This is a genomic window from Sphaerotilus hippei (assembly GCF_003201595.1).
Taxonomy (GTDB): Bacteria; Pseudomonadota; Gammaproteobacteria; order Burkholderiales; family Burkholderiaceae_C; genus Sphaerotilus; species Sphaerotilus hippei.
On sequence record NZ_QJJS01000004.1, the window covers coordinates 1 to 54799 of the forward strand.

General features: G+C 71.5%; 52 protein-coding genes and 1 pseudogene (1 of these 53 cut by a window edge). 14 read left to right on the forward strand and 39 right to left on the reverse strand.

Features of this window, described 5'->3' with window-relative positions; genetic code table 11:
* Both C7444_RS05330 and C7444_RS05335 read left to right on the forward strand, forming a co-directional pair.
* Nucleotides 1-162: pseudogene (locus tag C7444_RS05330) on the forward strand (electron transfer flavoprotein subunit alpha/FixB family protein); the annotation flags it as partial.
* A gap of 71 nt (nucleotides 163-233) precedes the next feature.
* Nucleotides 234-935 carry a response regulator gene (locus C7444_RS05335; RefSeq protein WP_110399808.1) on the forward strand — a complete coding sequence of 234 codons (702 nt, stop codon included), beginning with the start codon at nucleotides 234-236 and terminating at the stop codon, nucleotides 933-935.
* A gap of 29 nt (nucleotides 936-964) precedes the next feature.
* On the opposite strand, the gene C7444_RS05340 is transcribed toward C7444_RS05335, so the two are convergent.
* Nucleotides 965-2356, reverse strand: coding sequence for an ATP-binding protein (locus C7444_RS05340; protein ID WP_110399809.1), 1392 nt, complete (start codon nucleotides 2354-2356; stop codon nucleotides 965-967).
* A gap of 130 nt (nucleotides 2357-2486) precedes the next feature.
* Here C7444_RS05340 and C7444_RS05345 point away from each other — a divergent pair, with 130 nt between their 5' ends.
* From C7444_RS05345 to C7444_RS05355, 3 genes are read left to right on the forward strand one after another with little or no spacing between them, the layout of a single operon-like run.
* Nucleotides 2487-3710 (forward strand): efflux RND transporter periplasmic adaptor subunit, encoded by a 1224-nt coding sequence (locus C7444_RS05345; protein WP_211317486.1) that lies wholly within the window; start codon nucleotides 2487-2489, stop codon nucleotides 3708-3710.
* Between the two features lie 14 nt (nucleotides 3711-3724).
* Complete coding sequence (locus tag C7444_RS05350) at nucleotides 3725-6856, forward strand: efflux RND transporter permease subunit (RefSeq protein WP_110399810.1); 3132 nt, start codon at nucleotides 3725-3727, stop codon at nucleotides 6854-6856.
* Nucleotides 6857-6861: 5 nt separating this feature from the next.
* Complete coding sequence (locus tag C7444_RS05355) at nucleotides 6862-8295, forward strand: efflux transporter outer membrane subunit (RefSeq protein ID WP_170130640.1); 1434 nt, start codon at nucleotides 6862-6864, stop codon at nucleotides 8293-8295.
* A gap of 22 nt (nucleotides 8296-8317) precedes the next feature.
* Here the strand turns inward: C7444_RS05355 and C7444_RS05360 are convergent, their stop codons facing one another.
* The 8 genes from C7444_RS05360 to C7444_RS05395 all read right to left on the reverse strand — a co-directional run bounded on the left by C7444_RS05360 (nucleotide 8318) and on the right by C7444_RS05395 (nucleotide 16978).
* Nucleotides 8318-9199 (reverse strand): DMT family transporter, encoded by an 882-nt coding sequence (locus C7444_RS05360; RefSeq protein WP_110399812.1) that lies wholly within the window; start codon nucleotides 9197-9199, stop codon nucleotides 8318-8320.
* Between the two features lie 75 nt (nucleotides 9200-9274).
* Complete coding sequence (locus C7444_RS05365; protein WP_110399813.1) at nucleotides 9275-9916, reverse strand: TetR family transcriptional regulator; 642 nt, start codon at nucleotides 9914-9916, stop codon at nucleotides 9275-9277.
* 44 nt (nucleotides 9917-9960) lie between these two features.
* Nucleotides 9961-10764 (reverse strand): sugar phosphate isomerase/epimerase family protein, encoded by an 804-nt coding sequence (locus C7444_RS05370; protein WP_110399814.1) that lies wholly within the window; start codon nucleotides 10762-10764, stop codon nucleotides 9961-9963.
* Nucleotides 10765-10795: 31 nt separating this feature from the next.
* A complete protein-coding gene (locus C7444_RS05375) occupies nucleotides 10796-11410 on the reverse strand; it encodes an NIPSNAP family protein (protein WP_110399815.1) in 615 nt (204 codons plus the stop codon).
* 39 nt (nucleotides 11411-11449) lie between these two features.
* Nucleotides 11450-13315, reverse strand: a complete 1866-nt coding sequence (locus tag C7444_RS05380; RefSeq protein WP_110399816.1) for an FAD-dependent oxidoreductase — start codon at nucleotides 13313-13315, stop codon at nucleotides 11450-11452.
* A gap of 8 nt (nucleotides 13316-13323) precedes the next feature.
* Complete coding sequence (locus tag C7444_RS05385; RefSeq protein ID WP_110399817.1) at nucleotides 13324-14172, reverse strand: shikimate dehydrogenase family protein; 849 nt, start codon at nucleotides 14170-14172, stop codon at nucleotides 13324-13326.
* A 24-nt stretch (nucleotides 14173-14196) separates the two neighbouring features.
* Complete coding sequence (locus C7444_RS05390) at nucleotides 14197-15945, reverse strand: FAD-dependent oxidoreductase (RefSeq protein ID WP_110399818.1); 1749 nt, start codon at nucleotides 15943-15945, stop codon at nucleotides 14197-14199.
* 4 nt (nucleotides 15946-15949) lie between these two features.
* Entirely contained in the window at nucleotides 15950-16978 is a 1029-nt protein-coding gene (locus C7444_RS05395) for a TRAP transporter substrate-binding protein (protein WP_110399819.1), read from the reverse strand.
* A 385-nt stretch (nucleotides 16979-17363) separates the two neighbouring features.
* On the opposite strand from C7444_RS05395, the gene ypfH reads away from it, so the two are divergent.
* Both ypfH and C7444_RS05405 read left to right on the forward strand, forming a co-directional pair.
* Nucleotides 17364-18005: an esterase gene (gene ypfH / locus C7444_RS05400; protein WP_110399820.1), complete on the forward strand. Its 642-nt coding sequence runs from the start codon at nucleotides 17364-17366 to the stop codon at nucleotides 18003-18005.
* Between the two features lies 1 nt (nucleotide 18006).
* Nucleotides 18007-18453 carry a hypothetical protein gene (locus C7444_RS05405; RefSeq protein ID WP_110399821.1) on the forward strand — a complete coding sequence of 149 codons (447 nt, stop codon included), beginning with the start codon at nucleotides 18007-18009 and terminating at the stop codon, nucleotides 18451-18453.
* Between the two features lie 134 nt (nucleotides 18454-18587).
* Here the strand turns inward: C7444_RS05405 and C7444_RS05410 are convergent, their stop codons facing one another.
* Entirely contained in the window at nucleotides 18588-19010 is a 423-nt protein-coding gene (locus C7444_RS05410) for a MarR family winged helix-turn-helix transcriptional regulator (protein WP_170130641.1), read from the reverse strand.
* A gap of 102 nt (nucleotides 19011-19112) precedes the next feature.
* Between C7444_RS05410 and C7444_RS05415 the strand changes: the two genes are divergently transcribed.
* On the forward strand, nucleotides 19113-19586 hold the full coding sequence (locus C7444_RS05415; protein ID WP_110399823.1) for a DUF2798 domain-containing protein: 474 nt from the start codon (nucleotides 19113-19115) through the stop codon (nucleotides 19584-19586).
* Nucleotides 19587-19606: 20 nt separating this feature from the next.
* Here C7444_RS05415 and C7444_RS05420 read toward each other — a convergent pair whose 3' ends face one another.
* Complete coding sequence (locus C7444_RS05420; protein WP_310732620.1) at nucleotides 19607-19921, reverse strand: ATP-binding protein; 315 nt, start codon at nucleotides 19919-19921, stop codon at nucleotides 19607-19609.
* A 111-nt stretch (nucleotides 19922-20032) separates the two neighbouring features.
* Between C7444_RS05420 and alkB the strand changes: the two genes are divergently transcribed.
* Both alkB and ada read left to right on the forward strand, forming a co-directional pair.
* A complete protein-coding gene (gene alkB / locus C7444_RS05425) occupies nucleotides 20033-20713 on the forward strand; it encodes a DNA oxidative demethylase AlkB (RefSeq protein ID WP_375136910.1) in 681 nt (226 codons plus the stop codon).
* A gap of 10 nt (nucleotides 20714-20723) precedes the next feature.
* Nucleotides 20724-21905: a bifunctional DNA-binding transcriptional regulator/O6-methylguanine-DNA methyltransferase Ada gene (gene ada, locus C7444_RS05430; RefSeq protein ID WP_110399825.1), complete on the forward strand. Its 1182-nt coding sequence runs from the start codon at nucleotides 20724-20726 to the stop codon at nucleotides 21903-21905.
* Nucleotides 21906-21962: 57 nt separating this feature from the next.
* Here the strand turns inward: ada and ilvD are convergent, their stop codons facing one another.
* Together ilvD and C7444_RS05440 are read right to left on the reverse strand one after the other, a co-directional pair.
* The gene (gene ilvD, locus C7444_RS05435; RefSeq protein ID WP_110399826.1) at nucleotides 21963-23822 is read right to left on the reverse strand and encodes a dihydroxy-acid dehydratase; all 1860 of its coding nucleotides are present in this window, start codon (nucleotides 23820-23822) and stop codon (nucleotides 21963-21965) included.
* 161 nt (nucleotides 23823-23983) lie between these two features.
* Nucleotides 23984-25585 carry a methyl-accepting chemotaxis protein gene (locus C7444_RS05440; RefSeq protein WP_110399827.1) on the reverse strand — a complete coding sequence of 534 codons (1602 nt, stop codon included), beginning with the start codon at nucleotides 25583-25585 and terminating at the stop codon, nucleotides 23984-23986.
* Nucleotides 25586-25885: 300 nt separating this feature from the next.
* On the opposite strand from C7444_RS05440, the gene C7444_RS05445 reads away from it, so the two are divergent.
* A complete protein-coding gene (locus C7444_RS05445; protein ID WP_110399828.1) occupies nucleotides 25886-27559 on the forward strand; it encodes a methyl-accepting chemotaxis protein in 1674 nt (557 codons plus the stop codon).
* 19 nt (nucleotides 27560-27578) lie between these two features.
* Here the strand turns inward: C7444_RS05445 and C7444_RS05450 are convergent, their stop codons facing one another.
* The 8 genes from C7444_RS05450 to C7444_RS05485 are packed head-to-tail and all read right to left on the reverse strand — an operon-like array spanning nucleotide 27579 to nucleotide 35165.
* Nucleotides 27579-28928 carry an MFS transporter gene (locus tag C7444_RS05450; RefSeq protein WP_110399829.1) on the reverse strand — a complete coding sequence of 450 codons (1350 nt, stop codon included), beginning with the start codon at nucleotides 28926-28928 and terminating at the stop codon, nucleotides 27579-27581.
* Nucleotides 28929-28987: 59 nt separating this feature from the next.
* A complete protein-coding gene (locus C7444_RS05455; RefSeq protein ID WP_110399830.1) occupies nucleotides 28988-29764 on the reverse strand; it encodes a 1,6-dihydroxycyclohexa-2,4-diene-1-carboxylate dehydrogenase in 777 nt (258 codons plus the stop codon).
* Between the two features lie 32 nt (nucleotides 29765-29796).
* Nucleotides 29797-30804, reverse strand: a complete 1008-nt coding sequence (gene benC, locus C7444_RS05460) for a benzoate 1,2-dioxygenase electron transfer component BenC (RefSeq protein WP_110399831.1) — start codon at nucleotides 30802-30804, stop codon at nucleotides 29797-29799.
* 41 nt (nucleotides 30805-30845) lie between these two features.
* Nucleotides 30846-31337 (reverse strand): benzoate 1,2-dioxygenase small subunit, encoded by a 492-nt coding sequence (benB, locus tag C7444_RS05465; RefSeq protein WP_110399832.1) that lies wholly within the window; start codon nucleotides 31335-31337, stop codon nucleotides 30846-30848.
* An 8-nt stretch (nucleotides 31338-31345) separates the two neighbouring features.
* The gene (gene benA / locus C7444_RS05470; protein WP_110399833.1) at nucleotides 31346-32707 is read right to left on the reverse strand and encodes a benzoate 1,2-dioxygenase large subunit; all 1362 of its coding nucleotides are present in this window, start codon (nucleotides 32705-32707) and stop codon (nucleotides 31346-31348) included.
* Nucleotides 32708-32741: 34 nt separating this feature from the next.
* Nucleotides 32742-33656 (reverse strand): catechol 1,2-dioxygenase, encoded by a 915-nt coding sequence (gene catA / locus C7444_RS05475; protein WP_110399834.1) that lies wholly within the window; start codon nucleotides 33654-33656, stop codon nucleotides 32742-32744.
* Nucleotides 33657-33696: 40 nt separating this feature from the next.
* On the reverse strand, nucleotides 33697-33987 hold the full coding sequence (gene catC / locus C7444_RS05480; protein WP_110399835.1) for a muconolactone Delta-isomerase: 291 nt from the start codon (nucleotides 33985-33987) through the stop codon (nucleotides 33697-33699).
* A 50-nt stretch (nucleotides 33988-34037) separates the two neighbouring features.
* A complete protein-coding gene (locus tag C7444_RS05485; RefSeq protein WP_110399836.1) occupies nucleotides 34038-35165 on the reverse strand; it encodes a muconate/chloromuconate family cycloisomerase in 1128 nt (375 codons plus the stop codon).
* A gap of 101 nt (nucleotides 35166-35266) precedes the next feature.
* Here C7444_RS05485 and C7444_RS05490 point away from each other — a divergent pair, with 101 nt between their 5' ends.
* Nucleotides 35267-36214: a LysR family transcriptional regulator gene (locus C7444_RS05490; protein WP_110399837.1), complete on the forward strand. Its 948-nt coding sequence runs from the start codon at nucleotides 35267-35269 to the stop codon at nucleotides 36212-36214.
* A 27-nt stretch (nucleotides 36215-36241) separates the two neighbouring features.
* Here the strand turns inward: C7444_RS05490 and C7444_RS05495 are convergent, their stop codons facing one another.
* From C7444_RS05495 to C7444_RS05515, 5 genes are all read right to left on the reverse strand, one after another.
* Entirely contained in the window at nucleotides 36242-37375 is a 1134-nt protein-coding gene (locus C7444_RS05495) for a Fic family protein (RefSeq protein ID WP_110400043.1), read from the reverse strand.
* Between the two features lie 91 nt (nucleotides 37376-37466).
* Complete coding sequence (gene pcaD / locus C7444_RS05500; protein WP_110399838.1) at nucleotides 37467-38282, reverse strand: 3-oxoadipate enol-lactonase; 816 nt, start codon at nucleotides 38280-38282, stop codon at nucleotides 37467-37469.
* A gap of 10 nt (nucleotides 38283-38292) precedes the next feature.
* Complete coding sequence (gene pcaF, locus C7444_RS05505) at nucleotides 38293-39498, reverse strand: 3-oxoadipyl-CoA thiolase (protein WP_110399839.1); 1206 nt, start codon at nucleotides 39496-39498, stop codon at nucleotides 38293-38295.
* A 23-nt stretch (nucleotides 39499-39521) separates the two neighbouring features.
* Entirely contained in the window at nucleotides 39522-40199 is a 678-nt protein-coding gene (locus C7444_RS05510; RefSeq protein WP_110399840.1) for a 3-oxoacid CoA-transferase subunit B, read from the reverse strand.
* Nucleotides 40200-40226: 27 nt separating this feature from the next.
* Nucleotides 40227-40928: a 3-oxoacid CoA-transferase subunit A gene (locus C7444_RS05515; RefSeq protein ID WP_110399841.1), complete on the reverse strand. Its 702-nt coding sequence runs from the start codon at nucleotides 40926-40928 to the stop codon at nucleotides 40227-40229.
* Between the two features lie 176 nt (nucleotides 40929-41104).
* Here C7444_RS05515 and C7444_RS05520 point away from each other — a divergent pair, with 176 nt between their 5' ends.
* Nucleotides 41105-41917: an IclR family transcriptional regulator domain-containing protein gene (locus C7444_RS05520; protein ID WP_110399842.1), complete on the forward strand. Its 813-nt coding sequence runs from the start codon at nucleotides 41105-41107 to the stop codon at nucleotides 41915-41917.
* An 18-nt stretch (nucleotides 41918-41935) separates the two neighbouring features.
* Here the strand turns inward: C7444_RS05520 and C7444_RS20190 are convergent, their stop codons facing one another.
* The 11 genes from C7444_RS20190 to C7444_RS05570 all read right to left on the reverse strand — a co-directional run bounded on the left by C7444_RS20190 (nucleotide 41936) and on the right by C7444_RS05570 (nucleotide 51080).
* A complete protein-coding gene (locus tag C7444_RS20190; RefSeq protein WP_170130642.1) occupies nucleotides 41936-42097 on the reverse strand; it encodes a hypothetical protein in 162 nt (53 codons plus the stop codon).
* Between the two features lie 159 nt (nucleotides 42098-42256).
* Nucleotides 42257-42757: an endonuclease V gene (locus C7444_RS05525; RefSeq protein ID WP_110399843.1), complete on the reverse strand. Its 501-nt coding sequence runs from the start codon at nucleotides 42755-42757 to the stop codon at nucleotides 42257-42259.
* 149 nt (nucleotides 42758-42906) lie between these two features.
* Entirely contained in the window at nucleotides 42907-43827 is a 921-nt protein-coding gene (locus C7444_RS05530; RefSeq protein WP_110399844.1) for a Pnap_2097 family protein, read from the reverse strand.
* 4 nt (nucleotides 43828-43831) lie between these two features.
* Nucleotides 43832-45139: an MSMEG_0569 family flavin-dependent oxidoreductase gene (locus C7444_RS05535; RefSeq protein ID WP_110399845.1), complete on the reverse strand. Its 1308-nt coding sequence runs from the start codon at nucleotides 45137-45139 to the stop codon at nucleotides 43832-43834.
* 57 nt (nucleotides 45140-45196) lie between these two features.
* Nucleotides 45197-45490, reverse strand: a complete 294-nt coding sequence (locus C7444_RS05540) for an MSMEG_0570 family nitrogen starvation response protein (protein ID WP_110399846.1) — start codon at nucleotides 45488-45490, stop codon at nucleotides 45197-45199.
* Between the two features lie 12 nt (nucleotides 45491-45502).
* Nucleotides 45503-46702, reverse strand: a complete 1200-nt coding sequence (locus C7444_RS05545; protein ID WP_245909423.1) for an MSMEG_0565 family glycosyltransferase — start codon at nucleotides 46700-46702, stop codon at nucleotides 45503-45505.
* 8 nt (nucleotides 46703-46710) lie between these two features.
* Complete coding sequence (locus C7444_RS05550; RefSeq protein WP_110399848.1) at nucleotides 46711-47727, reverse strand: sll0787 family AIR synthase-like protein; 1017 nt, start codon at nucleotides 47725-47727, stop codon at nucleotides 46711-46713.
* Nucleotides 47724-48323 (reverse strand): MSMEG_0567/Sll0786 family nitrogen starvation N-acetyltransferase, encoded by a 600-nt coding sequence (locus C7444_RS05555; protein WP_110399849.1) that lies wholly within the window; start codon nucleotides 48321-48323, stop codon nucleotides 47724-47726. Before C7444_RS05555 ends, C7444_RS05550 begins: the two co-directional genes overlap by 4 nt.
* Nucleotides 48324-48370: 47 nt before the next feature.
* On the reverse strand, nucleotides 48371-49453 hold the full coding sequence (locus C7444_RS05560; RefSeq protein WP_110400044.1) for an MSMEG_0568 family radical SAM protein: 1083 nt from the start codon (nucleotides 49451-49453) through the stop codon (nucleotides 48371-48373).
* Between the two features lie 103 nt (nucleotides 49454-49556).
* Nucleotides 49557-50573 (reverse strand): Nit6803 family nitrilase, encoded by a 1017-nt coding sequence (locus C7444_RS05565; RefSeq protein ID WP_110399850.1) that lies wholly within the window; start codon nucleotides 50571-50573, stop codon nucleotides 49557-49559.
* 24 nt (nucleotides 50574-50597) lie between these two features.
* On the reverse strand, nucleotides 50598-51080 hold the full coding sequence (locus tag C7444_RS05570; RefSeq protein ID WP_110399851.1) for an MSMEG_0572/Sll0783 family nitrogen starvation response protein: 483 nt from the start codon (nucleotides 51078-51080) through the stop codon (nucleotides 50598-50600).
* A gap of 360 nt (nucleotides 51081-51440) precedes the next feature.
* Between C7444_RS05570 and C7444_RS05575 the strand changes: the two genes are divergently transcribed.
* Nucleotides 51441-52841, forward strand: a complete 1401-nt coding sequence (locus C7444_RS05575; protein ID WP_110399852.1) for an aminotransferase-like domain-containing protein — start codon at nucleotides 51441-51443, stop codon at nucleotides 52839-52841.
* Here the strand turns inward: C7444_RS05575 and C7444_RS05580 are convergent.
* Nucleotides 52827-53249, reverse strand: coding sequence for a bacteriohemerythrin (locus C7444_RS05580; protein WP_110399853.1), 423 nt, complete (start codon nucleotides 53247-53249; stop codon nucleotides 52827-52829). The genes C7444_RS05575 and C7444_RS05580 overlap by 15 nt on opposite strands.
* Before the next feature lie 34 nt (nucleotides 53250-53283).
* Nucleotides 53284-54799: the 3' portion of a methyl-accepting chemotaxis protein gene (locus C7444_RS20860; RefSeq protein ID WP_110399854.1), read on the reverse strand. Its footprint extends 59 nt past the window's final position; the window shows 1516 of its 1575 coding nt (coding positions 60-1575); its start codon lies off the right edge, out of view — the gene reads right to left on this strand; it ends in the stop codon at nucleotides 53284-53286.

Consider the following 54799-nt stretch of genomic DNA (forward strand, 5'->3'; position numbering starts at 1 on the left):
GCGGGCATCAGCGGGGCGATCCAGCACCTGGCGGGCATGAAGGACTCCAAGGTGATCGTGGCGATCAACAAGGACCCCGAGGCCCCGATCTTCTCCGTGGCCGACTACGGCCTGGAGGCCGATCTGTTCTCCGCCGTGCCGGAACTGGTCGACCGGCTCTGACAGGGCGCCGGGGCAGCACGGCAGAATGCGGGCACCACGCACCGCACGGCGCCTCCAGCCGCCCCGCCCCCATGGACCGACCCATCCTGATCGTCGAGGACGAACCCAAGCTCGCCGCGCTGCTGGCCGACTACCTGCGGGCGGCCGGGCATGCGAGCGTGACCGTCGATGACGGCCTGGCCGTGGGACCGGCCGTGCGCCGGCACGACCCCGCCCTGGTGCTGCTGGACCTGATGCTGCCCGGCCAGGACGGCATGGCGGTGTGCCGCGAGCTGCGCGGCTTCAGCCGGGTGCCGATCATCATGCTGACCGCACGGGTCGACGAGGTCGACCGGCTGCTGGGCCTGGAGCTGGGCGCGGACGACTACCTCTGCAAGCCCTACAGCCCGCGTGAGGTGGTGGCACGGGTCAAGGCCCAGCTGCGCCGGCTGAGCTGGGCCCCGCCCGCCGCGGCCGGGCCCGGCACCGCCGCCGACCCCGGCGGCCTGACGATCGACGACAGCACGCTGCGGGCCAGCCTGGCGCGCCAGCCGCTGGACCTGACGCCGGCCGAGTTCCGCCTGCTGAAGGCGCTGGCCGCCCAGCCGGGGCGGGTGTTCGCGCGCGACCAGCTGCTCGACCAGCTGCACGACGACGGCCGCGCGGTGACCGACCGGGCCGTGGACAGCCACATCCGCAACCTGCGCCGCAAGCTCGAGGCCGCCACCGGCGGCAGCGATCCGATCCGCTCGGTCTACGGCGTCGGCTACGCCTGGGAGTGGCCCGCGGGCTGAGCCCGGCGGGCGGGCCGCGGCTCGCTCACTCAGGCCGCGGGCAGCCGGATCGAGATCCACACGCCGCCCAGCGGCGAGGCCCGGGCGACGATCTCGCCGCCGTGGGCCAGCACGATGTTGCGGCAGATCGCCAGGCCCAGGCCGGCGCCCCCGGTGCTGCGGCTGCGCGAACCGTCGACCCGGAAGAAGCGCTCGAAGAGCTGCGGCAGCGTGTCGGCCGGCACGCCCGGCGCGGTGTCGTGCAGATCGACCTGCCAGCAGGCCCCGTCGGGCTGCACCTCGATGCGGATCCGCCCGGGGGCGTCGGTGTAGCGGCGGCTGTTCTCCAGCAGGTTGTCGAAGAGCTGCTGCAGGCGCCCCTCGTCGGCCGGCACGGTCAGCGGCCCCTCGGGGCACTGCAGCGTCAGCTCCAGGCCGCGCTGCTCGGTGCGATGGCGGTGGGCCTCGACCACCCGCCGCAGCAGCACGCCCAGGTCCAGCGCCCCGAACCGGTAGCTCAGCGCCCCGGCGTCCGACAGGGCCAGCTCGTAGAGGTCATCGACCAGCTGGCCCAGCTGGCGCACCTCGGCCTGCAGCGAGCCGACCGCCGCACGGTCGAAGGGGCGGATGCCATCCTCCAGCGCCTCCAGCTCGCCACGCAGCACCGCCAGCGGCGTGCGCAGCTCGTGCGACACGTCGGCCATGAACTCGCGCCGCAGCGCCTCGTTGCGCTCGAGCGTGCGGGCCAGGTGGTTGAAGTCATGCGCCAGCTGGCCGACCTCGTCGGGGCTGTCGACGTCGACCCGGGTGTCGTGGTGGCCGGCGGCCAGGCGGTGGGTGGCCGCGGCGACCTGCCGCACCGGCGCGGCCAGCCGGCGCGAGGCCCACCAGGCGATCAGCGCGGCCAGCGCCAGGGCCAGCGCGGCCGTGGCGATCGAGGCCTCGCGCTGGCCCTCCTGGAAGCGCCGCGCGCCGCCGTCGGCCACGCTCTGGAACGGCGCCAGCACCAGCCAGCCCACCGTGCGGCCGTCGACCTGGATGGGCTGGCGCAGCATGCTCGCGTCCAGGTCGCGGTAGCCGGCCACCCACTGCTGCTGGGTGTCGAGCAGGCCCAGGCGCTGCACCGCACCGGTCAGGTCGGAGGTCAGCGGCATGCCCGGGCGCACCGGCGCGTTGGCCGGCAGCTCGTCGCCGACCACCGGGCGCAGCAGGCCGAACCAGGCGCGCGGCTCGTTGCGCAGGAATTCCCAGCTGCCGTGGCGCACATAGGCCCGGGCCAGCCGCGGGCCGACGAACTCCAGCCGCTCGGCCGCCACGTCGTTGAGGTAGCCGAGGAAGCCGCGCGTGAAGCTGCGGTGGGTCAGGCCGCCCACCACGCCGACCACCAGGACGGCGGTGGTCAGCACGGCGGCGAACAGGCGGGTGGAGATGCCGATCTTCATGGAAGCGCATTGGGTCAGCAAAGCCGGCGCCCGGCAAGCCCTCGCCAGGCGCCGGCGGGTCTTCAATTTCCCTGCACATTTGGCCCCCAGCATCCGCTCATTCCAGATGGAGCTTGCCGCGATGCCCGAGATGAACACCCCCCGAATCCCCCCCGTGCAGCGGCCCCGGCTGCATACGCTGGCCCTGCTGACGCTGGGCGCCGGTCTGGCCCTGGGCCTGGGCGCCTGCAGCGAGGGCCAGGCACAAGCCCAGGCCGGCAAGAACGCCGGCGCCCCGCCGGCGGCGGTCGAGGTCGGCGTGGTCACGCTGGCGACCCAGCCGCTGACGCTGCGCACCGAGCTGGCCGGCCGCACGGTGGCGATGCAGTCGGCCGAGATCCGGCCGCAGGTCAGCGGCATCCTGCGCCAGCGCCTCTACACCGAAGGCTCGATGGTCAAGGCCGGCCAGGCGCTCTACCAGATCGACGACGCCAGCTACCGCACCGAGCTGGCCAGCGCCCAGGCGGGCGTGGCCCGCGCCGAGGCCACGCTGCAGGCCGCCCAGCTCAAGGCGCGTCGCCAGGACGAGCTGCTGGCCGCCGACGCCGGCACCCGCCAGGACGCCGAGGACGCCCGCGCCAGCCTGGCCCAGGCCCAGGCCGACCTGAAGACCGCGCAGGCCACGCTGGCCACCGCCAGCCTGAACCTGCAGCGCACCCGCATCATCGCCCCGATCAGCGGGCGCATCGACACCTCCGGCGTCAGCACCGGCGCGCTGGTCACGGCCAGCCAGACCACCGCGCTGACGACCGTGCAGCAGCTCGACCCGATCTGGGTCGACGTGCCGCAGAGCAGCGTCGAGATGCTCAAGCTGCGCCGCCAGCTCGCCAGCGGCACGCTCGACAACGGCACGCTGACCATGCGCCTGGTGCTCGAGGACGGCTCGGACTACCCGCACCCCGGCCGGCTCGAGGTCAGCGGCGTGAGCGTCAACACCACCACCGGGGCGGTCAACCTGCGCGCCCGGGTGCCCAACCCCGAGGGCCTGCTGCTGCCGGGCATGTATGTGCGGGCGGTGCTGGACCAGGGCCAGGACCGGGCCGCGCTGCTCGTGCCGCAGGCCGGCATCCGCCGCAACACCCGCGGCGAGGCCACCGCGCTGGTGGTCGGCCAGGACAGCAAGGTCGAGCAGCGGGCCGTCACCGTGGCCGAATCCGTCGCCGGCCAGTGGCGCGTCACGCAGGGCCTGCAGGCCGGTGAACGGCTGATCGTCGAAGGCTCGGGCAAGGTGCGCCCGGGCCAGATCGTGCATGCGGTGGCCCTGTCGGCCAGCGCCCCGGCCGCCGCGGCCTCGGCCACGGTGGCCAGCCGCTGAACCGGGAGCACGACATGGCCAAGTGGTTCATCGACCGACCCATCTTCGCGTGGGTCATCGCCATCGTGATCATGCTCGCCGGCGCGCTGTCTATCCTGCAGCTGCCGCTGGAGCAGTACCCCGACATCGCCCCGACCCGCATCAGCGTCAGCGCCACCTACACCGGCGCCTCGGCGCAGACGGTGGAGGACTCGGTCACCCAGGTGATCGAGCAGAAGATGAAGGGGCTGGACGGGCTGCTGAGCATGTCGAGTTCGTCGAGCTCGTCGGGCTCGGCCAGCGTCTCGCTGAGCTTCGTCGCCGGCACCAATGCCGACGTGGCGCAGATGCAGGTGCAGAACAAGGTGCAGCAGGCGCTGACCCAGCTGCCGCAGGCGGTGCAGAACCAGGGCGTGACGGTCAACAAGTCGGGCACCGACTTCCTGCTGATCGCCAACCTGACCTCCGACGATGCCAGCGTGACGGCCGCCGACATCGGCGACTACATCAGCACCAGCCTGGTCGACCAGATCAGCCGCATCGACGGCGTGGGCGACGTGACCACGCTCGGCTCGAGCTACGCGATGCGCATCTGGCTCGACCCGAAGCAGCTGCGCAAGTACGCGCTGATGCCCTCGGACATCAGCAGCGCGCTGACCGCGCAGAACACCCAGGTCTCGGCCGGCCAGCTCGGCGCGCTGCCCGCGACCAGCGACCAGCAGCTCAACGCCACCATCACCGCCCGCAGCAAGCTGCGCACGGTCGAGGAGTTCCGTGCCGTCGTGGTCAAGTCGGCGACCGACGGCGCCATCGTGCGCCTGGCCGACGTGGCCCGCATCGAGCTGGGCAGCGAGAGCTACACCTTCCAGTCGCGCTACAACGGCCGGCCCTCGGCGGGCATGGGCGTCAAGCTGGCCTCGGGCGCCAACGCGCTGGCGGTGTCGGCGGCGGTCAAGGCCAAGCTCGAGCAGCTCGCGCCCTTCTTCCCCAGCCAGATGAAGGCCGAGATCGGCTACGACACCACGCCCTTCGTGCGCATCTCGGTCAAGGAGGTGGTGATCACGCTGGCCGAGGCCATGGTGCTGGTGGTGCTGATCATGGGCGTGTTCATGCAGAACCTGCGGGCCACGCTGATCCCGGCCATCGCGGTGCCGGTGGTGCTGCTGGGCACCTTCGGCGTGCTGGCGGCCTTCGGCTACTCGATCAACACGCTGACGCTGTTCGGCATGGTGCTGGCCATCGGCCTGCTGGTGGACGACGCCATCGTGGTGGTGGAGAACGTCGAGCGCCTGATGACCGAAGAAGGCCTGTCGCCACGCGAGGCCACGCGCCGCAGCATGGGCGAGATCACCGGCGCGCTGGTGGGCATCTCGCTGGTGCTGTCGGCGGTGTTCATCCCGATGGCCTTCTTCGGCGGCTCCACCGGCGTGATCTACCGCCAGTTCTCGATCACCATCGTCTCGGCCATGGCCCTGAGCGTGCTGGTGGCGCTGACGCTGACCCCGGCGCTGTGCGCCTCGCTGCTGCGGGCCGGTGAGGCCGGCGGCCACCCGGGCGAGGGCGCCCCGCGCGGGCTGGCCGGTCGCTTCTTCGCCGCCTTCAACCGCGGCTTCGAGCGCAGCAGCGGCGGCTACCAGGGCCTGGTGGGGCGCACGCTGCAGCGCGGCGGACGCATGGTGCTGATCTACGCCGTGCTGCTGGGCGGCCTGGCCTACGGCTTCACGCGCCTGCCCACCGCCTTCCTGCCCGACGAGGACCAGGGCCTGCTGATGGCGATGGTGCAGCTGCCCGCCGGCGCCACCGACACCCGCACGAGCGCGGCGCTGCAGCAGGTCGGGGCCTACCTGGCGCGGCAGCCCGAGGTGGCGGGCTACATCTCGCTGCGGGGCATGAGCGGCGACCAGGCCTCGGGCAACCTGTTCATCCGGCTGAAGGACTGGAGCGTGCGCACCGGCGACGGCCAGGGCGCCGCCGCGCTGGCCGGGCGTTTCACCCGCGAGCTGTCGGGCGTGCGGGATGCCCGCGTGTTCGTGATGCTGCCCCCGGCCGTGCGCGGCCTGGGCAGCAACGCCGGCTACACGCTGCAGCTGCAGGACCTGGCCGGCCTGGGCCACGAGGCGCTGGCCGCCGCGCGGGACCAGTTCATCGCCGAGGCCAGCAAGGACACGCGCCTGACCGGCACCCGGGCCAGCGGCCTGGCCGACACCGCCCAGCTGCAGGTCACGATCGACGACCGCAAGGCCTCGGCGCTCGGCCTGGCCACCAGCGACATCAACAGCACGCTGTCGACGGCGCTGGGCGGCAGCTACGTCAACGACTTCATCAACAAGTCGCGCGTCAAGAAGGTCTACGTGCAGGGCGACGCCGACTACCGCATGCAGCCCCAGGACATCCTGGCCTGGCATGTGCGCAACGCCAGCGGCGAGATGGTGCCGTTCAGCGCCTTCGCCACGGTCTCCTGGGCGAGCGGGCCGGCCAAGCTGGAGCGCTACAACGGCATGTCCTCGTTCGAGATCGTCGGCTCGCCGGCCGAGGGCATCAGCTCGGGTGACGCGATGAGCGCGGTCGAGCAGATCATCACGCGCCTGCCCAAGGGCATCGGCTACGAGTGGTCGGGCCAGTCCTACCAGGAGCGGCTGTCGGGATCGCAGGCGCCGGCGCTCTACGCCCTGTCGGTGCTGTTCGTCTTCCTGTGCCTGGCGGCCCTCTACGAGAGCTGGTCGGTGCCGTTCTCGGTGATGCTGGTGGTGCCGCTGGGCATCATCGGCGCGGTGCTCGCCACCTGGATGACCGGGCTGTCCAACGACGTCTACTTCCAGATCGGCCTGCTCACCACCGTCGGCCTGTCGGCCAAGAACGCGATCCTGATCGTCGAGTTCGCGCAGCAGCTCCAGCAGCAGGGCCGCAGCCTGGTCGACGCGACGCTGCAGGCGGTCAAGCTGCGGCTGCGCCCGATCCTGATGACCTCGCTGGCCTTCATGTTCGGCGTGCTGCCGCTCGCGCTGTCGAGCGGGGCCGGCTCGGGCAGCCGGCGCGCGATCGGCACCGGCGTGCTGGGCGGCATGTTCACCGCCACCGTGCTCGGCCTGCTGTTCGTGCCGGTGTTCTACGTGCTGGTGCGCGGCCGCTTCGGCCGCGGCACCTCCCCTTCCTCCACCGCGGAGTGAACAAGATGCGACTGAATCTCTCCCCGATGACCGTGGCCACGCTGCTGGCCCTGGCCCTGCTCGGCGGCTGTGCCAGCCTGGGCGGCCCGGCCGCCGGCGACGGCACGCCGGCGGCCACTGCGGTCGTGCCCGCCACGCTGGCCGCCCCGGCCGTCAGCGGCGGGGCGGCCCTGCCGGGCGACGGCGCCGCGCTGGACTGGCGTCCGCTGGTCCGCGACGACCGCCTGGTGCGGCTGATCGACCAGGCCCTGGTGAACAACCGGGACCTGCGCCTGGCCACGCTGGCCATCGACGCGGCCCGGGCCCAGTACCGCATCACCGACGCCAACCGGCTGCCCACCGTCAACGCCAGCGTGGCCGGCAGTGCCAGCCGCAGCGCGGCCGACCTGTCCGGCGGCACGGCCAGCACCTCGCGCCAGGTCAGCGTCTCGCTGGGCATGGCCGCCTGGGAGCTGGACCTGTGGGGCCGCCTGGCCAGCCTGAAGGACTCGGCGCTGTCCACCTACCTGGCCACCGGGCAGACACGCGCCAGCGTGCAGGCCAGCCTGGTGACCGAGGTGGCCCAGGCCTGGCTGACGCTGGCCGCCGACCGCCAGCGGGAGCTGCTCGCGCGCCAGACGCTCGAGACCCGCCAGCGCAGCCTCGAGCTGACGCAGCGGCGCCAGGCGCTGGGCGTGGCCACCGCGCTCGACCTGGCCAGCGCCCAGGCCAGCGCCGAGACCGCCCGCGGCGACCTCGCCAGCGCGGCCGCCCAGGTCGTGCAGGACCACAACGCGCTGCGCCTGCTGCTCGGGGCCGAGCCCGACGCGGCGCTGCTGCCGGGCGCCGACGGCCGCGAGGCCGATCAGGCCGCCACCTTGCTGACGGTGCCGGCCGATCTGCCCTCGAGCGTGCTGCTGCGCCGCCCGGACGTGCGCTCGGCCGAGCTGACCCTGCAGGCCGCACGGGCCGACGTCGAGGCCGCCCGCGCGGCGCTGTTCCCGACGCTGACGCTGACGGCCTCCGCCGGCACGGCCAGCAACGCGCTGACCGGCCTGTTCGCCGCCGGCAACGGCATCTGGAGCCTGGCGCCGACGCTGAAGCTGCCGATCCTCGACGGCGGCGCGAGCCGCTCGGCGCTGGAGATCGCCCGCATCGGCGAGCAGCAGCAGCGGGCCACCTACGACAAGGCCATCCAGACCGCCTTCAGGGAAGTGGCCGATGCACTGGCGGTGCGGGCCAGCCTGGCCGAGCGCCTGGACGCGCAGCAGCGCCTGGTCGACGCCTACGCCCGCAGCCTCGAGCTGGTCACGCGGCGCCAGCAGGCCGGCGCCGAGAGCACGCTGGCGGTGCTGGACGCGCAGCGCTCGCTCTACAGCGCGCAGCAGGCGCTGATCACGCTGCGCCTGACCGAGCAGGCCAACCGGCTGACGCTGTTCAAGGTGCTGGGCGGCACCTGAGTGCCCTGAAGCGGCGGCGCGCTCATCGCGGGCCGGGCGTGGCCGCCGGCCGGGTCACCACGGCCACGCCGGTCAGCACCAGCGCCCCGGCCAGCAGCAGCCGGGCCGTCAAGGCCTCGCCCAGCAGCAGCACCCCGCCGGCGGCGGCCAGCACCGGCACGCTCAGCTGCAGCGTGGCCGCCTGGGTCGCGGCCAGCCGCGGCAGGATCGAATACCACAGCGCATAACCGGCGGCCGAGGCCAGCGCGCCCGAAGCCAGCGCGTACAGCGTGCCCGGCAGGTCCAGCGACCGCAGCGGCCAGGTCAGCACGCTGCAGGCCAGGGCCGGCACGCACGCGAGGCGGAAATTGACCGCCGTGCTGGCCAGGGCATCGGTCGAGCCACGACCGCGCAGGGAGTACACGCCCCAGGCCACGCCGGCCACCGCCATCAGCGCGGCCGAGCCCGGTGGCGGCGCGGCCACCCCTGGCAGCAGCAGCCACAGCAGCCCGCCGAGCGCCAGCGCCAGCGCCATGCCGGCGAGCGGCCGGGGGCCGGCGCGTTCACCACGGACCAGCCCGATGCCCACCATGGTCACCTGCACCGCGCCGAACAGCAGCAGCGCCCCGGTGGCGGCGGTCAGCCCCTGATAGGCCAGCGAGAAGGCACCGGCATACAGCCACAGCGCCAGGGCCGACGGCCAGTGGCCGCGCAGCGGCACGGGCACGGGCACGGCCGCCCGGCGCCGCATCAGCCAGGCCAGCAGCAGCGCCCCGGACACCAGACGGATCGTGGTGAAGCTGAACGGGTCGATGCCCGTCTGGCGCAGCGCCAGGCGACACAGCAGCGAATTGCCGGCGAAGGCGACCATGGCCAGCGCCATGCCCGCGGGCAGCGGCAGACCGGATCGGCGGGGCTCGGACATCGCGGCTCCTCGTGCAGCGGGCATCAGGACGGGCCGGCATCGCCGGCGGCAGGACCGGACCCCTGCGCCCGGTGCTCAGCGCAGAAGATAGCCCATCACCACCTCGCGCACGTGGGAGATGCGCTCGGCCAGCGCCTTGGGCTGGTCCACCGCCCGCCCGAAGATCACCGACAGCGTGTGGCGGTTGGACAGGTAGAAATAGCACATGCCCGCGATCGAGATGTAGAGCTGCTGCGGGTCGACGCCGCCGCGGAACACGCCGTCGGTGCGGCCGCGCTCGAGCACCGCGCCCAGCGTTACCACCAGCGGCGAGTGCAGCTCCGGGATGCGCCCGGACCGGGCCAGGTGCTGCGCCCGGTGCAGGTTCTCGTCGTTGATCAGCGCGATGAACTCGGGGTGGTCGAGGTAGTACTGCCAGGTGAAATCGACCAGCCGGGTGATGGCCTCGACCGGAGGCAGCTCGCCCAGGTGCAGCTCGGCCTCGGCGCTGCGGATGCCGGCATAGACCTCCTCGAGCACCGCGGTGAAGAGCTGGTCCTTGTTCTTGAAGTAGTAGTAGATCAGCCGCTTGTCCAGCCCGGCGCGCGCGGCCACGTCGTCCAGCCGGGTGCCGCCCAGCCCCTGCTCGGCAAAGGCCGTCCGGGCAGCGGCCAGCAGGGCCTGGCGGGAACGTTCGGCGTCGCGGGTGCGACTCTCGGTGGCGGGGGGACGGGCCATGGCTGCGGGCGGATGCCCGCCCTCGATCTTCACGAAGGCGTGAATTATGCGACCCGGCGGGCCGCCTGCACGCACGACGCGGCCCAGGCCTCGTGCCCCATCGCCCGGGCGCGGGCCTCGTTGGGGATCTCGATGCTGACGGGCAGCCCGGCCGGCAGCCGCGCCAGCAGCGCCTGCAGGGCAATCGCGCCCTCGCCCGGCAGCAGGCGCTCGCAGCGGGCGTCGAAGATCATGCCCTCGACCGTCGCCGGCCCCGGCACGGCCCCGTCGCAGACCTGGACGTAGTGCAGCCAGGCCGGCGGCAGCGCCGCCACCTCGTCGAGCGTGCTGCTCGAGCGCGAGAAATGCAGCGCGTCGATCAGCAGGCCGGCGTTGTCCCGGCCGACCGCACCGACGATGCGGGCCGCCGTCTTCAGGTCGCTGACCGCCGTCCAGGGCATGAACTCCAGGTCGGCGGTCAGCCCGAAGGGGCGGGCCGCGTCGCACAGCGCACCGAAGTGCTCGATCAGCCGGGCCTCGTCGGGATCGTCGCCGGCCACCAGCACGTGGCGCGCCTGCAGCTGGGCACCGACGGCCAGGAAACGCTGCCAGTGCGCCAGCCGGAAGTCCGCGCCGATGCGCACCACCTCGAGGTCGAACACCCGCATGCCGGTGTCGCGCAGCACGGCCAGCGTCTCGCGCAGCAGGGGCGCGTCGTCCATCAGCGGGTGGTGCACGCCGCCCGGGGCGGAGGGCAGCAGGCGCAGGCCCGCCCCGTCACAACCGGTCCGGGCCGCCAGCGCGAGCAGCTGCGGCGGGGTCCGGGTCAGGGCCACCAGCTGGGCCAGGGAGAAGAGTCGCTCTTTCATGGGGCTCGGGGGGCGGACCGGCGGCACCCGCTCACTTCAGCGGCGAGACCGCGGTGGGCAGGTAGATGCCCGACTTCATGTCGGGCATCAGCCAGGCCGGGCCGCCGACCGGCGGCCAGACGCCTTGCCGGACCGCGTCGGCGCGCGCCTTCGAACGCTCGTCGAGGCTGGCCGAGGGCCACAGGTGGGTGATGCGCGGCATGCCGTCGAGCGCATACATCGCCACCGTGCAGGGCGAGATCTCGCAGCGGGCGGGCAGCGCCTTCTGCCAGGCGTCCAGCGTGGGCTGCAGGCCGCCGGTCCTGAGCTCGTAGGAGCGCAGTTCGTAGACCGGACCGAAGGTGCCGGGCGTCACGTCGGGCAGCCACGGGAACGGGGCGTAGCTGTGCAGTTCCAGGTGGGTCAGGAAGTCGGCGCAGCCGAAGGGGTTGGCGGCCAGCAGCGTGCGGCGGCGCTCGGCGCCCAGGTCGGCCTCGGTCTCGAAGCCGCGCAGCACCACGACCTCGTTGAGCGTGCCGATGTCGGCGTACCAGCAGCCCAGCAGCCGGCCCCGGGCCTCGGCCTCGCGGCTGTAGGCCTCGATGGCGGTGGCCGCGGCGGCCGTGGTGCCCAGTCGCAGGGTCAGGGTGGCAAGTTCGTAGAGCATGGGGAGTCCTGGGGTCGAAGGGTGGAGAAGGTCGGAAATTCAGGGCATGACGGACCGGGAGGCGCTGCGCGGTGCCGCGTCCTGCAGCGGCGTGCCGGGGGCCACGCCGGCGGCGTCGTGGGCGATCAGGTAGCCGAAGGTCATCGCCGGGCCGAGCGTGATGCCCCCGCTCGGGTAGCGCCCGCCCATGATGCTGGCCATGTCGTTGCCGCCGGCCCACAGGCCGGCGATGGGTCGGCCCGCCTCGTCCAGCACGCGGCCGCGGGCATCGGTGCGCAGGCCGGCGAAGGTGCCCAGGCTGCCGGGCAGCACGCGCACGGCGTAGAAGGGCCCGTGCTCGATCGGCGCCACGCAGGGGTTGGGCCGCAGGCCGGCGTCGCCGTTGGCGCGGTTGTAGGGCGTCTCGCCGCGGCCGAACTCGGGGTCGCGGCCGTCGCGGGCATGGCGGTTGTGGGCCTGCACGGTCTCGACCAGCGCGGCCGCGTCGATGCCGCAGCGGCGGGCCAGATCGGCCAGATCGTCACCGCGCTGCAGGTAGCCCGAACGCAGCGACGGCGCCAGCGGCACCGGAGCCGGCCGGGCGTGGCCCAGGCCCCAGCGGCGGATGAAGCGGTGGTCGCAGATCAGCCAGGCCTGCACCGGCTCGCCGGGCGGCACGGCGGCGAACAGGCCGCTCATGAAGTCGTGGTAGGAGTCGGCCTCGTTGACGAAGCGCCGGCCCTGCCGGGTCACGGCGATCAGCCCGGGCTTGGCGCGTTCGATCAGGTGCGGGAAGCGGCCCACTCGACCACCGGACTGCGGCACCAGCGACACCGGCGCCCAGGCCGCCACGCTGGCCAGGTCGTCGGCCACGCGGCCCCCGACGGCCTCGCCCAGGCGCAGGCCGTCACCGGTGTTGCTCGGGGGCGCGGCCGACGGGTGGCGGCCCTCGTCGAGCCCGCGGGCGTCCAGCCCGGCCATGCGCCGGGCGTCGTGGGGGAAACCGCCGCAGGCCAGCACCACGCCGCAGCGGGCGTGCACCGTCGTCTGGCTGCCGTCGGGCGCCCCGACCACCGCGCCGCAGACCCGGCCCTGCTCGCTCAGCAGGCGCAGCACCGGCGAGCCCGTGCGCAGGTCCACGCCGCGGTCCAGCGCCGAGCGCATCAGCCGCGCGGCCAGCGCATTGCCGTTGACCAGGTGCATGCCACGGCCGTGCAGCACGATGTCGAGCAGGTGGCGCCCGACACGCTGCAGCACATGCCCCAGCGAGCGCAGCGAACGGGTCGAGTTCATGAAGTGGCGCAGATCGGGTCCGCTGGCGATGCCCATGCCCCAGAGCGAGATCAGGTCCAGCGGCGGGCGCAGGCGGTGCAGGTCGGCGCCGAGCCGGCGGGCGTCGAACGCAGCGGTGCCGAGCTGGCGACCGCCCTCGACCGCCCCGGGCGAGCGGCCGTGGAAGTCCGGGATGGCCTGGCCGTCGATGAAGGCCATCGCCGTGTGGCGGCGGAAGAACTCCACCATCAGCGGCGCATGGTCGAGGAAGGCGTCCACGCGCGCGGCGTCGTGGTGCTCGCCCAGCTCGTGGCGCAGGTAGCGGCGGGGCGCCTCGGGGTCCTCGACGAAGCCGGCCTCGCGGGCCAGCGGGTGGCCGGGCAGCCACATCCAGCCGCCGGACCAGGCGGTGGTACCCCCCAGCACGGCCTCCTTCTCCACCACCCGCACCGACAGGCCCAGCGCCGCGGCCGTGACCGCCGCCGACAGCCCGCCCGCGCCGGAGCCGACGACCAGCAGATCGACCGTCTGCGCCCCGGCGCCGCGGGACCGCGGGCCCTCGGCGTCGGCCCGCGTCGGGGGCCGCGCCGCCGGCTCGTCCGGCGCGCGGCGGTGGGTGGGGGCGTGATCGGCGGTGGAGGCGGACAGGCTCATGGCGGGACTCAGCGGGCGGTGGGGGCCGCGGTCGGCAGCCGGGCTTCGGTGAGCGGGCCGGTCTCGAGCAGGAAATCGACCATGCGCTCGCACACCGCGGCGAACATGCCCGCCCCGACCTGCGTGCGGCAGCCCTTGCTGCGCGCGATCTCGAGCAGCGGGGTCACCGCGGGCATCGTGATCACGTCGCCGACGAACATCGCGCCGTCAAGGTGCTCGGCCATCACCGGCAGCGCATCGCCGGCTCGCATGCCGGCCGGGGTGGCGTTGAACACCACGTCGAAGCCGCGCGGATCGGCCGAGCCGGCCTGCACCCGCTCGCCGTGGCGCTGGGCGAGGCGGCGGATCAGGCCGTCCCGCTTGGGCAGGTCGCCGTCGTGGATGGCCAGCAGCGAGGCCCCGGCCTCCAGCGCCGCCTGGGCGATGGCCGAGCCCGCGCCCCCCGCCCCGGCCAGCAGCACCCGCCGGCCCTCGAGCTCGCAGCCGGCCGAGCGCTGGGCCTCGATGAAACCGAGGCCGTCGGCATGGTCGCCGTGCCAGCGGCCGTCCGGACGGCGGCGCAGCACGTTCACGCCGCCGAGGAAATGCGCCCGCTCGGTCGTGGTGGCGCACAGCGCGTAGGCGTCGAGCTTGTGCGGCACGGTGATGATGAGTCCGTCGAAGTTCTTCGTGCGGCCCAGCGCGGCGACCACGGTGGCCAGGTCGGCGCTGGCCACGTGCAGCGGCACGACGACGGCATTGCAGCCGCGGTCGATCAGGCGCTGCGTCACGCCCGAGGGCGACTTCACCTGGGCGATCGGGTCACCGATGATGCCGATGACACGGGTCGCGCCGCTGAGGGTGTCGGAGATGTTCATGTCGAGGTCTTTCGTCGAGAGGCGTCAGAAGGTGGCGGGGCCCTGGCCCAGGCCGGCGCGGCGGGCGGCATCGCGCCCGGCCAGGCAGCCGAACACCAGGCCCGGGCCCAGCGTGATGCCCGGGCCGGTGTAGACCCCGCCCATCACCGAGCGCATGTCGTTGCCCACCGCGTACAGGCCGGGCAGCGGCCGGCCCTGCCCGTCGAGCAGGCGGGCACCCGCGTCGGTGACCAGGCCGGCGCAGGCGCCGATGTCACCCGGGTAGAGGCGCACGGCGTAGAACGGCGCCTGCGTCAGCGCCCCCAGGCAGGGGTTGGGCCCGGCCCGGCTGGCATCGCCCAGGTGGCGCTGGTAGTCGGTCTCGCCGCGGTGGAAGTCGCTGTCGACGCCCGTGGCGGCCAGGTGGTTGAAACGGGCCACGCTGTCGCGCAGCCCGGCCGCATCGATGCCCAGCCGCTGCGCCAGTTCGTCGAGCGTGGCGCCCTGCGTCAGGTAACCATCGGCCAGGAACGGTTCGAGCCCCTGGCCACCGGGGCGCACCATGCCCATGCCGTAGCGCCGCAGCGCCTCGGCATCGCAGATCAGGCAGGCCGGGATCGCCGGCGTGCGGGCGTGCTCGGCCTGCATCGCCAGGGCGAACAGGTGGTAGGAGGTGCTCTCGTTCAGGAAACGCCGCCCCGCCTGGTTCACGGTGATGAAACCGGGCTTGGCGCGGTCCATCAGGAAGTGCGGGAACACCGCCTGGCTGCCGTCCGCGCGCCGGCGGCGCGACACCGGCGCCCAGAAGGCCGGCGACAGGCCGCTGGCGTCGAACTGCGCCCCGCGCCGCAGCGCGACCTCCTGCGCCGCCCCGGTGTGGCCCGGTGCGGCCGGGCACCAGGCCTCGTCGGCCCCGGGCAGCAGCTCGGCCCGCCGGCGGGGATGCCGGTTGAAACCGCCGCTGGCCCAGATCACGCCACCGGCCACGCGCACCTGGCGTCGCACCGCGCCCGACTGCAGCATGACGGTCGACGAGCCGTCCGCCTGCGGCTGCACCTCGCCGACCTCGGACTGCATCAGCAGCGAGACGCCGGCATGCTGCGCCAGCGAGGCGAGCAGCCGGGCCACCAGGGCATTGCCCATCACCAGCCGGGTGCCGCGCGGGTGGCCGAGCCGGTCCAGCGCATGGCGCCCCAGCAGGCGCAGCGCATGCCGCAGCGAAGCGAAGGAGCGGGTCATGCCCAGCAGGTGGTTGATGTCGGTGCGGTCGACCATCATGCCGCCCAGCACGGTGAACTCCGGGATCGGCGGGCGCAGCAGCGCGAACAGCGGCCCCAGGCGCCGACCGTCGAAGGGCAGCGGCTCGAGGGCCCGTCCGTTGACCGTGGCCCCCGGCAGGTCGCTGAGGTAGTCAGGGTGGCGGGCATACGGCCGCAGCTTGAGCTCGCTGCGTGCCTCCAGGTGCGCCACCACGGCCGCGCCCTGCTGCAGGAAGGCCTCGCGCAGCTCGCGCGGGGCGCGCTCGCCCACCGCGTGGTCGAGGTACAGGCGTGCGGCGTCGAGCGTGTCGGCGGGGTTGACCGCCGCCGCGTGGTGGGTGCCCGGCACCCAGGTGGTGCCGCCCGACCAGGCCGAGGTGCCGCCGACCCAGGCGGTGCGCTCGACCAGCAGCACCCGGGCGCCGTCCAGCGCCGCCCCCAGGGCGGCGGCCAGGCCGGCCGCGCCCGCGCCGATCACCAGCACGTCCAAGGAGGCGCCGCCCTCGGACGGCAGCGTGTTCAGGTCGAGCAGCATGGGACTAGTTCCGGGCCGCGCGGGCCTTGTCGATGGCCGCGAACATGTCCTTGACCAGCGGCTCGCCGACGATGCGGGTGTACTTCTCCACCACCGGGCGGGCCTTCTCCTTCATGCGGGCCAGGTCGGCCGCGGGCAGCTCGTTGACCACCATGCCCCTGGCCTTGAGCTCCTCCAGGCCGCGGGCGTTGCGCTCGCGCGAGATCTGGCGCTGGTATTCCCGCGCCTCGTCGGCCGCGTCCTGCAGGATCTTGCGTTCATCGGCCGAGTAGCCATCCCAGACCTTCTTGCTGAAGATCACCGACTGCGGGTTGTACATGTGACCGGTCATCGAGAAGTACTTCTGCACCTCGTAGAGCTTGTTGTTGACCATGTTGATCACCGGCTGGGTGCCGCCGTCCAGCGCCTTCTGCTCCAGCGCGGTGTAGAGCTCCGGGTAAGGCAGCGGGATCGCGTTGGCGCCCATCGCGTTCATGAAGTCGACGTAGATCGGCGTCTCGATCACGCGGATCTTCAGGCCCTGCAGGTCGTCCAGCTTCGCGATCGGGCGCTTGCTGTTGTGGAAGTGGCGGAAGCCCAGCTCCCAGTACGACAGGCCCACCAGGCCCTTGGGCTCGAGCAGCGCATGCAGCTTGCTGCCGAAGGGGCCGTCGACCACCGAATAGGCCTCCTTCTCGCTGGCGAACACGAAGGGGAAGTCCAGCACGCTCATCTCCTTGACGACACCGGCCAGCAGGCTGGAGTTCATCACGCACATCTCGATCGTGCCGCCCTGCATGCCCGAGACCACCGCCACGTCCTTGCCCAGCACGCCACCGCCGAAGACCTTGACGGTCAGCTTGCCGCCGCTGCGGGCCTTGACGAGCTCCGCGAAGCGCAGCGCCGCGTCGTACTGCGCGCTGCCGGCGCTGGTCTGCATCGCGAACTTCAGCGTGCGTTCCTTGATGTCGGCCGCCATGGCGCCCGTCGCGCCGGCCGCCAGCAGACCGCAGGCCAGAACGGCGGCCACGGTGGACTTGAGTCGATGGAACATGGGGAGTCTCCTGTCTGGATGGATGGTCTCGTTCCCGTGCTCGATGGCAGGAACGTGATCTCATATTAATTCACCAATTGGTGAATAACAAGATTCAGCAGGGCATATGAGTTGATTGTTTACCTGGTGATTTCCCTTGTTTGTGAATAGATGACCGACCACAGAGGCGCGACACGGCGGAGCTGGACCCCTGGAGGGCCTGCATTGCCAGGAATCGGTGCACGCCGGATTGTCCCGATTTCCTGATCAGTCAGTCCCGCCAGAGACGGTTTATCCAGGACAGCGAAACTTCTACAGTGGCAGCCATCACGGCCCTCGTCGCTGCGTCCGTCCCTCCACCAGGAGCGTCTCCCATGCTCGATCACCCCTGCCCGGCAGGCACGCCATGAACGATCTGATCCTCCAGAAACCCGCCCTCGGCCCCGGGCAATCGGCCGAGCTCTTCCTGCTGTTCCACGGCGTGGGGGCCCGTGCGGCCGACCTGGGCGGCGTCGGCGCCAGCCTGGCCGGCAGGCACGCACAGGCCTGGGTCGTGAGTGTGCAGGCCCCCCGGCCCAGCGATCTGGCGCAGGGCTGGCAGTGGTTCTCGGTGCGCGGGGTGACCCCGGAGAACCGCGCGGGCCGGGTGGCCGAGGCCATGCCCGGCTTCGTCCAGTCCGTCCTGGCCTGGCAGAAGGAGACGGGCCTGGACGCCACGAGGACCACGCTCATCGGCTTCTCCCAGGGCGCGATCATGTCGCTGGAGTCCACCCAGCTGGCGCGGCCGATCGCCGGTCGTGTGGCGGCCCTGGCCGGCCGCTTCGCCCTTGCGCCCCGCCAGGCCCCGGGCACGACCCCGATCCACCTGCTGCATGGTGAGGCGGACTCCATCGTGCCGACCTCGTCGTCGATCGACGCGCATGCGCAGCTCCTGGCGCTGGGCGCGAACGTCAGCCTGGACCTCATCCCGGGACTGGGCCACGGCATCGACGCCCGCATGATGGAGCGGCTGCACCACCGGCTGGCCCCGGACCGGAACGGGGCATGACATGAGCACCACCGCCGCGGTGCTGACGTGGCGGGCTGGTCGGCTGACGCTGTCGGAAGGCGACGGCAGGACCACGATCCTGCCCCTCGGGCCGGAGGTGCTCGCCGATCGCCACTGGCCGCAACGCCCCCCGAGCCCGCTCCAGCTGGAGCGCGCCATCGACGAGGTCGAGACGGCCATCGAACAGTCCGGGCTGGTGCACGCGCCCCGTGACCGGCTGCGGCTGGCCGGCCCCTGGTCGGAGCTGATGCCGCAGCGCCTGAGACACGACGGCGACATACGCCGCGACGAGATCGAGAGCGAGTTCTCGAAGCTGGTCTCAGCCGCCCACCGCGGCCCGGGCGAGCCCGTCGAGGCCACTCACCAAGGGGTTCACGCGGCGGCGCTGCTGATGCTGCGTGAACTCATGCATCACCTGGGATTCCAGTGGCTCACGGCCGCCACCTGACGCCGGACCACGGGGCAGACCCTCACTCCGATCCCCTCCCCAGACCTTCCTGGAAGGAAACACCATGCCCGTCGTCCTCCGGCCCGGTGGGATCGATGCCGCGGTCCGGCCTGCGGCGCATCGCCGCATGGCCGTCAGCGCCGGCCGGCCTCGGCGTCCAGCCGCGAACGGACCTCGGTCAGCTGGGCGATGAAACGCTCCAGATCCTGCACCGGCATCGTGCCGAACATGCGGGCGGCCATGGCCTGCTCGTGGTGGGCAAAACGCCCGCAGGCGGCCCGGCCGGCGTCGGTGACCCGCAGCTGCAGGCTGCGCCGGTCGTGCGGATCGACCTCGCGGGTGAGCAGGCCCTGATCCACCAGTTCACGGGTGAGCCGCGCGATCTGGCCCTTGTCGCGGCCGGTGGCCTGCGCCAGGACCTGCTGGCTGACGCCGGGCTGGTGCAGGCACTGGCCGAGGATGCGCAGGTGCATCGGCGCCAGCGTCTCGCCGGCGTCGAGCAGGCACTGGCGCATCCGGCCCTTCAGGGCCTCGAAGGTGTGCAGGAAGGCGGCCATCGCGGCTTCCTGCCGCGTGGTCGGTGATGGGCGGCCGGATTTGGTTGACATTCGCAACTATATCAGGCACATTGTTGACAACATCAACGATCTCTTCCACCCATGAACACAGGCTCGGCCCCGAGGCCCGCATCCCGACTCTCCCGCCTGCGCCGCCTGGCGCCGGTGCTGTGCATTCCTCCGTTGATCGGGCTGGTCCTCACCGGCTTCATCACCTGGGTCAACGTCGGATTCGCCGACGACTTCGTGAGCCGCTGGCTGCGCGGCTTCGTCTCGGCGCTGCCGGTGATGGCGCTGGGCTTTGCCATCATGGGCGTGCTCGGCAGCCTGCTGCAGCGCCATTTCGGGCACCTGCCCGACGTGCTGAAGAAGGTGATGCTGGCCCTGTCGATGGCCTGCACGATGGAGTTCCTGCTGGCCACCGTGGTCACGCTGAGCAACGTCGGCTGGAACGACGGTTACGCCAGCGCCTGGCTGGCCGCCTTCCTGAAGTCGCTGCCCGTGGGCCTGGGCATCGGCCTGCTGATGGGCTTCGTGATCAAGCCGCGCATCGACCGGCTGATGGCACGCGTCTGAGGCCCCGCCGGCGACCGGGCTCAGCCGGGCGGCCCGGCGGTGGCCGGCCGGCGCATCGTGATGGCCCGGAACGGGCATTTCACCGCGCAGTCGCTGCAGCCGGTGCAGCGCTGCGGCTCGTCGAGCACCGCCGACTTCTTCCAGCGCACGGTCTCGAGGCTGAGCAGGTGCGGCTCGCAGGACGCGACGCACCAGCCGCAGCCGGTGCAGCGGTCCGGATCGATCGAGGGCAGGCGACCCGAGCGGCGCGACGCGGCCGGGTCCGCGGCACCCGGCGGGCCCGCGGTCATCGGATCGGCCACGGGCCGGGGAAGGCCGGGCGGGCTTGCGGTCATGGATGCGCACCTCGATGGAGCCAGCCCGCAGCGTAGCGGAAACGGCTCGGGCAGGATTGCAGCGCAAGACCCGGAGTGCATGCCCGGCCCGGGCTGCCTAGACTTCCACCCATGCCCAGCCTGCCAACGCCCGGACCGATGACCCCGGACCTGTTCGACGACGAACCGGTCGAAGCCGCCGCGCCTGAACGGCTCGGCCCGGGCACGCTGCTGCTGCGGGCCGCCGCGCGGGCGCAGGCCGCGGCCCTGCTCGAGGCCGTCGACACCGTGAGCACGGCCGCGCCGTGGCGCCACATGTGCACCCCGGGCGGGCGGCGCCTGTCGGTGGCGATGAGCAACTGCGGCACGCTGGGCTGGACCTCGGACCGGCACGGCTACCGCTACACCCGGCAGGACCCGCAGACCGGCCGGCCGTGGCCCGCGATGCCGGCGATCTTCCTGAGCCTCGCCCGCACCGCGGCGCGGCAGGCCGGCCATGCGGATTTCGAGCCCGACGCCTGCCTGATCAACCTCTACACGCCCGGCACCCGCCTGGGCCTGCACCAGGACCGCGACGAGCGCGACCTGGACGCGCCCATCGTGTCGGTCTCGCTGGGCGTGCCGGCGGTCTTCCTCTTCGGCGGCCTGCAGCGCAGCGATCCGGTCACGCGCCTCGTGCTGGGCGACGGGGACGTGCTCGTCTGGGGCGGGCCCGACCGGCTGCGCCACCACGGCATCGCCCCGCTGAAGCAGGCCTGCCACGCCCGGCTCGGGGCCTGCCGCATCAACCTCACCTTGCGCCGGGCGGGCTGAAGGCGTTCCGATGCGATCGACCCCTCCTTCCTCCGCCCCCTCTCCCGCGCCACCGGACGGCGCCGGCGACGATCCCCGCTGGCTGGCCGTGCAGGCCCGTGACGCCTCGGCCGACGGGCGCTTCGTCTACGCCGTCCGCACCACCGGCGTCTACGCCCGGCCCGGCAGCGCCGCACGCCTGCCCCGGCCGGAGAACGTCGAGTTCTTCGACACGGCCCAGGCCGCCGAAGCCGCGGGCTATCGGGCCAGCCAGCGCCACGCCGCCGACCCCGCGGCCCTGGCCGCGCGGCACGCGGTGCTGGTCGCGGCCGCCTGCCGCCGCATCGAGGCGGCGCAGCAGGCGCTGCCCCTGGCCCGGCTGGCCGATCTGGCCGGCATGAGCGCCTTCCATTTCCACCGCGTCTTCAAGGCCGTCACCGGGCTGACGCCCAAGGCCTACGCCTCGGCCTGGCAGGCCCGCCGGCTGCGGCAGCAGCTCGACGGGCAGGCCTCGGTCACCACCGCGATGAACGAGGCGGGCTTCGGCTCGAGCAGCCGGCTGCACGAGGCCGCCGACCGCATGCTGGGCATGCGCCCCAGCGACTACCGCGCCGGGGGCAGCCGGGCCGACATCCGCTTCGCCGTCGGTGAATGCAGCCTGGGCGCGATCCTGGTCGCCCGCAGCGAGCGGGGCGTGTGTGCCATCCTGCTCGGCGACGATCCCGAGGCGCTGGTGCGGCAGTTGCAGGACCGCTTCTCGAACGCCCGGCTGATCGGCGCGGACGCCGGCTTCGAGCAGTGGGTCGCGCAGGTGGTCGCGCTGGTCGAGGCGCCCGCGCTGGGCCTGGACCTGCCGCTGGACGTGCGGGGCACGGCCTTCCAGGAGCGGGTCTGGCGGGCGCTGCGGCAGGTGCCTGCAGGCACGACGGTGTCCTATGCCGAACTCGCGCAGCGCATCGGCGCGCCCGGCTCGGCGCGGGCGGTCGCCCAGGCCTGCGCGGCCAATGCGCTGGCCGTGGCGATTCCTTGCCACCGGGTGGTGCGCCGCGACGGCGGGCTGTCCGGTTACCGCTGGGGCGTGAAGCGCAAGCGGGAACTGCTGGCCCGTGAAGCCGGCGAGCCGCCGGGGGTCGCCGGCGCCCCACCGGCCGCCGGACCGGAGGAGGTCCTGCCGGACGCACGACAGGCAGCGGCAGGCGGCGACCCGTCGTGAACCCTCCGTCGGGCCGGCTCGCCGCGGTGGCGGGCGGCCAACACGACGGACGGGACCTCAGTCACCCAGCAGCGACAAATCCCGCACCGCGCCCTTGTCGGCCGAGGTGGCCAGCATGGCGTAGGCCTTGAGGGCGGCGGTCACCTTGCGCGGGCGCGGCAGCACGGGCTTCCAGCCCTTGGCATCCTGCTCGGCGCGGCGGCGGGCCAGCTCCTCGTCGCTGACCAGCAGGTTGATGCTGCGCTGGGGGATGTCGATGCGGATCCGGTCGCCCTGGCGCACCAGGCCGATCGCGCCACCGGCGGCCGCTTCGGGCGAGCAGTGGCCGATCGACAGGCCCGAGGTGCCGCCCGAGAAGCGGCCGTCGGTCAGCAGCGCGCAGGCCTTGCCCAGGCCCTTGCTCTTGATGTAGCTGGTCGGGTAGAGCATCTCCTGCATGCCGGGGCCGCCCTTCGGCCCTTCGTAGCGCACGATCACGACGTCGCCGGCCTGGACCTTGTCGGCCAGGATGTCGGCCACGGCCTCGTCCTGCGACTCGGTCACGTAGGCCGAGCCTTCGAACACCAGGATGGACTCGTCCACGCCCGCGGTCTTCACCACGCAGCCGTCCACGGCGATGTTGCCGCGCAGCACGGCCAGGCCACCTTCTTGCGAGAACGCGTGTTCGCCGGAGCGGATGCAGCCTTCGGCGCGGTCCACATCCAGGCTCGGCCAGCGCGTGGCCTGGCTGAACGCGACCTGGGTCGGGATGCCGGCCGGGCCCGCCAGGTAGAAGGTCTTCACGGCGTCAGACGGATTGCGCGCGATGTCCCAGGCGTCCAGCGCGTCCTTCATCGTCTTGCTGTGGATGGTGGGCACGTCGGTGTGCAGCTTGCCGGCACGGTCGAGCTCACCCAGGATGGCCATGATGCCGCCGGCGCGGTGCACGTCCTCGATGTGGTACTTGTTGGTATTGGGCGCCACCTTGCACAGCTGCGGCACGACGCGCGACAGGCGGTCGATGTCGGCCATCGTGAAGTCGATGCCGGCTTCCTGGGCGATGGCCAGCAGGTGCAGGATGGTGTTGGTCGAGCCGCCCATGGCGATGTCGAGCGTGATCGCGTTCTCGAAGGCCTTGAAGCCCATCGAGCGCGGCAGCACCGACTCGTCTTCCTGCTCGTAGTAACGCTGGCACAGCTCGACGGCCAGGCGGCCGGCGCGCTTGAAGAGCTGTTCGCGGTCGGCGTGCGTGGCCACCACGGTGCCGTTGCCGGGCAGGCTCAGGCCCAGCGCTTCGGTCAGGCAGTTCATCGAGTTGGCGGTGAACATGCCCGAGCAGCTGCCGCACGTCGGGCAGGCCGAGCGCTCGACCTCGGCCAGGTCGGCATCACTCACCTTGCTGTCCACGGCCATCACCATCGCGTCGACCAGGTCGAGCTTCTTGAACTCCATCACCTGGGTCTGCGGGTTGGCCAGGCGCACCTTGCCGGCCTCCATCGGGCCACCGGACACAAACACCACGGGGATGTTCAGGCGCATCGCGGCCATCAGCATGCCGGGGGTGATCTTGTCGCAGTTGGAGATGCACACCAGCGCATCGGCGCAGTGGGCGTTGACCATGTACTCGACCGAGTCGGCGATCAGGTCGCGGCTGGGCAGCGAATACAGCATGCCGTCGTGGCCCATGGCGATGCCGTCGTCCACCGCGATGGTGTTGAACTCCTTGGCCACGCCGCCCGCGGCCTCGATCTCGCGCGCCACCAGCTGGCCCAGGTCCTTCAGGTGCACGTGACCGGGCACGAACTGGGTGAAGCTGTTGGCGATGGCGATGATGGGCTTCTCGAAGTCGCCATCCTTCATGCCGGTGGCACGCCACAGCGAGCGGGCGCCCGCCATGTTGCGGCCGGCGGTGGAGGTCTTGGAACGGTAGGCGGGCATGGAATAACTCTCTGGGTCGATCCGGTCGGTGGAATTCGGTCGCGGCACCCCACGCAGGGGAGGCGCCGCTCCAGCGATTTTCACCTACCGGCGAGCGCACCGCACCGGCTGGCCCGGGTTTCGTGGGGAGATCACGGCCGGGGCTCCGGCCCCGCGCCGCGTCAGGCCGCGGACCGTGGCGTGTCGCCGAGCTGGAAGCTGCTCACCAGCCGGGACAGCCGGCCGGCCTGATCGGTCAGCGCACCGGCCGCGGCGGCGGCCTGCTCGGCCATCGCGGCGTTGTGCTGCGCGACCGAGTCGAGCTGGCGCACCGCCTCGCGGGTCTGGCCGATGCCACCGAGCTGCTGCTGGGCTTCCTGAGAGATCGTCGCGATGATGCCGGAGACCCGCTCGACCGAGCGCATGATGTCCTGCGTGGTGCTGCCGGCCTGGTGGATCTGCACGGAGCCGGCCTCGACCCGGCTCATCGAGTCGTGGATCAGGCCCTTGATCTCCTGGGCCGCCCTGGCGCTGCGCTGGGCCAGCGCCCGCACCTCGCCGGCCACGACCGCGAAGCCGCGGCCCTGCTCGCCCGCGCGGGCGGCTTCCACCGCCGCGTTCAGCGCCAGGATGTTGGTCTGGAAGGCGATGCCGTCGATGATCGCGATGATGTCGGCGATCTTGTGGGACGCGGTGTTCACCTCGGCCATCGTCGCCACCGCCTGGGAGACGGTCTGGCCGCCCTGCTGCGCGACCTCGTTGGCGACACGGGCCAGGTGGTGGGCCGAGTCGGCCGAGCCGCTGGTCTGCTGCACCGACTGGCCGAGCGTCTCGATCGTGCCCAGCGTCTGCTGCAGCGTCGCGGCGGCCTGCTCCGTGCGGTCGCTCAGGTTCTGGCTGCCGGCGGCGATCTCGGCACTGGCCTGATGGATCGACGACGAGGCATCACGGACGCTGGCCGCCAGGTGGTGCAGGCGCTCGCGCATCTCCTCCAGCGCCTGCAGCACCTCGCCGATCTCGTCGCCGCGCTCGACCGGCACGGGCCGGGACAGGTCATGGGCGGCCATCTGCCGTGTCGCCGCCAGCGCGGCACCCAGGCCGCGCGAGACGTCGCGCACCAGCCAGAATCCCGCGAGGCCGGCCAGCAGCAGCGCCACCAGCGCCCCGCCGAGCAGCACGTTGCGGGCGTGCACCGCCAGGCCCGAGGCCGATCGGGCCGTGGCCTCGTTCCAGGCGTCGTCCCAGGCACCGAGCGCCCGCACGGTCCGGATCCAGGCGTTCAGGTGCGCCTCCTCCTGGGCCTGTTCGGTCGCCATGCGCAGGCGCACGCCAAAGGCCACCGCGCCCTCGCCCCTGCCGCCGTATTCCTGGCGGGCCTGGCGCAGCACGCCCTGCGCGCCGTCGAAGGCCTGGTCGACCTGCTGGAGCCGCTGCAGGCCGTCGTCGGCCGTGATCATCTGGCGGGCCGCGGCGGACAGCTTGCCGCAGGTCTGCACCGTGTCCTGCAGCTGGCGGTGCAGCGCCTCGAGCGTCGACGGGTCGGCCGCGGAGAAGGAGCGCAGCGTGCTGCCGTACTCGTTGGCGCAGCGCTCCATGTCGCGCACGGTCTGGCTGCGCTGCGCGCCGTTGCCGGTCACCGCGAGCAGCGTGCCGTTGAGCGATTCGATGCGCATCAGCGCCAGTCCCGTCAAGCCCAGCAGGATGAGCAGGAACAGGCCGAAACACAGACTCAGCTTGTGAGCCAGTCGCAGGCGCCCGCCCGCTCCGCGCCATCCAGCGTGCATGGAAATGTCCTTCAGGTGGTCCGGCGAGCCTGATCGCCCGCGTCACCTGCCAGCCTATGCCGGCGGCCCCATCGGGATGACTGGAGATGCGCCCGGGAAAGGGGTGGATTTCCGCTGGCCGCGGATCGGGGAACCCTGCTGGAACCTGTCATCCAACTTACATGCAGCAACAGCCATGACTTTTACCGGCCATTTCAGAAGGCACGGTTTCGGTGCATAAGCAATGATTGCCTCAGGGTTATTTCGCCATCCCGGCGTTCATTTCCACACGATTTCCACCCCCTGCAGGAGCCCGATCCGATGTCCGCCACTCTTCAGCCCGGCCCGGTGTCACGCCCATCGGCGACACCTCATCGACGCCGGGGCGGATTCTTCACCCACCACGGGCTCTGGGCGCCGGGCGTGCGGCTGTTCCGCCAGCTGGACTTCACCGCCAAGGCGCTGATCATCTCGCTGACCTTCTTCGTGCCGATGCTCGCGCTGCTGGGCTGGCAGCTGCACGAGCAGTCCGCAGCCACCATGCAGCAGCGGCTGGACGCGACGCGCCAGCATGTCGAGGTGGTGCACGGGGTGATCGGCTGGGCCCACCGCCAGGAGACCGAGGCCGGGCTGTCGCGCGAGCAGGCCCAGGCGCTGGCCCGACGGGTCGTCTCCGGGCTGCGCTACGACCGTTCGGAGTATTTCTGGATCAACGACATGCAGCACCGCATGGTGATGCACCCGACCCAGCCGGCGCTGGACGGCCAGCAGCTGGGCGACCGCAAGGATCCCAACGGCGTGCCGCTGTTCCAGGCCTTCGTGTCGACCGTGCGCGACCACGGCCAGGGTTTTGTGCACTACCAGTGGCCCAAGCCCGGCCTGGACCGTCCGGTCGACAAGGTGTCCTACGTCAAGGGCTTCGAGCCCTGGGGCTGGGTCGTCGGCTCGGGGGTCTACGTCGACGACGTGCAGGCGGCCGTGCAGCGTCAGCTGACCCGCAGCGGCGTCATCCTGCTGCTGTCCGTGCTGGTGTCGGTCTACTTCTTCCTCAGCTTCTACCGCGTGATGAACGGCGGCCTGAAGGAGACGCGCCGCCACCTGATGGCGATGACCGCGGGCGACCTGACCACCTCCCCCGCTCCCTGGGGCCGGGACGAGCCGGCCCAGCTGATGCACGACCTGTGTCGCATGCAGGAGGCGCTGCGGCAGATGGTCGCCCGGATGCGGCTGTCCAGCGACGCGATCATGCGCTCCAGCGGCAGCATCGCCACCGGCATGGGCGACCTGTCGGCCCGCAGCGAGCAGGCCGCCGCCAACCTGGAGCAGTCGGCCACCTCGATGGAGCAGATGTCGGCCACGCTGCGCAGCTCCTCGGCCCACACGCAGGAAGCCGCCGAGGTGGCCCGCGACAACGCACGCATCGCCACGCAGGGCGGCCAGGTGATGGGCGAGGTCGTGGCCACGATGGAGGCCATCCAGGCCTCGTCGACCCGCATCGGCGAGATCATCGGCTCCATCGACGGCATCGCCTTCCAGACCAACATCCTGGCGCTGAACGCGGCCGTCGAGGCCGCCCGCGCCGGCGAGCAGGGCCGCGGCTTCGCGGTGGTGGCCAGCGAGGTGCGCACGCTGGCCCAGCGCAGCGCCCAGGCCGCGCGCGAGATCAAGACCCTGATCGGCAGCAGCGTCGACCAGGTCGAGGCCGGCACCGCCGTCGTGCGCAGGGCCGGCGCGACGATCGACGACATCGTCACCGCCTCGCAGCGCGTGCACGGCCTGCTGGACACCATCGCCACGGGCTCGCGCGAGCAGAGCGCGGGCATCGGCCAGATCGGCCAGGCGGTGCAGGAGCTGGACCGGGCCACGCAGCAGAACGCGGCGCTGGTCCAGCAGACCGCCACCGAATCGGCGTCGATGAACGATCAGGCACGCCACCTGGCCGACGAGGTGGCGCGCTTCAGGCTGCCGCAGCCGGCGCCACGGACCGTCGGCTGACGGCCGCGCGCCGCCCGGCTCAGGCCGCGCCGGCGGCCCGCGCAGGGGCCGGGGCCTCCACCGGCAGTAGCCGCTCCTGGCGCAGGGCGAACAGCCCCATCGCCAGGCAGGCGATCGCCCCGGGGGCCGCGAACGCCATGAAGTTGCCCTGCAGCGGCATCTCCATGGCCATCAGTGCCCCACCCATGATCGGCCCGATGATCGCCCCGTTGCGGCCGATGCCCGAGGCCCAGCCCAGGCCGGTCGATCGCATCGCCATGCTGTAGAACTGCGCCCCGCAGGCATACAGCAGGATCTGCGAGCCGATCGTCGTGGCCCCGGCCACGGCGATCAGGCCGTGGAGCACCACGCTCGGGCTGTTGAAGCCCAGCAGGCTGATCGACAGCGCCGCCACGGCGAAGAACGCGGCCAGGACCCGGGGCAGGTTGAGCCGATCCCCCAGCCAGCCGCCGCCCACGGCACCGAAGATGGCGCCGAAATTGAGCACCAGCAGGAAGCCCAGGCTCGAGCCCAGTCCGTAGCCGGCCTTGCTCATCAGCTTGGGCAGCCAGGAGTTCAGTGCATAGACCATCAGCAGGCAGCAGAAGAAGGCGACCCACAGCATCAGCGTCTGGAAGGCCCGGCCGTCGCGGAACAGGTCGAGCAGTGGCGTGCCCCTGGACTGGATCGCCGGCATGCTCAGGCTCTGGTCGGCCCCCGCCTTGAAGCCCGGCTCGATGCGCTCGAGGATGGCACGGGCCTCGTCGTCGCGGCCCTGCCGGATCATGAAGCCGACCGATTCGGGCAGGAACTTCATGATGACCGGCAGCAGCAGCAGCGGGATGCCGGCGACGAAGAACACCGACTGCCAGCCCAGCGTGGGCAGCATCACGATGCCCAGGCCGGCCGACAGCATGCCGCCCACCGAGTAGCCGCTAAACATGATGGCCACCAGCGTGCTGCGGATCTTCCTGGGGGCGTATTCGCTCATCAGCGCGACCACGTTGGGCATGACCCCGCCGATGCCGAGTCCGGCCAGGAAGCGGCACAGGCCGAACTCGGTCGGGTTGCGGGCGAAGCCGTTGAGCACGGTGAAGCCGCTGAACAGGATCACGCACATCGTGATCGCCTTCTTGCGGCCGATCCGGTCCGACAGCGGGCCGAAGACCATCGCCCCGGCCATCATGCCGAACAGCGCGTAACTGCCCAGCGCCCCGGCCTGCAGCGGCGAGAGCGCCCACTCCTTCATCAGCACCGGCAGCACGACCCCGTAGATCACCAGGTCGTAGCCGTCGAAGACGATGATGAGGGCGCACCAGAACAGCACCGTCCAGTGAAAGCGGTTGAACCGGGCGTGATCGATCAGCCTGGATACGTCGATTGATTGCATCTTGTCTCCACCTCTTCAGGGTCGGGTTGTGTGGGTGTGGGTCGGCGGGCGCCCGGGTCTCAGCCCAGGTCGCCGCCACCGACGGGCAGCGTCACGCCGGTGATGTAGGACGCCTCGTCGGAGGCCAGGAACAGGATGGCGCCGACCTGCTCGTCGATCGTGCCGTAGCGCTTCATCAGGCTGGAGCAGACCGTCTGGTCGACGATCTGCTGATACCAGGCCTTCTCCTGCTCGCTGGGCAGCGCCGTGTTGCGCGGGATGCGCCGCGGGGGCGCCTCGGTGCCGCCCGGGGCGGTCGCGTTCACGCGCACGCCACGCTCGGCCGTCTCCAGCGCCAGGCAGGCGGTCAGCGCGTTCACGCCTCCCTTGGCCGCGCCGTAGGGCACGCGGTTGACACCACGCGTGGCGATGGACGAGACGTTGACGATCGCGCCCCGGCCCTGCTCGAGCATGGGCGGCAGGGCCGCATGGCAGCACCACAGCGTGGGGAACAGCGAGCGCCGCACCTCCGCCTCGATCTCGTCCTCCTGGTAATGCTCGAAGGGCTTGGCCCAGATCGTGCCGCCGACGTTGTTCACCAGGATGTCGATCCGGCCCAAGCGCTGCACCGCCTCGGCCATCACGCGCCGGCAGTCCGCGTGGCGCTCGAGGTCGGCGGTCAGCGTCAGCAGGCGTTCGCCCGGCCCGGCGGCGTCGCGCAACTCGTGCACCAGTTCGGAGCGGTCCACCGCCACCACCCGGGCGCCTTCGGCGAGCAGCCGCTCGGCCACCCGCCGCCCGATGCCCTGGGCCGATCCGGTGACCACCGCCACCCGGTCTTGAAAACGTGGAGTCATGTCGAAGATCCCATGGTCAGGAGCAAGGAAGGTCAGGCGCTGGCCGTGAACTTCTCGTGGTGGAAGCTCGCCGGCTGCAGCCCGCGGTCACGGATGAAGCGGCTGACGGCCTCGACCATCGGCGGCGGTCCGCAGAGGTAGATGTCGACGTCACCGTCGTGCAGGTGTGCCAGCTCGATGTGCTCGGTGACATAACCCTTGCGGGGGTGGGTGCTGTCCGCGCTGGCCACGCAGGTGCTGAACGTGAAGTCCGGCAGGTGCGCCGCGAAGGCCTCGAGCTGCTCCAGCCCGACCAGGTCGACGTCGTGCGTCACGCCGTAGATCAGGTGCACCGGCTGCCCGCCGCCCTGCTCGACCAGCCGGTCGAGCATCGCCAGGAAAGGCGCCAGGCCCGTGCCCCCGGCGAGCATCAGCAGCGGGCGCCGCAGCTCGCGCAGGTAGAAGCTGCCGAGCGGGCCGGCCAGCGAGAGGCGGTCGCCCGGACGGGCGGCGCCGGTCAGGAAACCGCTCATCAGGCCGCCGGGCACGTTGCGGATCAGGAACGAGACCACGCCGTCGCGGGGCATCGAGCTGAAGGAATAGGCGCGGGTCTGCTCGCTGCCCGGCACGCCGAGGTTGACGTACTGGCCGGGCAGGAAGGCGAGCTGCTTCAGCGCCTCGCCCTCGAGGGACAGGGCGATCGTGCTGGGCGAGAGCTGGCGCACCTCGCGCAGCGTCGCCTGGAAGCTGGCCGGACGGGTCCGGCAGGCCAGCGAGGAGGCCGGCACGCGGATCACGCCGTCGCTGGTGGCGCGCATCTGGCAGGTCAGCACGTGGCCCTGCCGGGCCTCTTCTTCGCTCAGCGCGTCGTCGATGTACTCGCCCAGGGTGTAGGTGCCCGACTCGACCTGGCACTTGCAGGTGCCGCAGGCGCCGTCGCGGCAGTCCAGCGGCACGTTGATGCCTTGCCGGTAGGCCGCGTCGGCCACCGTCTCGGTGGGCCGGGCCTCGATGAAACGGGTCACGCCGTCTTCGAATCGCAGGGCGATGTGGTGGCTCATGGTGTTCCTTTCCGCCGGGCGGGGCCCGGACGGCACGGCGCTCAGACGTGGTAGATGTCGAGCACGTGGTGGATGTAGTCGTTCTTCAGCACGATCTGCTTGCGCTGGATGAACAGCTGTCCGTCGACCACCTTCAGCACGCAGTGGGTGCAGCCGAAGTGGCTGTCGGTCGTCTGGTAGCGGTGGCTGAGCGTGTGCCAGTTGAAGCGCACCCGGACCTCGTCGCCCTGCTGCGCGACGATCTCCACGTTCGACAGGTTGTGGCTGGTGCGCGTGTCGGGCGTGGTCGCCGCCGAGCGCTCCGTCTTGATGCGGAAGACCCGGTCCTCCAGGCCGCCCCGGTTGGGGTAGTAGATCAGCGAGATCTCGCGCTGCGGATCGACGGTGAGCCGGTCGTCGTCGTCCCACGCCGGCATCCAGAATTCGGCATCGGCGGTGTAGCAGCCGAGCCATTCATCCCACTGCCGGTCATCGAGCAGCCGGGCCTCGCGGTACAGGAAGGCCTGCACCTGGTCGATGGTCATCATGGTCATGCCCGTCCTCACGCCTTCTCGGCCTCGCGCTCGATGGCGAGCTGCATCGCCTCGAGCCAGTAGCGGTGCTGCTCGGTGTAGAGGCCCTCGTCCTCGGTCCGGACCCCGCTGAGCCGGGGATGCAGGTCGATCTCCCGGGCCGCGGCATCGGCCCCTTCCACCCAGTGCGTGGCCCCGCGGCACATGTCGTTCCACGGCAGTGCGGTGGCGGCATAACCCTGCTGGCAGGCGCGGAACTCCTCCAGGTCGTCGGGCGTGGCCATGCCGGTGGCGTTGAAAAAATCCTCGTACTGGCGGATGCGGCGCGCACGCGCCTGGTCCGACTCGCCCCGGGGCGCGATGCAGTAGATGGTGACCTCGGTCTTGTCCACCGCGAGCGGGCGCAGCACCCGGATCTGCGAGCCGAACTGGTCCATCAGGTAGACGTTCGGGTAGAGGCAGAGGTTGCGCGAGTGGTTGATCATCCAGTCGGCGCGGGCCTGGCCGAAGCGCCCGACCAGCTCGTCACGGATCTGGTAGGCCGGCCGGTCCTCGGGATTGGCCCAGCGGGTCCACAGCAGCATGTGGCCGTGGTCGAAGGAGTAGAAGCCGCCGCCCTGCTTGGCCCAGCTGCCGGCGTCCATCGCCTTGACGTTGTCACCGGCGGCGGCCTGCTTGCGGTGGTGGGTGGTCGCGGCGTAGTTCCAGTGCACCGAGCTGACGTGGTAGCCGTCGGCACCGTTCTCGGCCTGCAGCTTCCAGTTGGCGTCGAAGGTGTAGGTGGACGAGCCGCGCAGCACCTCCAGGCCGTCGGGCGACTGGTCCACGATCATGTCGATGATCTTGGTCGATTCGCCCAGGAACTCGGTCAGCGGCGGCACGTCGGCGTTCAGGCTGCCGAACAGGAAGCCCCGGTAGCTCTCGAAGCGAGCCACCTTCTTCAGGTCGTGGCAGCCGTCCTTGTTGAAGCTCTCCGGGTAACCGGCCTCGCTGGCGTCCTTGACCTTCAGCAGCTTGCCGCTGTTGTTGAAGGTCCAGCCGTGAAAGGTGCAGGTGAAGTTGGCCTTGTTGCCCTTCTTGTGGCGGCACAGGGTCGCCCCGCGGTGCGAACAGGCGTTGATGATCGCGTTCAGCTCGCCGTGGCGGTTGCGGGTGATGACGATCGGCTGCCGACCCATGGTGGTGGTCAGGTAGTCGTTGGGCTCGGGGATCTGGCTCTCGTGGGCCAGGTAGATCCAGTTGCCCTCGAAGATGTGCTTCATCTCCAGCTCGAACAGGGCCTCGTCGGTGAACGCGGCGCGGTTGAGGCGATAGATGTGCTGGTCCTTGTCCTCGACCAGCATGCCGGCCAGGCGTTGCCGGACGCCTTCCAGGGCTGCAGTGTGGCTCATGCGTGTCTCCGCTGTGGGGTGGCAGGCCCGCTCATCAGGCCGCGGCGCGGGGGCGGTCGAAGTCGGTGGCCGGCGCGTGGGCCTGGTCGGCGTGCAGGGTGAAGTCGAACTCGATCTCGTGGAAGGGGCGATCGACTTCCAGTGCCCGCATCGCGGCCGGATCGGCGTTGAGCCGGATCGGCGGCACCAGGCCGTCCCGGGTGCCGAAGGCGAAGTCGTCCCACAGGTGCGGATCGCTCTCGATGTTGATCTGCGTCGTCAGCTTGCGGCAGCCGGTCGCGCAGACGAAGAAGTGGATGTGCGCCGGGCGGTGGCCGTGGCGGCCGAGCTGCGTCAGCAGGCGATCGGTCGCGCCGCCCGGGGGCACGCTGTAGCCCAGCGGCATGATGCTGCGGAAGCGGTAGCGGCCTTCGGCGTCGGTGATCAGGGTGCGGCGCAGGTTGAAGTCGCTCTGGGTCTTGTCGAAATGGGAGTAGTTGCCCAGGTGGTTGGCATGCCAGACCTCGACCTTCGCGCCAGCCAGCGGGAGACCCTGGTCGTCGCGGACCACCCCGTGCATCACCACGACCTCGCCCGGCTGGGTGCCGTCGTCCAGGCGCGCGCTGCCACGGACCTCGGGGGCGCCGGCCACGTACAGCGGACCCTCGATGGTGCGCGGCGTGCCGCCGGCCAGGCCGGCGCGGGCTTCGGCCTCGTCCATGCGCAGGTCCATGAAATGCTCCAGGCCGATGCCCGGCACGATCAGGCCCAGCTCGCCCGAACGACCGGCTTCGGCCAGGTAGTTCAGCCCGGCCCAGAATTCCTCGGGCTGGATGTCGAGGTCTTCCATCGTGCACATGAAGTCGCGCAGCAGGCGGTTGACGATGGTCTTGATGCGGGGATTGCCCGGTCCGGTGACGCCGGTGCCCTCGAAACGGGCGATCAGGGCGTCGATGCTGTTCTTGTCCATGGGATGTCTCCTGCAAGGGTGGATGAAAGGGGAAGGGAGCTCAGCGGTCGTCGTCGTGGATGGACGAGGGATGGCGGCACAGCGGCGTGACGCCGATCTTCATGAAGGGAAACAGGGGCAGGCTGGTCAGCAGCCGGTGCAGCTCGTCGATGCTCTCGACGTCGAAGACGCTGACGTTGGCGTAGCGCCCGGCGATGCGCCAGAGGTGGCGCCACTGGCCGCTGCGCTGCAGTGCCTGGGCGAGCTCACGCTCGGCCTGCTTGAGCGCATCGGCCTGGCTGGCCGGCATGTCGACGGGCAGGCGGACTTCCATCTCGACGTGGAAAAGCATGGTCTTCTTTCAGGGAGAGGCGGGGGACCGACGGGGCGGGTAGGGTCGGATCAGCGCGCGCGCTGCAGATGCATCAGCCGGTCCTCGTCGATCTCGAGGCCCAGGCCGGGACTGCGGGGGAGCACCAGGCTGAAGTCGCTGTAGTGCAGCGGTTCACGCAGGATCTCCTGGGTCAGCAGCAGCGGGCCGAACAGCTCGGTGCCCCAGGCCAGTTCGTGGAAGGTGCTGAACAGCTGGGCCGACGCCATCGTGCCGACCGCCCCTTCGAGCATCGTGCCGCCGTAGAGCTCGATGTTGGCGGCCTGGGCGATGGCGGCCACCTGGGCGGCGCCGCGCAGGCCGCCGGACTGGTTGATCTTGACGGCGAAGATGTCGGCCGCCTGCTGGCTGGCCACCAGGAAGGCGTCACGCGGTCCGTGCAGCGACTCGTCGGCCATGACGGGGATGATGTTGGCGTCGGTCAGGCGCTTCAGGCCGATCCGGTCGTGCGCGACGATGGGCTGCTCGACCATGTCGACGCCCGCGTCGGCCAGCATCGCCATGCCGGTCAGGGCCTGGGTCACCGACCAGGCCTGGTTGGCGTCGATGCGCACGCTGGCCCGGTCGCCCAGGGCCCGCTTGATCGCCGCCACGTGGGCCACGTCGTCGCGCACGGTGCGCAGGCCGATCTTGAGCTTGAAGATGTCATGGCGGCGCAGGTCGAGCATGCGCTCGGCCTCGGCGATGTCGCGCGCGGTGTCGCCGCTGGCCAGCGTCCAGGCCACCGGGATGCGGTCCCGCACGCGGCCACCGAACAGCTCGCTCAGCGGCACGCCCAGGCGCCGGGCCTGCGCGTCGTAGAGGGCCGTCTCGATCGCGCACCTGGCGAATCGGTTGCCCTGGATGCGCTCCTGCACCTGACTCATCAGGTGAGCCACCCGGGAAGGGTCCTGTCCCACCAGCATCGGCGCGATGTAGGTGTCGATGTTGACCTTGATGCTCTCGGGGCTCTCCTCGCCGTAGGCGAGGCCGCCGATGGTCGTGCCTTCCCCCCAGCCGGTGATGTCGTCGGTGCAGCGGATGCGGACCAGCACCAGGGTCTGGTGGTTCATGGTGGCCACCGACAGGCGGTGCGGTCGGATGGTGGGCACATCCACCAGCAGGGTGTCCACCGTCTGGATCTTCACTTGGGAGGTCATTTCGCTGCGCCGTCTGATGAGGAAGTGCAGTCATCTTAGGAAGGCGGCTTGTGTTGTGTCCAAGACGCTTTTAGACTGGTTTGATACATAAAAGGTATCGAATGGAACTGCGACATCTGAGGTATTTCGTGACCGTCGCCGACGAGCAGAACTTCACCCGCGCGGCCGAGCGGCTGCACATCTCGCAGCCACCGCTGAGCCGCCAGATCCAGGATCTGGAGGAGGAGCTCGGCCTGCAGCTGTTCGAACGCGGCTCGCGCCCGCTGAAGCTGACCGAGGCGGGCCGCTTCTTCCACACCCACGCCACGCGCCTGCTGGAACAGGCGACGGAAGCCATCCACACCACGCGTCGCGTGGCGCAGATGGAGCGGCGCATGGTGATCGGCTTCGTGTCGTCGACGATGTACGGCGCCCTGCCCCGGCTGGTCCGCCTGTTCCGGGCCGCCCGGCCGAACACGGAACTGGCGCTGCTGGAGATGTCGACCGTCGAGCAGATGGAGGCCCTGAAGGCCGGACGCATCGACGTGGGTTTCGGGCGACTGCGGCTGGATGACCCGGCGGTGAAACGCGAGGTGCTGCGCGAGGAAGCGCTGGTCGTGGCGATACCTTGTGAGTATGAAATCGCAAACGACACCGGTCCCATGAGTCTGTCAGAGGTCGCCCGTCACCCCAACCTTGTTTACCCTAGGAAACCCCGTCCGAGCTACGCCGACCAGGTGCTGTCGATCTTCCGGGACAAGGGGCTGGAGCCGGTGGCGGTGCACGAGGTGCAGGAACTGCAGACCGCCCTCGGGCTGGTCGCCTCGGGCATGGGGCTGTGCCTGGTGCCCGCCAGCGTGCATCGCCTGCGGCCGGACGAGGTGGTCTACCGGGCGGTGCTGGAGCCGCAGGCCGTCTCGCCGATCATCATGAGCACGCGGGTGCACGACGACTCGACGGACATCGTGCTGCTGCGGCAGCTGATCGACGACATCTACCGGGAGCAGGCGCAGGCCCGCAGCCGCGGCAGCACGGCCCCGGGCGGCGACCGCGCGGAAAGCCTCTCCTGACACCTCACGGACGGCAGCCGCCGCAGCCTATGTCGAGGCGTCGTCGAGCTCGTAGTGGGTGCTGCGGCCGCCCGCGCCGGATTTCCGCAGGACGCCGCGGGCCAGCAGATCGGTGAGGTCGCGCAGGGCCGTGTCCGGCGAACACTTGGCGATCGCGGCCCACTTGCTGCTGGTGAGCTTGCCCTCGAAACCGTCGAGCAGGCGGTTGAGCAGCTTCACCTGGCGCTCGTTCAGCGGTGCCGAACCGGGTGCCGTCCAGCGATGCCAGCACCGCGTCTTGAGCAGCACGGCGTCGAGCGTGTGCTGTGCCTGGTCGACGGCGCGGTGCAGGGTGGCGAGGAACCAGGCGAGCCACTCGGTGACGTCCAGCGACTGCTTCTGGGTGTGCTCGAGGAGGTCGTAGTAGGCCTTGCGCTCGCGCTGGATCTGCGCCGACAGGCTGTAGAAGCGCTGGGGGCGACCCTCCGCACGGGCCAGGAACAGGTCGCCCACGGCACGCGCGATGCGGCCGTTGCCATCATCGAAGGGGTGCAAGGTGACGAACCACAGGTGCGCCAGCCCGGCCTTGATCAGTGGCGGCTCGTTCGACGCACTGTTGGCCCAGGCCAGGAAACGGTCGGTTTCAACCGCGAGTCGGTCGGCCGGCGGCGCCTCGAAATGCACGCGCTGGCGCCCCAGCGGCCCGGAAACCACCTGCATCGGCCCGTTGGCGTCGTCGCGCCAGCCACCCACCTGGATCCGGGTGAGGCCCGAATGGCCCGTGGGGAACAGGGCGGCATGCCAGCCGAACAAGCGCTCCCGGGTCACCGGGGCGTGGCACCGGGCGGTGGCGTCGAGCACCATCTCGACCACACCCTCGACGTGGCGGTCCACCGGCGCCAGCGCACCGATGTCGACGCCCAGCCGGCGCGCGATGGAGGACCGCACGGACGCGACGTCGAGCTGCTCACCCTCGATCTCGCTGGTCTTGATGACATCCGCGGTCAACGCCGTCAGGCTCGCCTGGTCGCGCAGGGCCATGCCGACGTCGGCCAGTCGCCCCATCAACAGCCCCTGGGCACGGCTGACTTCGGCCAGGGGCTGCGCCAAGGCAGCGAGGTCGAATTGCCAGGCAGGCCAGTCGCCGTCCTGCCAGATGTAGAGGTCATCACCACGGCTCATGCGGAGATTGTGACGCACATTCACCGCATTGAATGCGGCGAACAGGGCCTGCATTCACCGCATGGGGCGCCGGTGCGAGACGCCCTGCCGCTCAGTCCGGCAAGCCCTGCAGCCAGTCCTCCACCGCCTGACGGAAGGCCAGGGGCTGCTCCAGCACGCTCAGGTGCGAGGCCTGGGGCAGGATCACCAGGCGGGCCTGCGGGATGGCCCTGGCGATGACACGGGCCATGTCGGGCGGGGTGCCCAGGTCCAGCTCGCCGGCGATGACCAGCGTGGGCACGTCGATGCGCGGCAGGCGGGCCGTGGTGTCCACGCCGGCCACGGCATGGCAGCTGGCGAGGTAGCCGGCCGTGTCGCAGCTCAGCACCCGGTCGCGCCAGCGGGCCACCGTGGCGGCCTGAGCGGCCCGGAAACCGTCGTGGAACCAGCGCAGCATCGCGCCGTCGACGATGGCGGCCAGTCCGCCCTGCTCGATGGCCGCGATGCGCTGCGCCCAGCCGGTGCGCGCCTCGGCGGCATAGGCCGACGTGGTGTTGGCCAGCACCAGGGCCCGGACCTGGCCCGGACGGGACAGGGCCAGCTCCTGGCCGACCATGCCCCCCATCGACAGGCCGATCCAGGTGACGGGCCCGAGCTGCAGCTCGTCGATCAGGCGGGAGGCATCGTCGGCCAGCGCGGCCATCGTGTACGGCCCGGCAGGCACCTCGCTGCCGCCGTGGCCACGCTGGTCGTAGACGACGACGCGGCTGTCGGCCGACAGGTGCGTGGCCAGCTCGTCCCACATCGTCAGGTCGCAGCCCAGCGCGTGGGCGAGCACGAAGGTGCGCCGTGGCGCCCGGCCATGGCGAGGTTCCAGCACATGGTGGCGCAGGCGGGGATGACCGGCCGTCAGCGGAAATGGGTTCATGCGTGGCTCCTCAGACACGTTCGATGATCAGGGCGATGCCCTGACCCACGCCGATGCACATGGTGCACAGGGCGTACCGGCCCCCCGTGCGGTGCAGCTGGTTGATCGCCGTGGTGACCAGCCGGGCGCCGCTGGCGCCCAGCGGATGGCCCAGCGCGATCGCCCCGCCGTTCGGATTGACCCGGGCGTCGTCATCGCGCAGGCCCAGCTGGCGCAGCACGGCCAGGCCCTGGGCGGCAAACGCCTCGTTGAGCTCGATGACATCCATCTGCTCGAGGCTCAGGCCGGTCTGCTGCAGCAGCTTGAGCGTGGCCGGCGCCGGGCCGATGCCCATGATGCGCGGCGCCACGCCCGCCGTGGCCATGCCGACCACCCGGGCCCGGGGCGTCAGCCCGTGGCGGGCCGCGGCCGCCTCGCTGGCGAGGATCAGCGCGCACGCCCCGTCATTGACCCCCGACGCGTTGCCGGCGGTCACCGTGCCGTCCGGGCGGACCACGCCCTTGAGGCGCGCCAGCGCCTCCAGCGTGGTGGCGCGGGGATGCTCGTCCCGGGTGACGACAACGGGCTCGCCCTTCTTCTGTGGCAGCGTCACCGGGGTGATCTCGGCGTCGAAGAAGCCGGCTTCCTGGGCCGCCAGGGTCTTGCGCTGGCTCGCCAGCGCCATCAGGTCCTGGTCCTCGCGGCTGATGCCGAAGTCGGTGGCGACGTTCTCGGCCGTCTCCGGCATCGCGTCGACGCCGTACTGCGCCTGCATCAGCGGGTTGACGAAGCGCCAGCCGATGGTGGTGTCCTGGATGGCGCTGGCGCGGCTGAAGGCCGCCTCGGCCTTGGGCAGCACGAACGGGGCGCGGCTCATGCTCTCGACGCCACCGGCCAGCATCAGCTCGGCCTCGCCGCTGCGGATGGCCCGGGCCGCGGTGCCCACGGCGTCCATGCCGGAGCCGCACAGGCGGTTGATGGTGGAGCCGGGCAGGCCGACGGGCAGGCCCGCCAGCAGCAGCGACATGCGGGCGACGTTGCGGTTGTCCTCGCCCGCCTGGTTGGCGCAGCCATAGAGCACGTCGCCGAAGGCCTCCCAGTCGAGCCGGGGGTGGCGCCGGGCCAGCGCCCTCAGCGGCACGGCGCCCAGGTCATCGGCGCGCACCGAGGACAGGCTGCCGCCGTAGCGGCCGAAGGGGGTGCGAAGGGCGTCGCAGATGTAGGCGTGTCGGGTCATGGTGGGTGCCGGGAACGGGGGGATCAGGACAGGTGGAGGGTGACGCCGGGGGTCAGCGCCCGGAGCGCCTCGAGGCTCAGGCCCGGCGCCAGGTCGATGACCCGGCCCGCGCCGTCGGCCAGGTCGATCACGGCCAGATCGGTGTAGAGCCGGCTGACGCAGCCGACCCCCGTGAGGGGATAGCTGCACGCCGGCACCAGCTTGGCCTGGCCGCCCTTGGTGAGGTAGTCCATCATCACGAAGGTCTTCTTCGCGCCGATGGCCAGGTCCATCGCGCCGCCGACGGCCGGGATGGCGTCGGCCGCCCCGGTGTGCCAGTTGGCCAGGTCACCGCCGGCCGAGACCTGGAAGGCGCCCAGCACGCACACGTCGAGGTGGCCGCCACGCATCATCGAGAAGCTGTCGGCGTGGTGGAAGAAGCAGCCGCCGGGCAGCAGGGTGACGGGCTGCTTGCCGGCGTTGATCAGGTCGAAGTCCTCGGCCCCGGCCTCGGGCGCCGGGCCCATGCCGATGACGCCGTTCTCGGAGTGCAGCACGATCTCCTTGTCCGACGAGAGGTGGTTGGCGACGGCGGTGGGCAGACCGATGCCCAGATTGACGACCGCGCCGTCGGGGATGTCGCGGGCGACACGGGCAGCGATCTGGTCACGGGTCCAGCGGACGACGGCCGGGGCGACGGACGGAGCAAGGGCTTGGGTCATGGCGTGGGGGAGTGGAAGGAGTGGGACTCAGGCCGCGTGCTTGAAGCCGCCCGCGGAGGTGGCCACGCGGTCGACACGGACCACGCGCTGCACGAACAGGCCCGGCGTGACGACGGCCTCGGGGTCGATCTGGCCGAGCTCGACCAGATCGTGCACGGTGGCGACGGTGGTCCTGGCGGCCATCGCCATGATCGGACCGAAGTTGCGGGCGGTCATGCGGTAGTTCAGGTTGCCCCAGCGGTCGCCCTGCTCCGCCTTGATCAGCGCGAAGTCGGCATGGAGCGGCAGCTCCAGCACCTGCATGCGGCCGTCGATCTCGCGGGTCTCCTTGCCCTCGGCCAGCGGGGTGCCGTAGCCGGTGGGCGTGAAGAAGCCGCCGATGCCAGCCCCGGCCGCCCGGATGCGCTCGGCCAGATTGCCCTGCGGCACCAGCTCGAGCTCGATCCGGCCGGCGCGGTAGAGCGCGTCGAAGTGATGGCTGTCGGCCTGCCGGGGGAAGGAGCAGATGATCTTGCGCACCCGGCCCGCGGCCAGCAGGGCCGCCAGCCCGGTGTCGCCGTTGCCGGCGTTGTTGTTGACGATGACCAGCTCCCTGGCGCCGGTCCCGATCAGGGCATCGATCAGTTCGTTGGGCTGGCCGGCGGTGCCGAAGCCGCCGATCATCACGGTCGCGCCGTCGCGCACGTCGGCCAGGGCGGCGGTGGCCGAGGCCACGATCTTGTTGATCATGAAAAGGTCTCCAGGGGTGGGCACGCCCTCGCTCGGGCGTCGGATGGCGCTTGACAATGTTCGTATGTAGAACAATAATTCTATATACGAACATCTTGGCGCCAGCCTAATGACGTCGACACCCGCTGTCAAGCCGGGTCGACGCGAGCACGGGCGCGCCTGACGGAGATCCATCCATGTCGATCAAGGCTTCCAGGACCCTCGGCCAGGCCGAGGACGGCGACGAGACGCGCCCCGGTGATGGTTATGTGCAGTCGTTCGCCCGCGGGCTGGAGGTGCTGCGCAGCTTCGGTGCGGCCGCACCGGCCCAGACCCTGTCGGAGACCGCCGAGCGGGTCGGCATGAGCCGGGCCGGCGCACGCCGCATCCTGCTGACGCTGCATGCGCTGGGCTACGTGGTGCAGGACGGCCGGCAGTTCCGCCTGACGCCCAAGGTCATGGAGCTGGGGTTCGCCTACCTCAGCGCCCAGCCGTGGTGGAGCCAGGCCCAGCCGCTGATGGAGGAGCTCACGCACCAGCTGGGCGAGTCGACCTCGGCGGCCGTGCTCGACGACGACGAGATCGTCTACCTGCTGCGCACGCCCGTGCACAAGATCATGTCGATCCACCTCGGGGTGGGCTCGCGCCTGCCGGCCTGGTGCACCTCGATGGGCCGGGTGCTGCTGGCCGATCTGCCGCAGGACGAGCGGACGCGCCGGGTGCTGGCCATGAGACTCGACGCCAGAACCCCCCGGACCGTCACCGACCCCGACAAGCTGCTGCAGACGCTGTCCAAGGTGCGCCAGCAGGGCTGGGCCCTGGTCAACGAGGAGCTGGAGCCCGGTCTGATGTCGCTGGCCGCCCCGATCCGCGACCGCTCGGGCCGGGTGGTCGCGGCCATCAACGTCAGCAGCCGTCCGCAGCGCCAGTCGGCCAGCGTGATGCAGAAGAACTTCCTGCCGCCGCTGATCGCGGTGGCCGAGCGCATCAGCGCGCTGATGCCCAACTGAGCGGCCGCCGCGCGGGCCTCAGGCGATCCAGGCCTCGAGCCACTCGATCAGCCCCAGCAGCGCCGGGGCGGCCAGCAGCCAGGTCAGCACGAAGACCAGTGCGACGAAGCCCGCCGTCTTCCAGCCGGAGCGCGGGGCGGATTCGTCCTGCGGACGATGGTTCGAGGGGAGGATCGACATGCGGGAGCGCGGCCTGGGCCGTCACGGCAGGAGAGGCGTCACCCGCGGCCCGGGGGCACGCCGATGACGGGGCGCTCGCATCATCGTCACCGGGCGACGGTGCGGCAGGCCGGTGCGGCCGGCCCCCTGCCGACGTTCGCCACTTTCGTGGAAAACTGCTCAACCCTTCGCCATCCGCCCGACCAGCTTCAGCAGCGTGGGCACACGGCGCTTGCCGTGCATCATGCGCAGCCGGGCCTTGGCCGCGCCGAGATCGATGCCGACGCAGGTGACGATCAGCGGCCGGCCCTCCTCTTCCCTGTGCACCTCGAACTGCGCCGGCATCTGCGGCATGGACGCCTTCGACGCGCCGATCACCGCGACGCTGCCGCCCAGGGCCTGATGCAGGTGATGCCCCAGTCCGGGCGTGCCCGTCGGGTCGAGGTGGACGCAGCCGTCGATCACGATCAGCTCGGGCTGCAGCGCGTGTTCGCGCAGCAGCTGCAGCAGGCACGGCAGGTCGCGCAGATCGGGCTGGCCGCGCACCGGCTTGACCTGCTCGACCTCGGCAATGCGGGTGGTCCAGGTCTGCGACGCTTCGTTCGCGTCCCAGGCATCAAAAGCCACGGCGGCGACCAGCGCCCCTGCACCATCGTGGTGGACGGCAACGGCCAGTTTCATCGAAATCCTTGTGCGGTCACGCCCGCGGGTCGGGCGCGGCCATTGTCCATCGCATTCCTGCGTGAGCGCCGCACCCGCCCGCGCAGGGCCAGGATGGGCGGGCCGGGCGGGCGCCGAAGGTGAACACGCCGCAGGCCCGGGTCACCCGCTCACGGCGGCGGGTGGCGCACGTCGAGCTGAACGCTCACCTGAGCCAGCGGCCGCTCATCGCGTGCGCTGCACAGCACGAGGCTCAGGCGGCGAGCCCCTCGCTCCGAGGGTTCATCGGCCAACAGGCTCAGGCGCAGCGGCTCGCCCACTTCCACATTGCCGGTGTAGACGCACTCGCGATGGCGCAGCAGCTCGTCACGCCCCCACCGCCCCCACTGCCACAAGGCCCGATCGGCCAGGGCGCTGAAGCTGGGGAAGTAGAGCAGGCCGGCGCCGTTGAAGTCATGGCGCGGGCACGGGGTGACCGTCCAGTGCGACAGGCCGGCCGGGCAGGCTGGATCACCGCGGGCATGACGGGCCAGCAGGTCCTGCCGCTGCGCCCTCAGGAGGGCACAACGGGCCGCCGCCTCGGCCAACGGTGCGTCACCCTCGCCACCCGGCATCTCGGCACGGCGCACCGAGGCGTTGCGGCCGGGCTCGTGGCGGCTGACGAACGCCGACACCATGTCCAGCACACCGAGCGTGTGCGTCCCGATGTGCAGGCGGTGCTGGCTCCAGGCCTGCGAGGCGCCGAGCCAGCGCAGGTCACTGTCGATCTGGAGCCGCTGGCCTTCCGTCGCCCGCTCCAGCTGCGCGTCCCGCAGCTCCAGGCCGCAGAAGGCGGCGTAGACGCGCCGGCCGCTGCGGTCCTGCCACTGCTCGGGCGGCACGCCCAGCGCCCGGCTGAGCGCCTGCCAGTGCAGTTCGCCGCAGGTCTTCTGCAGCCACGACTCGGACAGTCCGTCGGCGTTGAGCATCGGCATGCCCAGCACCTGCGTGGTGTGCTGCTGGCGGGGCGGGCACGCCGTGCGCGCCTCGGCCAGCCACGCCTGCGGCCGGGCCTCGTGACACCGGTTCAAGGGAGCCGGGACCAGGCTCATGGTGTCACGCCAGCGACGTTTCCGCCCGGCCCGCGCTGGCCGCGCTCACCGTCTCCGCCTGATGCGCACGGTGGTGCGCGATGCGCTCGGCCACGAACTGCGCGTCGCGGGCCACGCCCGAGAAGCGGCCCGAGCCCCAGGTGTGCAGCCATGGCAGGCCGATGAAGTACAGGCCGGGCACGCTGGTGACACCGCGCTCGTGCACGGGGTGGCCGCGGCCAGTGAACACGGGGGCATTGAGCCAGCGGAAGTCCGGTGCAAACCCGATGCACCAGATCACCGAGGTGATGCCCGCGTCGGCCAGCGACAGGGTTTCGCGCTCCTCTGCTGGCGCCCACAGCGCTTCATACACACCACCGGCCGGCGCCTCCAGCCCCTTCGCGGCAATGTGCTTGTCGATGGCGGCGTTGATGCCGTTGTAGATGCGGTCGGCCTGGTCCAGCGCCTCGCCGAGCTTCGGTGCAAAACGCAGCGTGTCGCCGTCCAGCGCCTCGAGCACGCCGTAGAGTTCCATGCCCTCGAGCGCGAAGCGGCGCAGGTCGATGTCGCGCCCGCCGTCGCGGCCGGTGACGTAGTGGTTGGTGTTGTCGCGCACGCCCTCGCGCAGCGGGTGCTGGCTCACGGGCATGTCGTAGTAGCCCATGTCGGCCAGCCAGTCCACCACGTCGCGCCCGCGGTAGAAGCGGGCGCAGCGCGGTGCATCACCCACGGCCAGCACCACCTGGCGCCCGGCCAGGTGCAGGTCTTCGGCAATCTGCGCGCCACTCTGGCCCGAGCCCACGACCAGCACCTTGCCCGGCGGCAGCTGATCGGCGTTGCGGTAGTCGGCCGAGTGGATCTGCTGGATGTGCGCGGGCAGGCGCTCGGCCAGGCGCGGCACGATGGGCGCGTGGTAACCGCCCGAGGCCACCACCACCTGCTCGGCCAGGCACTCACCCTCGTTGGTGCGCACCAGGAAGCCGCCGGCCACCGGCTGCACCAGCTCCACCGTCACGCCCTCGCGCAGCGGCGCGTTCACCGCGGCCTTGAAGCCGGCCAGGTACTGGTTGATCTGGTCCTTCTTCATGAACCCGTGCGGCTCGTCACCGGCATACGGATGGCCCGGCAAGGCGCATTGCCAGTTGGGCGTGACCAGGCAAAAGTTGTCCCAGCGCTGGGTGCGCCAGGCGTGCAGGGCCTGGTGTTTTTCCAGCACCTGGTGGTCGATGTTCAAGGCCTGCAGGCCGTGGCTGACGGACAAACCGGCCTGGCCGCCACCGACGATGACGACGCTGTGACGGGGCAATGGGGAGCTGGTGGTGGATGCGGACATGGCGGGTCTCCTGAGGATGCGATGCGATGTGATGCGATGAGAAGGATGGGCGGCGGCTCAATCGGCCGGGCCGAAGGCGACGATGCGCACCGGGGCATCGGGCTGCAGCGCGAAGGCGGCGGCACGGCGTTCGGTGTCGTCAAGTTGGTCACCCGCCCGCGAACAGACGAAGCCGAACTTGGCGGCCACACGCTGGTTGGCGATGGCCGTGGCCTCGCGGATGCGGCGCATGAAGTCGCTCAGCGGGTAGTCCACATCGGGCTGGAAGAAGTCCTGGATCACCAGCGAGGGCGAGTAGGCAACGCTCTGCGTGGCATCAGGCCAGCGGATGGTGTAGTGCATGGCGGGCATGGGGGTCTCCGTTCAGACAGGTGTGGATTCAAGAGCAGTAGCGGCGGCGTGCGCACGCCGCGCCAAGCGCTGCGCGTACCAGGCCTCGTGCAGCGCGGCGCTGCGCGACCAGCTGTGTTGCAGGCAGACGCCGGGCGTGTGCTGCAGGCGCGGGGCAACGGCGGCCTGCCGCAGGCCGGTGGCGATGGAGGCGATGTCTTCCGGCTCGCACCAGCTGACGCCGGGCTCACCGCTCAGGTGCTCGGTGAAGGGTGGGCGCGCCGACACCAGCACCGGCGTGCCGCAGGCCAGGGCTTCGAGCGCTGCGAGGCCGAAGCCCTCCATCAGCGAAGGCATGGCCAGCACGTCGGCGCGGCGCATCAGCGCGGGCAGCGCCGCGTCGGGCAGCGGGCCGGTGCGCAGCACCGCTTGGCCCGGGCCTTCGCGCAGCGCGTGTTCGGCCAGCGCCGCGGCCCAGGTGCGGTGCGCGCCGCTGTGGTCCAGCATGCTGGCGCCGCCCGCCACCACCAGGCGCGCCTCAGCCCAGGCCGGGTCGTGCTGACGCAAGTGCGCGAAAGCATGCAACAAGCGCGTGGTGTTTTTGCGCTGCTCCACGCCACCCACCAGCAGGCACAGCGGGCCGGTCTGTGCGGGTACACCCAGCGACCCCAGCAGCGCGGCATCACCGGGCTGCGTCTCGCGGCGGTAGCGCTGCAGGTTCACGCCATTGAACATGCGCTGCGCACGCACACCCAAGACGGTGTGGAAGTGCGCGGCCCAGCTGTCGCTGACGCAGGCCACGTCATCTGCCGCGCGCCAGGCGCGTGTTTGCCAGGCCATCAGGGTCGGGTCGTCGAACACATCCAGGTGATGCACGGTGCGCACCCAGGGCGCCAGCACCACGCCCTCGGCCTGCAGCAGCGCGAGCGCGTTGCCGCTGAGGCTGTCTTGCGCGTGCAGCACGTCAAAGTCACCGCCGGCCAGCAACGCCGGCAGACCCTGCACCAGGGTGTGGATGCGCTGGCCCACTTGCGTCAGCAGATCGCCGCTCAAGGCGGGCAAAGCCAGGGTGTGAAACGCAAGGTCCACCGCGCGAAACAACTGCTCGCCCGGCTCGGCCGAGGCGATCACCGTCACCGTGTGGCCGCGCGCCTGCAGCGCGTCCGCCAGCTCCAGCGTGTGCACCACGCCGCCGCGGGGACGCACCGAGTGGGTGAGCAAGGCGATGCGCAAGGGCCGGCTCATGCGGGCCTCCGCGCGCTGCCGATGAACGGCGCTTCGGCGTGGTCCCACAGCGTGGCGCGCTCGCCCGCCTGGCGCAGCACCAGCGCGCTGCCGGCCTGCACCTCGCCCACATCGGCACACACGATGTCGCGCTGCGCGAACCGCGCTTGCACCGCGGCCACCTGCTGCGGGCGCACGCTCAGCACAAAGCCGAAACTCGGGAACGCGCACAACCAGCGCAGCCACGCGGCTTGCGTGGTGGCATCGCTGGCCGCGTGGGCGCCGTGCAGCTGAGTTGGCCGCGGCAACGCCGCCAGGTCGATGGTGGCGCCCACGCCCGAACTCTCCAGCAGCATCAGCGCGCTGCCCAGCACACCGGCCATGCTGATGTCCTTGCCGGCATCCACCAGGCCCGCTTCGGCCAGCTGCGGCAGCAGGTCGAGGTCAGCGCGCAAGCGTTCGGTCGGGGCCTCGGTGGAGGCGTTCCAAAAGGGATACGGGTCCTGCCACTGGCCGCGCAGGTCCACGGCCACCAGCAGGCGGTCGCCCGGATGGGCGGCAAAACTGCTGATGAGCTGCGCGCCAGCGCGGCCCAACACGGCCATCGCGAGCTGGCCGCTCGGGGCCTGCAGGTTGCTGTGGCCGCCGACCAGCGGCACGCCGTAGCGCTCGCTGGCGGCGCGCATGCCGGCCAGCACGGCCTCGGCTTGCGCGTCTCCGCTGGCCCACAGGGCATCCACCACGGCCACCGCACGCCCGCCCATCGCCGCCACATCACTGAGGTTGACGAGCACGCCGCTGTAGCCGGCGAACCAGGGCAGGGTCTCCACGAAGTCTTGCACCAGCCCCTCGATGGCGAACAGCAGGTGGCCGCCACCACTGGCCTCGGGCAGCACCGCGCAATCGTCGCCATTGGGCACGGCCGTCACGCCGACGGAGGGCGCCAGCTGTTGCAACACGCGGGCGATGTCGCGCTTGTGCGTATAGCCGCGGCTGGCGCGCAGCTGCGCCACCAGGGTGTGCAGGTCGCTCACGTCGCGCTCCCGGTGGCCAGCACATAACCGGCGTAGGGCGTGTGGCAAGGCGGGTAGTGCGCCAGGTCGGCGCGCATCAGCGCGTGCACCCGGCCATGCAGCACCATCTCGTCCATCACCTGCCAGTGCAGGCGGCGGAACAGCGGCACGTTCTGCGCCTGCACATGGGCCAGAAACTCCTGGCAGCCCAGCGCATGGGCGCTGCTCACCGCCAGGCGGATCAGCGTGCTGCCGAGCCGGCCGTGGTGGCGCCAGTCGCGCGCCACGGCCAGGCGCGAGCCCCACCAGGTGCCGGGCAACGCTTCGTGGATGCGCACCGTGCCCACCACCTCGTCGCCCTCCCCCGCCAGGCACGACAGCGCCACCAGCGAGCGCACGCTGGGCGCCTGGGCATCGATGTCGTCCACGTCATCGCCATCGAACAGGCCTTGCTCACGGCAGAACACCGTGCGCCGCAGCGCGTGGGCCTGCGCGTTCATCCACGGGCTGCTCGCCCATTGCACGCGGAAGGCCTGGGGGCGGTAGTCGGTGTCGAGTTCGCACCAGGGTGCGGCCAGCGGGTCGTCGGTGCGGGTTGAAGCGGACGCGGACAACATGGTGAGGGGCTCCTGGGGGATGTGAACCAGCGGCGAACCAACGTCGATCAAGCCGCCAGCGGCGTTTCGTAGCGCGACAGGGTGGAGCACGCCGCGCAGCGGCCACAACCGGCCTTGATGTCGCCCGCGCGCAGGCCGGCCGCGGCCACCATCTCGCCCAGGGGCGCGAGCACGCTGCGCATGAACGCGGCCGGTGGGGCGGGCAGGTCTTCGAGTGGCGTGCCGCTGATGGGCACGAAGGGCACGACGAAGGGATAGACGCCGAGGTCGAGCAGGCGGCGGCTGGTGGCCAGCAGGGTCTCCGCGCTGTCGCCCAAACCCGCGAGCAGATAGGTGCTGACCTGGCCTCGGCCGAACACGTCGACCGCCGCGCCGAACGCGTCCCAGTAGCGCGACATCGGCACCTCGGCCTTGCCGGGCAGGATGCGCTGGCGCAGCGCCTCGCCCACCACTTCGAGGTGCATGCCCAGCGTGTCGACGCCCGCGTCCTTGAGGCGCCGGAACCAGGCGTCGGTGTCGGGCGGCTCGCATTGCGCCTGCAGCGGCAGGTCCACCGCCGCGCGGATGGCCTGCGCGCTCTCGCACAGCACGCGCGCACCGCGGTCGGGCGTGGGCGGCGTGCCGGTGGTCATCACCATGTGCTTCACGCCGTCCAGCTCCACAGCGGCCTTCGCCACCTCGGCCAGTTGCGCCGGCGTCTTGTGCGCGATGGTGCGGCCCGCGGCCAGCGACTGGCCGATCGCGCAGAACTTGCACGCCTTGCGGCGGCTCTCGTAGCGGATGCAGGTTTGCAGCACGGTGGTGGCCAGCACGTCGGCCCCGTGCAGCGTGGCGATGTGCGAGTAGGGCACACCCTCGGCGGTGCTCAGGCCATAGAAGCGCGGTTGCGTGGGGAACTGGATGCTGGCGATCGGGATGCTGCCGCGGCGCAGCACGCTGCGGCCATCGGCCCCCGGCGCGTCGGCCACGAAGGGCGAGCTGAAGGCGCTGGCCGTGTGCACCGGCACCATCAGCGTCACGCCGTCCACGGTCACGGCCTTGTGGTCGGACGGCCCGGCGCCACCACGCCGGCTGGCCGCACCGGCCGTCGGGTCGGCCAAGCGCAGCCCCTGCGACTGCAGCTCGGTCATCAGCTGGCGGGTGTCGGCGGCCGTGGGGGTGGACAACAGCTCAGGGGTGACAACGGCGTTCATGGCGACTCCAGATCAAAGGGGGAGAGCAGCGCGGGCGGGCTCAAGCGGCCCGGCGCAGCGGGTCAACGGACGGCTCGGTGGCCGGCGATGAGGCGGCGGCAGGGCTGGCGGGTGCGGCGTCGCCCCAAGCGCGTGTGGTGGCCGTGGCCTCGCGGCGGATGGCCAGGCTCAGCAGCTCGGGCCGGGCGTAGTGGCCGACCGAATCCATCATGCGTTTGCGCTTGCTGATCAGCGCCATGTCGAGGTCGGCGATGACCAGGCCTTCGCCCTCGGTCAGCGGCTCGGCCAGGTACTTGCCTTCGGGCGACACGATGGCCGTGTGGCAACCGCCGCGCAGCGCGCCTTGCAGCTTCTCGTCGGGCGTGATGGCGCGGATCTGCGCCTCGTGCAGCCAGCCGGTGGCGTTGACCACGAAGCAGCCCGATTCGAGCGCGTGATGGCGGATGGTCACGCCCATCTGCTCGGCAAAGATCGGCCCCACCAGCGAGCCGGGAAACTGCGCGCAGTGGATCTCCTCGTGCTCGGCCATCAGCGCGTAGCGGGCCAGCGGGTTGTAGTGCTCCCAGCAGGCCAGCGCGCCGACGCGGCCGACGCGCGTGTCCACCGCGGTGAGGCCCGAACCATCGCCCTGCCCCCACACCATGCGCTCGTGGTAGGTGGGCGTGATCTTGCGGCGCTTGAGCAGCAGCTGCCCATCGGCATCAAAGATCAGCTGTGTGTTGTAGAGGCTGCCGTGGTCGCGCTCGTTGAGGCCCAGCACCACCACCATGCCGGCCTCGCGGGCGGCAGCGGCCACCGCATCGGTGAGCGGGCCGGGCACGGTGGGCGCGCGCTCCATCAGCAGCAGGTGGGCCGGGCCCTGGAGCACCGGGGGCTGGATGAAGGAAAAGTACGGGTAGTAAGGCACGAAGGTCTCGGGGAAGACGATCAGCTGCACGCCCTGGCGGGCGGCGTCGCGGATCGCCTCCAGCACGCGGGCCAGGGTGCCGTCGGCGCTGTCCAGGTCGGGGGCGATCTGGGCCGCTGCGGCCCGCACGAAACGTTTCATCTCAGCCATGTCGAATGCTCCGGGGGCTGCGCGTCAGAGCGTCCAGGTGTCGAGGATGAACGCGCCCTGCTTGCGGTGCAGCAGCACGATGTCCAGCACGTCCAGCGGGTTGATCGGGCGGATGCCTTCGATCAGCGCGCCTTCGCCGTGACCATAGAGCGCCTGCAGCGCAAAGCGGCAGGCGTAGACCTTGCCGCCTTCGGCGATGAACTTGGTGATCTGGTTGTTGAAGTTCTGGTGGCCAGGAAAGGCCTCGTCGCCGAGCTTGGGGAAGCCGCGCTTCACGCCCAGCGTCACGCCCGGGCCGTAGAGCAGGATCGAGGTCTCGAAGCCCTTGCGTTGCAGGCGGGTGGCTTGCAGCAGGTTGACGAAACCGATCGAGCCTTCGAAGGCGACGGTGTGGAAGGTGACCAGGGCTTTTTCGCCCGGCTCGGCCTTCACGTCTTCAAACACCTTCTCTTCGTAGTCGACCAGGAAATCGCCCTTCTGGGCAGCGGGGTGGGTGACTTTGGGCATGAGCTTCCTCGTACAGCGTCAGGTGATGGAACGGGCTCGTCGGGAGCCCGGGGTGGCCAGCGGGAGCCGGACACCTGCCTCATTGCGACGGACATGCCACGGCCTCGGCCGGGCAGCCGATCAAGACCCGATCAAAAGGGCGTCAGGCCCGCGGCGGGCCGGCGCGGCGGCCGCGCCGCGCCGCGGCCATGCACCAAAGCCGATCGGGCGGCGATGCAATCAATGCACCCGATCAATGGGGTCCGTGCACCGTGCTGCACCCTGTCCTGCGTGGGGAAACCGATGCGATCAGCCCTTGCGACAGGCACACTCGAAGCGGTCTGCCGATGCCGTCCGGCGTGGCACCCCTTCCGTTCACCCATGCCCTTCAGCCACTGGATCCACCGCCTCAGGAGCAGCCAGCTGCCCGCCTACCAGCTCATCCCGGAGCTGATCGCCGAGGATCTGCAGCAGGGCCGGCTGGCGCCGCGCGAGCGCCTGCCGCCGCTGCGCCAGCTCGCCACCACGCTGCAGCTGAACTACACCACCGTCGTGCGAGGTTTTGCTCAGGCGCGCGAGCGGGGCCTGATCGCCTCGCGCCCGGGGATGGGCTCCTATGTGCGCGGCTCCTTCATCGGCCTGCCGCTGCGGGCGGGCACCGGCGCCGAGATGACGATGAACCTGCCGCCGGAGATCGAGGACCACCCGGCGATGCAGCGGCTGCAGGAGCGGGCCGCGGCGGTCATCTCCGGCACGCCGCTGCACGACCTGATGCGCTACCAGGACTTCGGCGGCACGGCCCGCGACCGCAGCCTGGCGGCGCAGTGGCTGGCGCAATGGGTGCCCGAGGCCACGCCGGAGCGGGTGCTGGTCGCCCCCGGCATCCACGGCGTGCTGCTGGCCCTGACCTCGCTGCTGGTGCGCCCCGGCCAGAGCCTGTGCGTCGAGTCGATGGTCTACCCCGGCATGAAGGCGATCGCCGCCCAGCTGGGCGTGCAGCTGCACCCGCTGGCCATGGACGAGCAGGGTCTGCTGCCCGACGAGTTCGAGGCCGCCTGCCGCAGCACGCCGGTCGCCGCCCTCTACCTGTGCCCCAACCTGCACAACCCGACCACCGCCACGCTGCCGATGCGCCGCCGCGAGCAGATCGCCGACATCGCGCTGCGCTACAGCATCCCGCTGATCGAGGACGACGCCTACGGCATGCTGCCCGCGGCCATCCCGCCGACGCTGGCCGACTACGCGCCCGGACTGACCTACTACATCAGCGGCCTGTCGAAATGGCTGGGCGCGGGGGTGCGCACCGCCCAGGTGCTGGCGCCCAGCACGGCGGCCCACCAGCGCCTGGCCGGGGCGCTGCGGGCGACCACGGTGATGGCCTCGCCCTTCATCAACGCGGTGGTGGCCGAATGGCTCGAGCAGGGCCAGGCCGGCGAGGTGCTGGCGGCCGTGCGGGCGGAATGCGGCTGGCGCAGCACGCTGATGCGCGAGCGGCTGGGGCGGCATGGCGTGCGCACCCAGCCCAACGGCTTCCACGCCTGGCTGCCGCTGGCCGTGCCCGACGACGGCCGCTGCGTGGCCAGCGACATGGCCGGGGCGCTGCGCACGCTGGGGGTCGCGGCGGTGGCGGGCAGCGCCTTCTCGACCGATCGACAGCCGCCGGAGGGGCTGCGCCTGTGCCTGGGCGGCGCGCTCACCCGCAACGACTGCGGCCGGGCGCTGCAGGCGGTCGAGGACGCGATCGAGCGCTGCCGGACCGGCCCGTCGTCAGCGGCGGGCTGAGGCCTGGGCGGCCCGCTCGGCGATCAGGCGCTGCAGCGACTTGTCGGCCCGCCGGATGTGCAGCGACAGCCAGTCGCGCAGCAGCGTCGACAGCCGGGACGCGGTGGTGATGCGCCCGGCGGCGTACTGCGCCTGCAGCTCGAGCAGGCGGGCGACGAACGCCGCATGGCCACGCAGGTGGCGTTCGAGGTCGGGAAAGCCCAGCGCCTGCATGATCTGCTCCTCGCGCTGGAGGTGCTCGCGCGTGCTCGCGACGAGCGCCTCCAGCAGCCCGGCCACGACCGACTGGCCCTCGCCCTGGCTGGTGGCGCCGTGCAGCGTGTTGAGCTGCTCGATCAGGCGCTGGTGGTCGGCGTCGATCACGCCGTGGTCGATGGCCATGTCGTCGGCCCAGAGGAAATAAGCCATGGGGTTCACACGCTCCTGAAACGAGGGCGGTGGCTCAGGCCGGGGCCAGCGCCAGGCCGCGGCCCGACTCCAGCCGGAAGGCGCTGACCACCTGCACCAGCAGGCGGGCCTGGCCGGCCAGCGACTCGGCCGCCGCGGCCGACTCCTCGACCAGCGCCGCATTGCCCTGCGTGACCTGGTCCATCTGGCCCATGGCCTGGTTGATCTGGTCGAGCCCGGCCGACTGCTCCTCGCTGGCCTGGCTCATCTCGCCCATGATGTCGGCCACCCGGCGCACGCTCACCACGATCTGGTCCATCGTGCTGCCGGCCTGCTCCACCAGCTTGCAGCCCTGGCTGACGTTGGCCACCGACTCGCCGATCAGCGCCTTGATCTGCCGCGACGCATCGGCCGAGCGGCCCGCCAGCGTGCGCACCTCGCCGGCCACCACCGCGAAGCCGCGGCCCTGCTCGCCGGCACGGGCGGCTTCCACCGCCGCGTTCAGGGCCAGCAGATTGGTCTGGAAGGCGATGCCGTCGATGACCCCGATGATGTCGGCGATGCGCCGGGACGACAGGTCGATCGCCTCCATCGTGTCCACCACCTTCGCCACCACGGCCCCGCCCTGGACGGCCACCTCGGCGGCGGCCTCGGCCAGCGCGTTGGCGTGGCGGCCGCTCTCGAAGTTGGCCTTGACCGTGTCGGCCAGCTCGTGCAGCGAGGCGGCGGTCTGCTCCAGCGCCGCGGCCTGCTCCTCGGTGCGCTGCGACAGGTCCTGGTTGCCCGCGGCGATCTGGCCGGTGGCCGTGGAGATGGCCATCGAGCCGTTCTGCACCTCGCCGACGATCTTCACCAGGCTGCCGTTCATGTCGCGCAGCGCGGTGAGCAGCTGGCCGGTCTCGTTGTCCGTGTGCACCTCGATGCGGCTGCTCAGGTCGCCCGAGGCCACCGTGCGCGCCACCGACACCGCGCGCTGCATCGGCCGGGTCACCGAACGCGTGATCCAGATCGCCATGCCCGCTCCGCACAGGGTCGCCACGACCGCCAGCACGACCATCAGCCGGTGGGCCGAGGTGATCTCGTCCTGGATCTGCGCCGAGCGCTGCATCACGATCTGCTTCTGGAAGTCGCTCAGCGCGCTGATGGTGGCCTGCAGCGCATCGATGGCCGGCAGCGTCTGGCGGTTCATCAGCTCGATGGCCTCGTCGCGGCGGCCTTCGCCCACCAGCGCCGCCACCCGCGAGAAGGACTCGACGTAACGCGCGCGGGCCTGCTGCAGGGCCACCAGCAGCGTGCGCCCCTGCGGCAGGTAGACCAGCCGGTCCAGCGTCTGGAGGGCCTGGTCGACCGTGCGCCGGTTCTCGGCGATGTGGTCGCGGATGCGGGCCTGCTGCTGCGGATCGGCCGCGATCAGCAGCTCCATCGTGCGCCGCGCGTTGGCGCGGGCGGTGGTGTCGACCACATGGGCGGCCTCGGCCTTGACCCATTCCTTGTCGATCAGGCTCTGGTTGGCCTGCTGCAGGCTGGAGAAACGCACGATGGCGATGCCCACGGCCAGCACCATCATGGCC

Coding starts and splice junctions, on each gene's coding strand:
- C7444_RS05420 (WP_310732620.1), bottom strand. CDS start 19,921: ATGACCGCAAGCCCGCCCGGCCTTCCCCGGCCCGTGGCCGATCCGATG.
- C7444_RS05390 (WP_110399818.1), bottom strand. CDS start 15,945: ATGCTGCTCGACCTGAACACGCTGCCGTCCGAGGGCGGCGCCTCCTTG.
- C7444_RS05410 (WP_170130641.1), bottom strand. CDS start 19,010: ATGGCCGCCTTCCTGCACACCTTCGAGGCCCTGAAGGGCCGGATGCGC.
- pcaD (WP_110399838.1), bottom strand. CDS start 38,282: ATGAACCCATTTCCGCTGACGGCCGGTCATCCCCGCCTGCGCCACCAT.
- catC (WP_110399835.1), bottom strand. CDS start 33,987: ATGCTTTTCCACGTCGAGATGGAAGTCCGCCTGCCCGTCGACATGCCG.
- C7444_RS05340 (WP_110399809.1), bottom strand. CDS start 2,356: ATGAAGATCGGCATCTCCACCCGCCTGTTCGCCGCCGTGCTGACCACC.
- C7444_RS05520 (WP_110399842.1), top strand. CDS start 41,105: ATGTCGATCAAGGCTTCCAGGACCCTCGGCCAGGCCGAGGACGGCGAC.
- catA (WP_110399834.1), bottom strand. CDS start 33,656: ATGGACAAGAACAGCATCGACGCCCTGATCGCCCGTTTCGAGGGCACC.
- C7444_RS05485 (WP_110399836.1), bottom strand. CDS start 35,165: ATGACCTCCCAAGTGAAGATCCAGACGGTGGACACCCTGCTGGTGGAT.
- C7444_RS05345 (WP_211317486.1), top strand. CDS start 2,487: ATGAACACCCCCCGAATCCCCCCCGTGCAGCGGCCCCGGCTGCATACG.
- ilvD (WP_110399826.1), bottom strand. CDS start 23,822: ATGCCCGCCTACCGTTCCAAGACCTCCACCGCCGGCCGCAACATGGCG.
- C7444_RS05540 (WP_110399846.1), bottom strand. CDS start 45,490: ATGCCCGCCATGCACTACACCATCCGCTGGCCTGATGCCACGCAGAGC.
- C7444_RS05565 (WP_110399850.1), bottom strand. CDS start 50,573: ATGGCTGAGATGAAACGTTTCGTGCGGGCCGCAGCGGCCCAGATCGCC.
- C7444_RS05515 (WP_110399841.1), bottom strand. CDS start 40,928: ATGATCAACAAGATCGTGGCCTCGGCCACCGCCGCCCTGGCCGACGTG.
- C7444_RS05535 (WP_110399845.1), bottom strand. CDS start 45,139: ATGTCCGCATCCACCACCAGCTCCCCATTGCCCCGTCACAGCGTCGTC.
- C7444_RS05385 (WP_110399817.1), bottom strand. CDS start 14,172: ATGAACATCTCCGACACCCTCAGCGGCGCGACCCGTGTCATCGGCATC.
- C7444_RS05525 (WP_110399843.1), bottom strand. CDS start 42,757: ATGAAACTGGCCGTTGCCGTCCACCACGATGGTGCAGGGGCGCTGGTC.
- C7444_RS05405 (WP_110399821.1), top strand. CDS start 18,007: ATGAGCACCACCGCCGCGGTGCTGACGTGGCGGGCTGGTCGGCTGACG.
- C7444_RS05380 (WP_110399816.1), bottom strand. CDS start 13,315: ATGAGCCTGTCCGCCTCCACCGCCGATCACGCCCCCACCCACCGCCGC.
- C7444_RS05530 (WP_110399844.1), bottom strand. CDS start 43,827: ATGAGCCTGGTCCCGGCTCCCTTGAACCGGTGTCACGAGGCCCGGCCG.
- C7444_RS05370 (WP_110399814.1), bottom strand. CDS start 10,764: ATGAAAGAGCGACTCTTCTCCCTGGCCCAGCTGGTGGCCCTGACCCGG.
- C7444_RS05575 (WP_110399852.1), top strand. CDS start 51,441: ATGCCCTTCAGCCACTGGATCCACCGCCTCAGGAGCAGCCAGCTGCCC.
- C7444_RS05440 (WP_110399827.1), bottom strand. CDS start 25,585: ATGCACGCTGGATGGCGCGGAGCGGGCGGGCGCCTGCGACTGGCTCAC.
- C7444_RS05580 (WP_110399853.1), bottom strand. CDS start 53,249: ATGGCTTATTTCCTCTGGGCCGACGACATGGCCATCGACCACGGCGTG.
- C7444_RS05450 (WP_110399829.1), bottom strand. CDS start 28,928: ATGCAATCAATCGACGTATCCAGGCTGATCGATCACGCCCGGTTCAAC.
- benB (WP_110399832.1), bottom strand. CDS start 31,337: ATGACCATGATGACCATCGACCAGGTGCAGGCCTTCCTGTACCGCGAG.
- pcaF (WP_110399839.1), bottom strand. CDS start 39,498: ATGACCCGACACGCCTACATCTGCGACGCCCTTCGCACCCCCTTCGGC.
- C7444_RS05365 (WP_110399813.1), bottom strand. CDS start 9,916: ATGGCCCGTCCCCCCGCCACCGAGAGTCGCACCCGCGACGCCGAACGT.
- ypfH (WP_110399820.1), top strand. CDS start 17,364: ATGAACGATCTGATCCTCCAGAAACCCGCCCTCGGCCCCGGGCAATCG.
- C7444_RS05560 (WP_110400044.1), bottom strand. CDS start 49,453: ATGACCGAGCTGCAGTCGCAGGGGCTGCGCTTGGCCGACCCGACGGCC.
- C7444_RS05570 (WP_110399851.1), bottom strand. CDS start 51,080: ATGCCCAAAGTCACCCACCCCGCTGCCCAGAAGGGCGATTTCCTGGTC.
- C7444_RS05360 (WP_110399812.1), bottom strand. CDS start 9,199: ATGTCCGAGCCCCGCCGATCCGGTCTGCCGCTGCCCGCGGGCATGGCG.
- ada (WP_110399825.1), top strand. CDS start 20,724: ATGCGATCGACCCCTCCTTCCTCCGCCCCCTCTCCCGCGCCACCGGAC.
- benA (WP_110399833.1), bottom strand. CDS start 32,707: ATGAGCCACACTGCAGCCCTGGAAGGCGTCCGGCAACGCCTGGCCGGC.
- C7444_RS05555 (WP_110399849.1), bottom strand. CDS start 48,323: ATGTTGTCCGCGTCCGCTTCAACCCGCACCGACGACCCGCTGGCCGCA.
- C7444_RS05510 (WP_110399840.1), bottom strand. CDS start 40,199: ATGACCCAAGCCCTTGCTCCGTCCGTCGCCCCGGCCGTCGTCCGCTGG.
- C7444_RS05490 (WP_110399837.1), top strand. CDS start 35,267: ATGGAACTGCGACATCTGAGGTATTTCGTGACCGTCGCCGACGAGCAG.
- C7444_RS05445 (WP_110399828.1), top strand. CDS start 25,886: ATGTCCGCCACTCTTCAGCCCGGCCCGGTGTCACGCCCATCGGCGACA.
- C7444_RS05350 (WP_110399810.1), top strand. CDS start 3,725: ATGGCCAAGTGGTTCATCGACCGACCCATCTTCGCGTGGGTCATCGCC.
- C7444_RS05335 (WP_110399808.1), top strand. CDS start 234: ATGGACCGACCCATCCTGATCGTCGAGGACGAACCCAAGCTCGCCGCG.
- C7444_RS05495 (WP_110400043.1), bottom strand. CDS start 37,375: ATGAGCCGTGGTGATGACCTCTACATCTGGCAGGACGGCGACTGGCCT.
- C7444_RS05355 (WP_170130640.1), top strand. CDS start 6,862: ATGCGACTGAATCTCTCCCCGATGACCGTGGCCACGCTGCTGGCCCTG.
- C7444_RS20190 (WP_170130642.1), bottom strand. CDS start 42,097: ATGTCGATCCTCCCCTCGAACCATCGTCCGCAGGACGAATCCGCCCCG.
- C7444_RS05375 (WP_110399815.1), bottom strand. CDS start 11,410: ATGCTCTACGAACTTGCCACCCTGACCCTGCGACTGGGCACCACGGCC.
- C7444_RS05415 (WP_110399823.1), top strand. CDS start 19,113: ATGAACACAGGCTCGGCCCCGAGGCCCGCATCCCGACTCTCCCGCCTG.
- C7444_RS05395 (WP_110399819.1), bottom strand. CDS start 16,978: ATGTTCCATCGACTCAAGTCCACCGTGGCCGCCGTTCTGGCCTGCGGT.
- C7444_RS05455 (WP_110399830.1), bottom strand. CDS start 29,764: ATGACTCCACGTTTTCAAGACCGGGTGGCGGTGGTCACCGGATCGGCC.
- alkB (WP_375136910.1), top strand. CDS start 20,033: ATGCCCAGCCTGCCAACGCCCGGACCGATGACCCCGGACCTGTTCGAC.
- benC (WP_110399831.1), bottom strand. CDS start 30,804: ATGAGCCACCACATCGCCCTGCGATTCGAAGACGGCGTGACCCGTTTC.